This is a genomic window from Collinsella sp. AF04-24 (assembly GCF_003465685.1).
In the GTDB taxonomy this organism is placed as follows: Bacteria; Actinomycetota; Coriobacteriia; order Coriobacteriales; family Coriobacteriaceae; genus Collinsella; species Collinsella aerofaciens_AP.
This window is the reverse complement of the sequence record NZ_QSBK01000003.1, coordinates 57,672-115,342: the sequence shown is the minus strand read 5'-3', so window position 1 is coordinate 115,342 and position 57,671 is coordinate 57,672. Positions and strand designations below refer to the sequence as shown.

36 protein-coding genes, 4 tRNA genes, 1 other RNA gene and 1 pseudogene (2 of these 42 cut by a window edge) are annotated in these 57,671 nt (G+C 61.8%); 7 read left to right on the top strand and 35 right to left on the bottom strand.

The window, feature by feature from the left end; all coding sequences use genetic code 11:
* Nucleotides 1-195 carry the 5' portion of a threonine--tRNA ligase gene (thrS, locus tag DWV32_RS02015; RefSeq protein ID WP_117757052.1) on the bottom strand. The gene continues 1,569 nt to the left of window position 1, outside the view, so the window shows 195 of its 1,764 coding nt (coding positions 1-195); the start codon lies at nt 193-195; its stop codon lies off the left edge, out of view.
* A 238-nt stretch (nt 196-433) separates the two neighbouring features.
* Entirely contained in the window at nt 434-865 is a 432-nt protein-coding gene (locus DWV32_RS02010) for a zinc ribbon domain-containing protein (protein WP_055251579.1), read from the bottom strand.
* Between the two features lie 487 nt (nt 866-1,352).
* Here DWV32_RS02010 and DWV32_RS02005 point away from each other — a divergent pair, with 487 nt between their 5' ends.
* The 4 genes from DWV32_RS02005 to DWV32_RS01990 all read left to right on the top strand — a co-directional run bounded on the left by DWV32_RS02005 (nt 1,353) and on the right by DWV32_RS01990 (nt 5,818).
* Nucleotides 1,353-2,816: an NAD(P)/FAD-dependent oxidoreductase gene (locus DWV32_RS02005; protein WP_117757051.1), complete on the top strand. Its 1,464-nt coding sequence runs from the start codon at nt 1,353-1,355 to the stop codon at nt 2,814-2,816.
* Nucleotide 2,817: 1 nt separating this feature from the next.
* Nucleotides 2,818-4,170: an NAD(P)/FAD-dependent oxidoreductase gene (locus DWV32_RS02000; RefSeq protein WP_117757050.1), complete on the top strand. Its 1,353-nt coding sequence runs from the start codon at nt 2,818-2,820 to the stop codon at nt 4,168-4,170.
* Nucleotides 4,171-4,174: 4 nt separating this feature from the next.
* Nucleotides 4,175-4,585: a DUF1667 domain-containing protein gene (locus DWV32_RS01995; protein WP_117757049.1), complete on the top strand. Its 411-nt coding sequence runs from the start codon at nt 4,175-4,177 to the stop codon at nt 4,583-4,585.
* A 144-nt stretch (nt 4,586-4,729) separates the two neighbouring features.
* Complete coding sequence (locus DWV32_RS01990; protein WP_117757048.1) at nt 4,730-5,818, top strand: Xaa-Pro peptidase family protein; 1,089 nt, start codon at nt 4,730-4,732, stop codon at nt 5,816-5,818.
* A 350-nt stretch (nt 5,819-6,168) separates the two neighbouring features.
* On the opposite strand, the gene DWV32_RS01985 is transcribed toward DWV32_RS01990, so the two are convergent.
* The 26 genes from DWV32_RS01985 to glp form a co-directional block, all read right to left on the bottom strand.
* Nucleotides 6,169-7,512, bottom strand: a complete 1,344-nt coding sequence (locus DWV32_RS01985) for a folylpolyglutamate synthase/dihydrofolate synthase family protein (protein WP_117757047.1) — start codon at nt 7,510-7,512, stop codon at nt 6,169-6,171.
* Nucleotides 7,513-7,758: 246 nt separating this feature from the next.
* Complete coding sequence (locus DWV32_RS01980; protein ID WP_117757046.1) at nt 7,759-10,455, bottom strand: valine--tRNA ligase; 2,697 nt, start codon at nt 10,453-10,455, stop codon at nt 7,759-7,761.
* A gap of 284 nt (nt 10,456-10,739) precedes the next feature.
* Nucleotides 10,740-12,146, bottom strand: coding sequence for an ATP-dependent Clp protease ATP-binding subunit ClpX (clpX, locus tag DWV32_RS01975; RefSeq protein WP_117736425.1), 1,407 nt, complete (start codon nt 12,144-12,146; stop codon nt 10,740-10,742).
* Nucleotide 12,147: 1 nt separating this feature from the next.
* Nucleotides 12,148-12,768, bottom strand: coding sequence for an ATP-dependent Clp protease proteolytic subunit (locus DWV32_RS01970; protein WP_022095182.1), 621 nt, complete (start codon nt 12,766-12,768; stop codon nt 12,148-12,150).
* A gap of 163 nt (nt 12,769-12,931) precedes the next feature.
* A complete protein-coding gene (gene tig, locus DWV32_RS01965; protein ID WP_233505673.1) occupies nt 12,932-14,233 on the bottom strand; it encodes a trigger factor in 1,302 nt (433 codons plus the stop codon).
* A gap of 88 nt (nt 14,234-14,321) precedes the next feature.
* A tRNA-Leu gene (locus DWV32_RS01960) sits at nt 14,322-14,405 on the bottom strand.
* Nucleotides 14,406-14,545: 140 nt separating this feature from the next.
* Nucleotides 14,546-17,377 carry a molybdopterin cofactor-binding domain-containing protein gene (locus DWV32_RS01955; RefSeq protein WP_117757045.1) on the bottom strand — a complete coding sequence of 944 codons (2,832 nt, stop codon included), beginning with the start codon at nt 17,375-17,377 and terminating at the stop codon, nt 14,546-14,548.
* The gene (locus tag DWV32_RS01950; RefSeq protein WP_199576979.1) at nt 17,377-18,279 is read right to left on the bottom strand and encodes a xanthine dehydrogenase family protein subunit M; all 903 of its coding nucleotides are present in this window, start codon (nt 18,277-18,279) and stop codon (nt 17,377-17,379) included. The genes DWV32_RS01955 and DWV32_RS01950 overlap by 1 nt, the downstream gene beginning before the upstream one ends.
* Nucleotides 18,280-18,411: 132 nt before the next feature.
* Nucleotides 18,412-19,767 (bottom strand): NADP-specific glutamate dehydrogenase, encoded by a 1,356-nt coding sequence (gdhA, locus tag DWV32_RS01945; RefSeq protein WP_117757043.1) that lies wholly within the window; start codon nt 19,765-19,767, stop codon nt 18,412-18,414.
* Nucleotides 19,768-20,029: 262 nt separating this feature from the next.
* Nucleotides 20,030-20,126: transfer RNA gene (locus tag DWV32_RS10200), tRNA-Sec, on the bottom strand.
* A 214-nt stretch (nt 20,127-20,340) separates the two neighbouring features.
* Nucleotides 20,341-22,311 carry a selenocysteine-specific translation elongation factor gene (selB, locus tag DWV32_RS01940; protein WP_117757042.1) on the bottom strand — a complete coding sequence of 657 codons (1,971 nt, stop codon included), beginning with the start codon at nt 22,309-22,311 and terminating at the stop codon, nt 20,341-20,343.
* Entirely contained in the window at nt 22,308-23,765 is a 1,458-nt protein-coding gene (selA, locus tag DWV32_RS01935; RefSeq protein WP_158566024.1) for an L-seryl-tRNA(Sec) selenium transferase, read from the bottom strand. Before selA ends, selB begins: the two co-directional genes overlap by 4 nt.
* Nucleotides 23,766-23,951: 186 nt before the next feature.
* On the bottom strand, nt 23,952-24,788 hold the full coding sequence (locus DWV32_RS01930; protein ID WP_117757040.1) for a formate/nitrite transporter family protein: 837 nt from the start codon (nt 24,786-24,788) through the stop codon (nt 23,952-23,954).
* 308 nt (nt 24,789-25,096) lie between these two features.
* Nucleotides 25,097-25,170, bottom strand: a tRNA-Gly gene (locus DWV32_RS01925).
* Nucleotides 25,171-25,176: 6 nt separating this feature from the next.
* A tRNA-Pro gene (locus DWV32_RS01920) sits at nt 25,177-25,253 on the bottom strand.
* A 91-nt stretch (nt 25,254-25,344) separates the two neighbouring features.
* A complete protein-coding gene (brnQ, locus tag DWV32_RS01915; protein ID WP_117757039.1) occupies nt 25,345-26,703 on the bottom strand; it encodes a branched-chain amino acid transport system II carrier protein in 1,359 nt (452 codons plus the stop codon).
* 118 nt (nt 26,704-26,821) lie between these two features.
* On the bottom strand, nt 26,822-39,823 hold the full coding sequence (locus DWV32_RS01910) for a leucine-rich repeat protein (RefSeq protein WP_117757038.1): 13,002 nt from the start codon (nt 39,821-39,823) through the stop codon (nt 26,822-26,824).
* Nucleotides 39,824-39,949: 126 nt separating this feature from the next.
* Nucleotides 39,950-41,092 (bottom strand): aminotransferase class V-fold PLP-dependent enzyme, encoded by a 1,143-nt coding sequence (locus DWV32_RS01905; RefSeq protein WP_117757037.1) that lies wholly within the window; start codon nt 41,090-41,092, stop codon nt 39,950-39,952.
* Complete coding sequence (locus DWV32_RS01900; RefSeq protein WP_117564982.1) at nt 41,089-41,340, bottom strand: DUF3343 domain-containing protein; 252 nt, start codon at nt 41,338-41,340, stop codon at nt 41,089-41,091. The genes DWV32_RS01905 and DWV32_RS01900 overlap by 4 nt, the downstream gene beginning before the upstream one ends.
* A 19-nt stretch (nt 41,341-41,359) precedes the next feature.
* The gene (gene yedF / locus DWV32_RS01895; protein ID WP_117757036.1) at nt 41,360-41,986 is read right to left on the bottom strand and encodes a sulfurtransferase-like selenium metabolism protein YedF; all 627 of its coding nucleotides are present in this window, start codon (nt 41,984-41,986) and stop codon (nt 41,360-41,362) included.
* 59 nt (nt 41,987-42,045) lie between these two features.
* On the bottom strand, nt 42,046-43,095 hold the full coding sequence (gene selD / locus DWV32_RS01890) for a selenide, water dikinase SelD (protein WP_370448192.1): 1,050 nt from the start codon (nt 43,093-43,095) through the stop codon (nt 42,046-42,048).
* A gap of 126 nt (nt 43,096-43,221) precedes the next feature.
* On the bottom strand, nt 43,222-44,292 hold the full coding sequence (locus tag DWV32_RS01885; protein WP_117757034.1) for a sulfate/molybdate ABC transporter ATP-binding protein: 1,071 nt from the start codon (nt 44,290-44,292) through the stop codon (nt 43,222-43,224).
* A gap of 3 nt (nt 44,293-44,295) precedes the next feature.
* Complete coding sequence (gene modB, locus DWV32_RS01880) at nt 44,296-45,738, bottom strand: molybdate ABC transporter permease subunit (protein WP_233540376.1); 1,443 nt, start codon at nt 45,736-45,738, stop codon at nt 44,296-44,298.
* A 68-nt stretch (nt 45,739-45,806) separates the two neighbouring features.
* On the bottom strand, nt 45,807-46,679 hold the full coding sequence (modA, locus tag DWV32_RS01875; RefSeq protein WP_117757033.1) for a molybdate ABC transporter substrate-binding protein: 873 nt from the start codon (nt 46,677-46,679) through the stop codon (nt 45,807-45,809).
* 202 nt (nt 46,680-46,881) lie between these two features.
* On the bottom strand, nt 46,882-47,361 hold the full coding sequence (locus tag DWV32_RS01870) for a molybdenum cofactor biosynthesis protein B (protein ID WP_117757032.1): 480 nt from the start codon (nt 47,359-47,361) through the stop codon (nt 46,882-46,884).
* Between the two features lie 10 nt (nt 47,362-47,371).
* Nucleotides 47,372-48,634: a gephyrin-like molybdotransferase Glp gene (gene glp, locus DWV32_RS01865; protein ID WP_117757031.1), complete on the bottom strand. Its 1,263-nt coding sequence runs from the start codon at nt 48,632-48,634 to the stop codon at nt 47,372-47,374.
* A gap of 214 nt (nt 48,635-48,848) precedes the next feature.
* On the opposite strand from glp, the gene DWV32_RS01860 reads away from it, so the two are divergent.
* Nucleotides 48,849-50,270, top strand: a complete 1,422-nt coding sequence (locus tag DWV32_RS01860; protein WP_117757030.1) for a chloride channel protein — start codon at nt 48,849-48,851, stop codon at nt 50,268-50,270.
* Between the two features lie 87 nt (nt 50,271-50,357).
* On the top strand, nt 50,358-51,320 hold the full coding sequence (locus DWV32_RS01855) for a diacylglycerol kinase family protein (RefSeq protein ID WP_117757029.1): 963 nt from the start codon (nt 50,358-50,360) through the stop codon (nt 51,318-51,320).
* Between the two features lie 21 nt (nt 51,321-51,341).
* Here the strand turns inward: DWV32_RS01855 and DWV32_RS01850 are convergent.
* The 4 genes and pseudogenes from DWV32_RS01850 to DWV32_RS01835 form a co-directional block, all read right to left on the bottom strand.
* Nucleotides 51,342-51,650: pseudogene (locus DWV32_RS01850) on the bottom strand (peptide chain release factor-like protein); the annotation flags it as partial.
* Between the two features lie 155 nt (nt 51,651-51,805).
* Nucleotides 51,806-52,384, bottom strand: a complete 579-nt coding sequence (locus DWV32_RS01845) for a xanthine phosphoribosyltransferase (RefSeq protein ID WP_022095227.1) — start codon at nt 52,382-52,384, stop codon at nt 51,806-51,808.
* Between the two features lie 157 nt (nt 52,385-52,541).
* Complete coding sequence (locus DWV32_RS01840) at nt 52,542-53,846, bottom strand: MFS transporter (protein ID WP_117757028.1); 1,305 nt, start codon at nt 53,844-53,846, stop codon at nt 52,542-52,544.
* A 141-nt stretch (nt 53,847-53,987) separates the two neighbouring features.
* Nucleotides 53,988-55,271, bottom strand: a complete 1,284-nt coding sequence (locus DWV32_RS01835; protein WP_117757027.1) for an O-acetylhomoserine aminocarboxypropyltransferase/cysteine synthase family protein — start codon at nt 55,269-55,271, stop codon at nt 53,988-53,990.
* A gap of 248 nt (nt 55,272-55,519) precedes the next feature.
* Between DWV32_RS01835 and DWV32_RS01830 the strand changes: the two genes are divergently transcribed.
* On the top strand, nt 55,520-55,966 hold the full coding sequence (locus tag DWV32_RS01830) for a C-GCAxxG-C-C family protein (protein ID WP_117757026.1): 447 nt from the start codon (nt 55,520-55,522) through the stop codon (nt 55,964-55,966).
* Nucleotides 55,967-56,033: 67 nt separating this feature from the next.
* Here the strand turns inward: DWV32_RS01830 and DWV32_RS01825 are convergent, their stop codons facing one another.
* From DWV32_RS01825 to rpsA, 3 genes are all read right to left on the bottom strand, one after another.
* A complete protein-coding gene (locus DWV32_RS01825; RefSeq protein ID WP_187361803.1) occupies nt 56,034-56,672 on the bottom strand; it encodes a YigZ family protein in 639 nt (212 codons plus the stop codon).
* A 271-nt stretch (nt 56,673-56,943) separates the two neighbouring features.
* Nucleotides 56,944-57,305: RNase P RNA component class A (gene rnpB / locus DWV32_RS01820), an RNA gene on the bottom strand.
* A 323-nt stretch (nt 57,306-57,628) separates the two neighbouring features.
* A protein-coding gene (gene rpsA / locus DWV32_RS01815) for a 30S ribosomal protein S1 (RefSeq protein WP_117757024.1) crosses the window boundary here: on the bottom strand, nt 57,629-57,671 show its 3' portion. Its footprint extends 1,124 nt past the window's final position; the window shows 43 of its 1,167 coding nt (coding positions 1,125-1,167); its start codon lies off the right edge, out of view; its stop codon occupies nt 57,629-57,631.

The window sequence follows — 57,671 nt, the reverse complement described above, 5'->3', positions numbered from 1 at the left end:
GATCTTGACGCCCTCGGGCAGGTCGACGTCGTAGTAGAAGCCGTTGTCGGTCGCGGGACCGTAGGCAAAGTCGGCCTCGGGGTACAGGCGCTTGATGGCCTGCGCCATGATGTGCGCGGCGGAGTGGCGGATGACGTGCGTGACCTCGTCCTGCGGGAGCTCGGCCACCGAACCGTCATTGTAGAGTGCCTTCATGGGTATGTTTTCTCCTCTCGGATGCCTGATGCAAGTGCGTGCGATGCGCTCGGCGTTTTTGACTTGCATCATTATAGGCAGGTTGCCTTGGTATACAAGCGCCCGCCGCACCTTAATGGCACGGCGGGCGATTTTCTACGCATGCTTCATCGTGTGGGGGCGGGGTTGCGGGGTGCGCGTGCGGCTTTCGCATGGCGCGCGGTGCCCGTGGCTTGCGGCCGGCCCGGCGATGGATGCGCTACTGAATGCGAGTTCGGCAGTAGGGGCAGACCTTCCAGTGCGCATCGAGCGGGCGATGGCAGCTGGGGCAGACGTTTCGAACCTGGGTGTCGCACACCGGGCAGACGACGAAGTCCTTCTCGATGGGCGCGCCGCACTGCGGGCAGGTGCCGTACTGGGCAAGCTGGCGCTCGCGCAGGGCCATGTCCAGCTCCTGCTCCTCGCGGTCGGACGCGTAGGAGTGCGGGCGCAGGACCAGGTAGGCAATGAGGCCTACAAACGGGATGAGGGCGATGATGCCCCATGCCACGTAGGCGCTGGCGCCGCGGCGGCGAGCGTCGATGAACACGTAGACGACCGACAGCACATACAGGGCGATGATAAAGCCAACGAAGGCATAGACGACGCCCATAAGCTGCGGCGACATGAGCTCGGAGATGTACTTGGACATTGAGGTGTACCTTTCGGAATATTTATAGTTCGGTCAAGTTTACCACGGGGTTTGTTTATATGGGACCACGGCTAGGCGCGGGGCTGGCGCGGACACAAACATCTCAATCTGTAACAGGTGGAGGCGAAATCCGGGTCTAGGTGTTACGGATCGAGACACAGGGGTTCCTTCCCGACTTCAATCTCGCTCTGTAACATCTTGGGCCCCAAAACCCCTCTTACTGTTACAGATCAAGACAAACGGAGGGGGCGTCTGGCAAACGTCTTTATCTGTAACATCTGGAACCCAAATCCTCGTCTAACTGTTACAGGTCGAGACAAACGGTTGCCGTAGCTGTCGGCAGACGAGCTTTTAGACGTTGCTGGGTCTCCCCTCGTCTGCCGTTGGCGGGTGTTGCGGGGCTGTTCACCGCATTGCCGCCGCGCTGGGGGTGTGCAGACCGTAGGATAGTCTTATTGACAGCCTGTCAACTCGTCTGGGAGGCACCGTGGCAGAAACGTTTGATATCGCAATTGTGGGCGCGGGCATTACGGGGTGCGCCATCGCGCGGCAGCTCGCGCGCTATGACCTGTCCATTTGCGTGGTCGAGGCAGCAAACGATATCGCGCTGGGCGCGTCGAAGGCCAACGGCGGCCTGGTGCACGCTGGCTACGATCCGGCGCCGGGCACCGTAAAGGCGCAGGTCAACGCCCGCGGCTGCGAGCTATATGGCACGTGGGCCCAGGAGCTTGGATTTTTGTTCCGCCGCACCGGGTCGATGGTGCTGGGGTTTAACGACGAAGACCGCGCACACCTAGAGAAGCTGCGCCAGAATGGCCTGGCCAACGGCGTGCCCGAACTGTCGATTATCGGCCCCGAGCGCATCCACGAGCTGGAACCGCGTGCGAGCGCCAAGGCGACGTGCGCGCTGTGGTGCCCCTCGACTGGTTTTGTCGACCCCTTTGAGGTCGCCATTGCCGCTCTGGAGAACGCTGTGGCCAACGGGGTGACGTTTATGCGGTCGGCTCCGGTGGAAGCGATTGAGGTTGCTAGCGGCGAAGCTATCGACGCGGCTGCGCACTTTACGCTGGTGATGCCCGCTGGCAACGTGCGCTGCCGTTACCTGATTAACGCCGCGGGCAACGGTGCCGCGGATATCTCGCACATGGCGGGCGCCGAGGAGTTCCAGATGGTCTGGCGCCAGGGCAACATCGTAGTGCTGGACAAGGAGCCGCGTGCGCTCATGCCGCTCTACCCCGTTCCCACGCCAGTTTCCAAGGGCGTTATCGTCACGGGCACCGTACATGGTAACACCGTGATCACCGCGACCGCTGCCGTGCGCGAGCCCGGCGACACGCAGACCTACGCTTCCGATGTCAACGCGCTGCTGAGCGGTGCGCGCAAGCTGGTGCCCGATCTGGACACGCGCCGTGTGGTGCGCGCGTTTGCCGGCGGGCGTCCGGTCATAAAGGGGACGAACGACTTTCTTATTGGGCAGTCCGCCGTGGTGCCAGGCCTATTCCAGGCGGCGGGCATTCAGTCGCCGGGCGTGGCGAGCGCGCCAGCCATCGCCGAGCGCATGGAGCAGATCTTGCGCGATGCCGGTGTTGCCCTGCACGAGCGGCCCGACTGGGATCCCGTCCGCCGCGCGCCGGACGACTTCGACCGTGCGCCACTTGTGCGCAAGGAGGAGCTCATCGAGTCCGACCCTGCATGGGGACAGATCGTCTGCCGCTGCGAAACGGTGCCCGTGGCCGAGATTGTTGCCGCGATTCGACGCCGCCCAGGTGCGGTTTCGGTCGAGGGCGTCAAGCGCCGCTGCCGCGCCGGCATGGGCCGCTGCCAGAGCGGCTTTTGCCAGAGCCGCGTGGTGGCGATTCTAGCCCGCGAGCTGGGCTGCGACCCCAGCGAGGTGCTGCTAGAGGACACTGGCTCGTGGCTGGTTGAGGGACCGCTGAAGGGGGTGCGCTAGGATGGCAACGCTTGATATGCGCGACGAACGCGCAGAGGCAGGAGCCGTAGCGTCGGTGTCGACGCAGGCATTCGACGTGGTCGTTATCGGCGGCGGGCCCGCCGGCATGGCGGCCGCGCTGGCCGCGCATAAGGCCGGAGCGCGCGTGGCCATCGTGGAGCGCGAGCAGCACCTGGGCGGCATCCTCCGCCAATGCATCCACCCCGGCTTTGGCCTGTCGCACTTTAAACAGGAGCTCACCGGTCCCGAGTACGCGCAGCGCTTTATCGACCAGGTGCACGCAACCGACATTGCGCTGTTCCTGAACAGCATGGTGATTGGGATTGATTCAGGCGAGCCTGCGGAAGACACCGCGGTCCACACCGTCACGCTCATGAGCCCCACCGGCATGCTGCAGCTCACCGGACGGGCGGTCGTCCTTGCCATGGGCTGCCGTGAGCGTACCCGCAGCGAGATCAAGATCCCCGGCAGCCGTCCCGCTGGCGTGTTTACGGCCGGCCTGGCGCAGCGATACATCAATATCGAAAACCTCAAACCCGGCTCGCGCGCCGTCATTTTGGGTTCGGGCGATATCGGGCTGATCATGGCACGCCGCTGCACGCTCGAGGGGATTTCGGTCGAGGGCGTGTACGAGCTCATGCCGTACGCCAACGGTCTGCGCCGCAATGTGAAGAACTGCCTGGACGACTTTGGAATTCCGCTGTATCTGTCCACCACAGTGACGCGCGTGATCGGGCACGACCGCGTGGAAGCCGTCGAGGTGAGCCAAGTCGACGAGCGCCTAGCGCCCATTCCGGGGACCGAGCGCGTTGTTCCGTGTGACACACTGCTGCTTTCGGTGGGATTGATTCCCGAGAACGAGCTTTCGGTTGCCGCGGGTGTAGAGCTTGACCCGCGCACGCGAGGCGCCGTGGTGGACCAGAGCCTGCAGACGGGCGTACCAGGCATCTTTGCCTGCGGCAACGTGCTGCACGTGCACGACCTGGCCGACAACGTGACGACCGAGTCCGAGAGGGCTGGCGCAGCTGCAGCGGCGCACGCGCTGGAAACCGGCGCGGGCGTCGCTGCGGACTGCGAGCTCACCGTCTCCCCTGCCGGCATTGCGGGATACGCGCTGCCGGGACGCATTACGGCCGTGGCGCTCACCAAGCTCAGCTTCCGCGTGCGCCGGCCGGTCGACGCCGCCCGCGTGCGCATTCTGGCAGGCGACGAGGAGATGTTTGCAGGCAAGGTCCGCCCGTTTAAACCGAGCGTCATGGAAAGCTTCCCGCTGCCGGCAAAGGTCATCAAACAAGCGCTCGACCTGGGTGTTAACGAGATTGTCCTGTCCGTCGACCCCGTTGAGGAGGCGTAGAGTCATGAGCACAAACGCGATTGAAACGCTGCAGTTCAACTGCACCACCTGCCCATCCGAGTGCCTCCTGACCGTGGAGGTCGAGCGCAGCGCAGACGGCGCCGTGGTAGAGGTGCGCTCCGTAACCGGCAACAGCTGTCCGCGTGGCGATAAGTTCGCGCATCAGGAGCTCACCTGCCCCATGCGCGTGCTCACGACGACCGTGGCCGTATCCGGCGGCGATGAGGCCCTGCTGCCCGTGCGCACCGCCGATGCCATCCCGCTGGCACTCCACGCTCAAGCCATGAACTTCATCCGCGGCGTGGTCGTCGAGGCCCCCATCCGCATGGGCGACGTCGTGCTAGAGAACCTCCTAGACACCAACATTAACCTTATCGCCAGCATGAACATCGACCGAGCCCAAGTAGCTAATTAGGGACGGGGCTCTTTTAGCTACTTTTGCCTGCACGCTTGCCAGGCTGGTCATGCTAAGGAGTGTCCCAAGGTGCCGGCATAAAAGGAACGTCCCTATCTGCCGGGCTTGGGATACCATGGTGGCAGCCTAGCGAAAGGATGTTTCATGGCACATGTCGATGACCAGCGTGTGGCACGCGTGCTCGATGCGCTCGAGGCTCAGCACCCCGGCGCGCAGCTGCTTGTAAACGACCCGTGGTCGATCTATTACCTAACCGGCTTTTATGCCGATATGTTCGAGCGTTTTTGCGGTGTGCTGCTCGCGCGCGATTGCGAGCCCGTGATCTTGGTCAACGCCCTGCATCAGCTGCCCGAGTATGACAATGCCCGCGTCGCCTACCACACCGATACCGACGTCGTAACCGACGCCATCGCACGCGAGGTCAATCCTGCCAAGCCCCTCGGCATCGACACCGTCATGCGCTCCGGCTTTTTGATGCCGCTTATGGAGCGCCACGCCGCCAGCGAGTTTTTCCTGGGCGATTTTGCCGTCACCGCCGCGCGTACCCACAAGGATGCCGCCGAGCAGGAGCTCATGCGCGTGTCCTCAGCTGCTAACGACGCCGTGATGGCCGATGCCATCAAACTCGTCCACGAGGGCGTGACGGAGCGCGAAATCGCCGACCAGATGCTCGGCTTGTATCGCAAGCACGGCTGCGAGGGCTTTAGCTTTCCTCCCATCGTAAGCTTTGGCGCCAACGCCGGCGACCCGCACCACGAGCCCGACGGCACCGTGCTCAAGCGCGGCAACGTGGTGCTGTTCGACATTGGCGGACGCCATCGCAACTACTGCTCGGACATGACGCGCACGTTCTTTTGGGGCGAGCCGGACGAGGAAACGGCGCGCATCTACGATATCGCGCGCCGCGCCAACGAGGCGGCCGAGGCGCTCATCGCGCCGGGCGTGCGCATGTGCGACCTGGACCGTGCCGCGCGCGGTGTGATTGAAGACGCGGGCTACGGCAAGTACTTTACGCATCGCCTGGGCCACTCGATCGGCCTGCAGGACCATGAACCGGGCGACGTCTCGCTGGTCAACGAGCAGGTCGTAGAGCCAGGCATGACGTTCTCCATCGAACCGGGCATCTATCTCCCCGGCCGCACCGGCGTCCGCATCGAGGACCTGGCCCTTGTGACCGAGAACGGCGTCGAGATTCTCAACGCCTACCCCCACGATCCAGTCCGTCTGGACTAGGCAATGCGGCAAAGGCGCTGTCCCTTTGCCGCATCCCACCAATACCGCGCCACAAAAACGGCCTATCTACTACGTTTAACCCGCATAGGGCGACCATACCCGCGTTTTCGCAAAATCCGCAAGCCGTCTACCTGCGGTTTTAATTTTGCAATTCTCGGTGTGGTCGGGGGTATTCGCTAAAACGTAGTAGATAGGCCCATTTCGTGGCAAGCGAGTCAACTCGGGGCACAGGGCAGCCAAAAAGCCCCGTCCCAAATTGACTGCTTTTGAGCTGCAGTGATATACGGACCGTTTGAGGCTTCTGGCTTGTAAAACAGTCCGTTTTTCACCGCAACTGATGAGGGGATGGGTTAGCGCAACAGGCCTGCTACTTCGCCGGCTAGGGTGATGGTGCCGGCTGCTACGAAGGGCTCGCCCGCGGCATCGAAGGCAGCGAGGGCCTCGGACACGCTCGGATACACGCCCGCGAGCTTGTCGGCGTCCACAAGTGCGGCAAGCTCCTCTGCCGGCAGGGCGCGATCGGAATCGGTCTGGGTCACGACCACGCGGGGGAAGGCCGGGATCAGTACGTCGACGATGCCCGCCACGTCCTTGTCGGCCAGCGCGGCGCACAGCAGCGTGGGGCGGTTCTCCACGCACGGATCGATCTCGTTCAGCGCGCTCACAAAGTTCTCGCAGCTCTGAGGGTTATGGCAGGCGTCGATCAGCTTGAGCGGATCGGTTCCCAGCACATCAAAGCGACCCGGCGTGGGGCAGCCCATAAGCGAAGCATCGAGCGCATCATGGTCGAGCTCGCGGCCCAGATAGCCCTCGCACAGCATAATCGCGCACGCGGCATTTTGCGGCTGATACGCCGGCTTGACCATGCTCGACGTGTAGATCGCACGCGGCGTGGTGCAGCTAAACTCCACCGTATCGCCCACGTGAGCCGGCACCTTGGTCGTAGCGTGGCTCACCACCAGCGGCACGATGCCGCACTCGCGGCAGCGGGCGTCCATCACGCGCTGAACGCTCGGCTCATGCGTGCCCTCGCCCAGAACAACCAGGCGTCCGGGCTTGATGACCGCGGCCTTCTCCCCCGCAATGGCCTCGAGCGTATCGCCCAAAATGCGTGTGTGGTCGAGTCCAATGCCCGTAATGGCAACGGCGACGGGATCGGTCGCGCTCGTGGCGTCCCAACGACCGCCCATGCCAACCTCGAGCACGGCAACATCCACCGCAGCCTCGGCAAACACGACAAGCGCAGCAGCCGTCAGCAGGTCAAACGGTGTGATGGCATAGGCGCGCTCCCCCGCCGCCACACGACGGGCATTCACGCGACGCCCCGCCTCGACGGCGGCGGAAACGCCACGGGCAAACGCCTCATCGCTCACGACGCGACCATCGACCTCCATACGCTCGGGATAGCGCACCAGCTGCGGCGACGTATACAGCGCAGTCTTGAGCCCCTCGCCACGAAGAATGGCAGCCGAAAAACGCGTGGTCGAAGTCTTGCCATTGGTACCGGCAACCTGAATGCAATCGAAATACTCATCCGGACGTCCCAGCTCATCGAGCATATCGACAACCGTCTCGAGCAGAGGACCAGCATCCCCAGAAATCCGCCCCGTATCAGCAGCCAGCCCAACAGCCTCATCAAACGAAAGCAAATCAAACTCAAAAGGAACGGTATACAAGCCGGAACGCTTAGGCATTTTTAGAACCGCCATTCATAGAAAAATGAAACAGTATAGGTTGAGGATAGTCAGCGAAAACGCCTCTGATGAGCCAAGGTGCCGTGAAACAAGGGCGCATAGGGCTTATGCCCATGCGCCCGAAGTTGAACGGCAGATTGGCCATCAGAGGCGTTTGCAGCGTCGAGTCAGCCGCCGTTCGTTAGAACGGCGGAATAGGTGTCCGCAGTAGCGAGCAAAGCATCGGGACGCGCCCCTCAGTAAGCCCTACGAGAAGTCAGCAACCTGAGCAGTCAGCGCCGCCAGGATCTCCTTGAGCTCAGCTGCACGGTCCCTCTTCTTCTGGACCACCGCGGGCGCGGCCTTGGCCACAAAGCCCTCGTTGGCAAGGGTCTTCTCGCAGCCAGCGAGTTCCTTCTGCGCCGCGGCAATCTCCTTCTCCAGGCGTGCCTTCTCGGCCGAAAGATCAACCTTGCCCTCGAGCACCACAAAGACCTCAACGCCGCTGTCGACCACGGCGATGCTCGCAGCCGGCTTCTCGACGTCGGTACCCATGACCAGCGAAGCGGTGTTCGCCAGCGGCTCGATGGTCGAGCGCAGGCTCTCGAGCTTCTCGATGTCCTCGGCACCGGCGCGCACGACCACGTCGAGCTCGGCCTTGGGGCTCAAGCGATAACGCGAACGCGTGGCGCGGGCGGCGGACACGACGGTACGGCACAGCTCAAACGCGCGCTCGGCGGGCTCGTCAACGTACTTGGCGTAGTCGGCGGGCTCGGGCCACTTGGCAATCATGAGCGCCTCGGCGCGGTTCACGTTATCCTCGGCGTCCAGATCGAGCACGCTCGCCGGCATGTTGTCCCAGATCTCCTCGGTGACAAACGGCATAAGCGGGTGCATCAGGCGAATGGAGGTGTCGAGCACAAAGATCAGGTTGCGCTGGGCCTGCAGACGGCCCTCGCCCTTCAGGCGAGCCTTGGTGACCTCGACATACCAGTCGCAGACCTCGTTCCAGAAGAACTGCTGCACGCCGCGCGCCATGTCGCCAAAGGTGTACTTCTCAATACCCTCGGTGACCATCTTCACGGCCTTGGCCAGGCGGCTGAACATCCAGGCGTCGGCCGGCGTCTCAACGACGGGCTCGCCGGGCGTGTAGCCCTCCATGTTCATAAGCAGGAAGCGGCTGGCGTTCCAGATCTTGGTCACAAAGCTCTTGGCCTGCTCGGTGCGCGGGCTGTCGATGAGCTTCTTGGTCTTCTTATCGATGTTCGCGTCGAACTTGACGTCCTGGTTGTTAGTGCACAGCGTGAGCAGGTTGTAACGCATGGCATCGGCACCGTACATACCGATGAGGTCCATGGGGTCAACGCCGTTGCCCTTGGACTTGGACATGCGGCTGCCGTCCTTGGCAAGGATCGTCGGGTAGATGACGACGTCCTTAAACGGCACCTCGTCCAGGAAGTACAGCGAGCTCATGACCATGCGGGCGACCCACAGCGCGATGATGTCGCGCGCGGTGACCAGCGCCGTCGTGGGGTGATGCCCCTCGAGCAGCTCCGGCTTTTGCGGCCAGCCCTGCGTGGCGAAGGTCCACAGCTGCGAGCTGAACCAGGTGTCCAGCACGTTCTCGTCCTGATGCACGTGAAGACCGCCGCACTTGGGGCACACGTCGGTGTCCTCGGTAAGGGCGTCCTCCCAGCCGCAGTCCTCGCAGTAGAACACGGGGATGCGATGGCCCCACCACAGCTGGCGGCTGATGCACCAGTCCTTGAGGTTCTCCATCCAGGTGGTATAGGTCTGCGTCCAGCGCGCGGGGTGGAAGGTGACCTTGCCGGAGTTAACGGCGTCGAGTGCCGGCCCCTTGAGCTTGTCGACGGCCACAAACCACTGCTCGGACAGCCACGGCTCCAGCGCGGAGTCGCAACGGTAGCAGTGCATGACGGAGTGGTCGAGCTCTTCGACGTGGTCGAGCAGGTCGTGCTCCTCGAACCACTTGATGACGGCCTCGCGGCACTCGTCGCGATTCATACCGGTGAACTCGCCGTAGCCCTCGACGACCACCGCGTGCTCGTCGAAGATGTTGATCTGCGGCAGGTCGTGGGCCTGACCCATGGCGTAGTCGTTGGGGTCGTGGGCCGGGGTGACCTTGACGAAGCCGGAGCCAAAGTTGGCGTCGACATGCCAATCCTCAAAGATGGGAATCTCGCGGTTGACGATCGGCAGCATGACGGTCTTGCCCACAAAGGCGGCCTTCTCGGGGTCCTTCGGGGAGACGGCAACGCCCGTGTCGCCGAGCATGGTCTCGGGGCGCGTGGTGGCGACGACGATGTAGTCCTGGCCATTGACCGGCTCGGTCAGCGGGTAGCGCAGGTGCCACAGGTGGCCCTTCTCGTCCTTATACTCGGCCTCGTCGTCCGAGATGGCGGTGGTGCAGTTGGGGCACCAGTTGACGATGCGCTTGCCACGGTAGATCAGGCCGTCATGGTACCAGTCGCAGAAGACCTTACGCACAGCCTGGGCGTAATCCTCGTCCATGGTGAAGCGCTCGTTGTCGAAATCGACGGAGCAGCCCATGCGCTTGATCTGCTCGACGATGATGCCGCCGTACTCGTGGGTCCAGTCCCAGCAGGCGTCGACAAACTTATCGCGACCGATCTCCAGGCGGCTGATGCCCTCACTCTTGAGCTTCTTGTCGACCTTAGTCTGCGTGGCGATACCGGCGTGGTCGGTACCCAGCACCCAACGCGTGGACTTGCCGCGCATGCGGGCCATACGGACGATGGCATCCTGGATGGAGTCGTCGGTGGCGTGACCCATGTGGAGCTTGCCGGTCACGTTGGGAGGCGGAATGGTGACGGTGCAATCGCCCACGCCCTCGCGGCGCTTGTAGTAGCCGCCGTCGAGCCACTTCTGCAAGATCGCCGGCTCGTTGGTCGACGGATCATAGTTCTTGGGCATCTCTTCCATATATCTCTCCCTGTCCCGCCGGCGTGTCCGCCTGCTTGGTTTTCGCTCGGTCAGGTCCTGGCTCGCACGAAGAGCACATTAAGTGCTCTTCGGCTCGTGCGGAATCTACGAAAACCAAGCAGGCGGACGCGCCTTAGGTATCGATTACTTCAGTCTGATATGACTTCGCTGAGGCTTAAACAAACACACAGAATAACACAGGTAGTTGGGTGTTTTGCGTATATATAAAATAGCCTCCGACCGCGGATGGTCGGAGGCTATTTGCAAGCACGTTTTTGGCAGGTTTACCCGTAGATGCGTTGGGGCTGTTCTTCGCCCTTAACCGCCGCTTCGGTCACGATGACCTTGGCGACACCCTCCTCGCTGGGGAGGTCGAACATCGTCTGCTGAAGCACGTCCTCGCAGATGGAACGCAGGCCGCGGGCGCCGGTCTTGCGGGCGAGCGCCATACGGGCGATCTCGTGAAGGGCCGCGGCCTCAAACTCAAGCTCAACGTCCTCGAGCTGGAACATCTTGCGGTACTGACGCACCACGGCGTTCTTGGGCTCGGTCAGAATCGACACCAGGTCGTCCTCGTCGAGCGCCTGCGTCTGGGTGACAACGGGCGTACGGCCCACGAACTCGGGGATCATGCCAAAGGCGTTGAGGTCCTGCGGGAGCACCTGACGCAGCAGGTCGTTCTCGTCGACCGAGGTGGGGCCGGCGATCTCGGAGTTAAAGCCCACGCCCTTGTTGCCCACGCGGTCGGCGATGATCTTGTCCAGACCCACAAAGGCACCGCCGCAGATAAACAGGATGTTAGTCGTGTCGATCTGCAGCAGCTCCTGCTGGGGATGCTTGCGGCCACCGGTAGGCGGAACGCTGGCCACCGTGCCCTCAAGAATCTTAAGCAGCGCCTGCTGCACACCCTCGCCCGAGACATCGCGGGTAATGGAGAGGTTCTCGGCCTTGCGGGCAATCTTGTCAATCTCGTCCACGTAGATAATGCCCACCTGAGCGCGCTCAATGTCGCCATCGGCAGCATTGATGAGCTTGAGCAGGATGTTCTCCACGTCCTCGCCAACGTAACCAGCCTCGGTGAGCGCGGTGGCATCGGCGATGGCAAACGGCACCTCGAGGATGCGCGCGAGCGTCTGGGCCAACAGGGTCTTGCCGGTACCGGTGGGACCGAGCAGCAGGATGTTGGACTTGGCGAGCTCCACCTCGTCCATGTCATCGTCAAGCTGCGAGTCCAAACCGTCGTCAAAGGCCGAAAGCGCAGCACCGCCCTCGATGACGCGGCGGTAATGGTTGTACACGGCAACCGACATGGCGCGCTTGGCGTCCTCTTGGCCCATGACATAAGCCGAAAGCTCGTCATAGATCTCGTGCGGCGTCGGCACGTGCGTGATGACCTGGCGGTCGTCCTCGAGCTCAAAGCCCTCGGCCTCGGGGTCCACGGCGGGCTGCCCAGCAGCCTGGCCGTGATCGTTGAGGAAGCCCGGCAGCTTGCCGTTGCGGGCAGCGTCCATAAAGTCCGAAGCCAGCGACTCCTCCAAGATCTCAGAGCAAGCGGCGACGCACTCGTCACAGATAAAGATGTTGGTCGGACCCTTTACGAGGCGACGGACCTGCCCCTGCTCTTTTCCGCAGAAGGAGCAGCGGATGGGGTTGCCATTCTCGTCAAAGTTGTCCTGCATGTTTCCTGCCATCCTAGGCGTCCTTCGCGGCGAGATCGCGCGAGGTGACGATACGGTCGATCAGGCCGTAGTCGAGGGCCTCGGCAGCGGTCAGGTAGTTGTCGCGCTCGGTATCGGCCTGGACCTTCTCGATGGGCTGGCCCGAGGCATCGGACAGGATCTGATTGAGCTCGCGGCGGGTCTTCTTGATCTCCTCGGCAACGATCTCGATCTCGGTCTGCTGGCCCTGGGCACCGCCGCTGGGCTGGTGAATCATGACCTTGGAGTGCGGCAGGCAGAAGCGCTTGCCCTTGGCGCCAGCCGAAAGCAGCACGGCGGCCATGGACGCAGCCATACCGACGCAGATGGTGGAGACCTGCGGCTTGATAAAGTTCATGGTGTCAAGAATCGCCAGGCCGGAGTAAACCTCGCCGCCGGGCGAATTGATGTAGAGCGAGATATCCTTCTCGGCATCCTGGCTCTCAAGATGCAGCAGCTGGGCAACGACCAGGTTGGCGCTGACGGAGTTGATCTCCTCGCCCAAGAAGATGATGCGGTCGTTGAGCAGGCGCGAATAGATATCGTAGCTGCGCTCGCCGCGCGGCGTCTGCTCGATAACGTATGGCACGAGGGCGGAATCGAACTTAGCGATCATACGCATCTCCATTTCTCTCTTGCGGACCAAATTGGTTCTAGATAAACGTACGGTGCCCGCATGCTATGCATTGGCTGGCACCGTACGAAGCAACCGGATAACCGGCTTATAACTTTACCCCATCACAGGCGCACGCATGCGCTCGCGGGCAAGGTGGCGAGAATTACTCGGCGTCCTTGGCGGTCTCGTCGACCTCGGTCACCTTGGCGTTCTCGACCAGGTGGTCGACGGCCTTGGAGCGACGGATGGACTCACGGACGGCAGGCATGCGGCCATCGGCGATGAACTCGGCCTTGGAAGCCTCGACGTCCTTGACGCCGGCCTTCTCGAACTCGGCGTTGATGTCGTCCTCGGTGACCTCAATCTTGAGCTCACGGGCGAGGGCGTCGAGCGCCAGGGACTCACGGGCAACGTCGTTGGCCTGCTTGTGCAGGTCGCCGATGAACTGCTCCATGGTCAGACCGGAAGCGGGCAGCCAGGTGTCCAGGGTCATGCCGCGGGCAGCGAGGTTGGACAGGAAGTTCTGGCCAAGCTCCTCAAAGACGGACTGCTCGTAGTCGGCATCCATCTCGTCGAGCTGCAGGCGCTCAGCGAGAGCGGAGACGCAACGGTTCTCCTTCTCGGCAGGGAGGCGGGAAGCCTTGTCCTGCTCGATCTCGATCTTGATGGCGTCGCGCATGGCGTCGATGCTGTCGAAGCCAAAGTCGGACTTAACGAGCTCGTCGGTGAGCTCGGGGGTGTTGCGGACCTTGATGCCCTTGACGGTGACCTCGACGGTGTGGGTCTCGGCCTCCTCGCCCTCCTCGACCTCGTCGGTCCAGGTGACGGTCTTGACGTCGTCAACGTTAGCGCCGATCAGGGCCTCGTTGAACTCCTTGGGGTTGCTGTCGCTACCGGCGATGAGCATGCGACCCTCGGCGGCAAAGTTGTCGGCGTTCTCGACGGCCTTGAGGTCGACGGTCACATAGTCGTCAGCCTCGACGGCGCGACCCTCGACGTCCTCGAAGGTGGCACGGTAGTTGAGGAGCATCTCGACCTGGTTGTTGATCTCGGACTCGGTGACCTCCGCAGGGGGCATCTCGATCTCGACGGCGTCGAAGGAAGAGAGCTCGGCAGCAGGACGCAGGGAGAACTCGACGGTGTAGGTGTAGTCCTCGTGATCCTTGGCGAGGTCGAGCTCCTTGTAGTCACCGTTCTTGGTGGGGACGATGTCCAGCTCGTTGAGGACGGCGGGCTCGTTGGCGGCGATCAGGTCGTTGGTGGCCTGAGCGAGGGTAGCCTCGGCGCCAAGAGCGGAATCGATGACCGGACGGGGAGCCTTGCCGGCACGGAAGCCCGGGAAGCGGTACTTCTTGGCGGTGTCCTTGTAGGCCTTCTTGATCGCGGCGTCGACGTCGGCGGCCGGGATGGTGACCGTAGCGGTGAGCTTGGCGTCCTTGACGTCAGAAGCGGTGATGTTCAACACGTTCCTCCTCATACTGCCCAGCTTATCTGAGGTGCTGGTACCTTTATGCAACAAAGTGTCGCGACGGCCAGGGCCGACGCAGGTGCGATGGTGCGGGCGAAAGGACTCGAACCTTCACGGGAATCCCACCAGAACCTAAATCTGGCGCGTCTACCAATTCCGCCACGCCCGCATGAGCGCACAGACTAGGAATGATAGCAGATACGAGCGGCAAGCGCACCCACACCTTTTACAGGCTCACGACCTCACCACGAGTGCAAAAGGCGGGGCGAGTTGTCCCGTCCCGCCAACTACGACTTGTTCGCCGACCCGCTACTCCCCCAGCAGAGCCTTCTCCGGTGTGATGGGCAGCGAGCGCACCTGGTGGCCGGTGGCGTGTGCGACGGCCGAGGCCACGGCGGCGAGCGGCGTGTTGATGACGACCTCGCCGATCGACTTGGCGCCAAACGGACCCGTCGGCTCGTAGCTCGGCTCAAAGGCCACGCGAATGCTGCCGATATCCAGGCGCGTGGGCAGCTTGTAGCTCATAAAGTTGCCGGTGCGCAGGCGGCCACGGTCGTCGTGCTCGACGATCTCGTAGAGCGCATGACCGATACCCTGGGCAATGCCGCCCTCGGCCTGGACGCGCGCGAGCGCCTCGTTGATCACGGTGCCGCAGTCGACGGCCGCCGCGTAGTCCACCACGGTCACCTTGCCGGTGGCCTTGTCGACCTCGACCTCGGCAATGCCGGCCATAAACGGCGGGGGCGAAACGGGCAGGCAGGCAGAGGCGTGCGAGGTCAGCGCGTCGCCGCCCGCGATGTTCTTGACGCATAGGTTGGCAAATTCGCGCAGCGTGAGGTAGCGGTTCTGCTCACGAGCGGCACGCTCGTCGGACAGGCGCACGTACTGGCCGTCGAAGACCACGTCGGCGGCGTCAACGTCCCACATCTGAGCGGCCTTGGCGCAAATCTTCTCGCGCAGCTCGGTCGCGGCGTTCTTGGCGGCAAGGCCCGTCACGTAGGTACCGGAGCTCGCGTACGAGCCGGCGTCGAACGGCGACACGTCGGTGTCCACGCCGCGCACCACGATCAGCGAGCTCTCCACGCCCAGCTCCTCGGCGGCAATCTGCGCCAGGATCGTGTCGACGCCCATGCCGTTATCGGTGGCGCCGGTGCCGATGGTAATGAAGCCGTCCTCTTCCAGGCGCATGTCGATGCCGGCGATGTCCACGTTGGAAATGCCCGAGCCCTGCATGGTGAGCGCGCAGCCCAGGGCGCGCACGCGGTCGCCCAGATCGACGGCAAGCGGCTTGTCGCGCCAGCCGATCATGTCCATCGCGCGCAGCAAGCAGCGGTCGAGCGCGCAGGCGTTGAGCCTCTCGTTGTAGTACTGCGGCATGATCTCGCCCTCGCGCACGATGTTCTTAAGGCGCAGGTCGGCGGGGTCCATGTGCAGCATGTCGGCGAGCTCGTTGACGGCGCTCTCCACGGCAAACTGGCCCTGGGTGGCACCGTAGCCACGATACGCACCGCCACGGTTGGTATTGGTGTAGACGGCGTCCCAGCTAAAGCGGCTCGCCTTCACGTGGTTGTAGATCGGCAGGCTCTTGTGGCCCGAGAGGCCGATCGTCGTGGTGGCGTGCTCGCCATACGCACCGGCGTTGGACAGCGTGTGCAGGTCGATGGCCGTGATGGTGCCGTCGTTCATGGCGCCCAGCTTAACGGTCATCTGCATCTGGTGGCGCGAGTTGCCCGCGGTGATGGTCTCCTCGCGGGTGTAGCAGCAGTAGCTCGGACGGCCGGTCTGCTGGGTAACGAATGCCACGAAGATCTCGCAGCAGCCCGTCTGCTTGGAGCCAAAGCCGCCGCCGATGCGCGGCTTGATGACCTGCACCTGCGACTGCGGAATATCGAGCGACTGAGCGACCATGCGGCGCACGTGGAAGGGCACCTGCGTAGAAGTGGTCACCGAGATGCGCCCAAACGCGTCGGTCGTCGCGAAGGCGCGGAAAGTCTCCATGGGCGCGGTCTGCGTGGCCTGGCTGGTGTAGGTGCGCTCAAAGACGATATCGCTCTGGGCGAAGGCCTCGTTCAAGTCACCAAAGTCGCTCGTGCCGCTGCATACCAAGTTGCGCGGGACGTCGCCGCCCTGCGGGAACATAAAGGTCACGTCGCCCTCGGGGTGGACCACGATGTCGTTATCGAGCGCCTGGGTAAAGTCGAGCAGCGGCTCGAGCACCTCGTAGTCGACCTTAATGAGCTTGAGCGCCTTGTCGGCGGCCTCCTCGGTCTCGGCGGCGACGATCGCCACCTCCTCGTTTTGGTAGCGCACCAGGTTCTCGAGGATCAGGCGGTCGTAGGGGCTCGGCTGCGGGTAGCTCTGGCCGGCGATGGTAAAGCGACGCTTGGGCACGTCCTCGTAGGTGTAGACGCCCACGACGCCCGGCACCTTCAGGGCGCGCGACGTATCGATGGAGCGGATCTTGGCGCGGGCATAGGGGCTGCGCTTGAGCTTGACAATCAGGGCGCCGGCGGGCACCAGGTCGCCCGTGTAGACGGGACGGCCCTCGAGCAGGGCCTTCGAGTCCTTCTTAGGTTGCTTGTGAGTGATCTGCTTGTAGGTGACGCCGTCAGAGCTGGTGTCGTTGACCGGCAGCTCGGGCAACTCAAAGCCCACCTGCACGCCGGACTCGTTGAGGAAGCGGACAATGGCGCGCAGCTGGCTCTCGTAGCCGCTGCAACGGCAGAGGTTGCCGGCGAGCTGGCGCGAGAGCTCCTCGCGCGTGGCGACGAGGCTCGGGTCCTCCTTGGCGGCGCGGGCAAGCGCCAGCACGTTCATGATAAGGCCGGGGGCGCAAAAACCGCACTGCTCGGCGCCTTCGGCAGCCATCGCGCGGGCAAGCGCCTCGGACTCAGCCTTGAGACCCTCGAGCGTGGTGATGGTATGGCCCTCGACGCGCGCGGCGGGAACCGAGCAGCTCAGCACCGGGTCGCCGTCGAGCCACACCGTGCACAGGCCGCAGTTGGTGGTCTCGCAGGCGCAGCGCACCGACGCGCAACCCTGCTCACGCAAAAGCGAAAAGAGCATGGTATCGGGGGCAATCTGAACCTTGACCTTGCGGCCGTTGAGCGTAAAGGAAAGATCGATGAGTTTGGCAGCCATTAGCGCACCTCGCTAGAATCGACGCCGGGCACGCGGCGGCAGGAATACTCGTCCGTGGCGAACTTGGGGATCTGCACGGTCTCGAGCTCGCGGGCAAGCGCGGCAGAAAGCTCGATGCCGGCGGCACGGCGCACGGCCTGGATGGCGAGCGGGGCCGAGATGCGGCGGCGGTAGTCGGCCGAGCCCCACAGGTTGGTTCCGTAGCTCAGGGCACGCACGGATGCAGCAAGGGCGCGAAGCTCGTCCTCGGAAGGCTGCTCGTTGGTAAGGCCGCACGCCACGCCCTGCAGCAGGGTCGCGCGCAGCGGGCGGGCGCCCACGGTGACGTGCCAAGTGTTGTTCCACCAGGCGGCGGTGACGTTGAGCGAGGGGAAGTCGGTCGCGGCCTTGCGCACGGCCTCGTAGCTCGCACGGTAATCGTGTTTAACGACCACGATGTGCTCGATCACGTCGCGCACGTAACCCATGTCGACGAACTCGGCGAGCGGCACGCGGCCGGCGCCTGTCAGCTCAACATACGAATCGAGCGCCAGGAACGCCGAGAGAACGTCCGAGAAGCCAAAGCGGCCGTAGATGCTGCCGCCCACCGTGGCGGTATTGCGCAGCTGCACGCCCACGATGTCGTGGACGGCGAACTCAAAGACATTGTTGACAAGCGCGTTGAGCTCGGCATGGCGCTCGAGCTGGCGCAGGGTGCACATGGCACCGATGCGAAACTCGGTCTCGGTCTCCTCGATCTGATCGAGTCTGCAGGCCGAAAGGTCAATCGCCGTCGCCACGCGACGCGAACCCAGACGCATCCAGATGCCGCCGCCCACAATCTTGTTGTTACGGTTCTTCTGTAAGAGCTCATAGGCTTCGGCCGCGTTTCCAACACGGACGTAGGTACCGAACTTGAGCACGTTCTCCCCCATCTCTTTACTTGTCCAGTGTCCTTTAGTGTACCAAACGAGGGCGCACGGCCCTCGCCACCATAGAAAAAGGCTCCCGGCAAAAATGCTGGGAGCCTTATCAGTTGCTATGTCGAGCTGGATTTAGCAGACGCCCTGGGCGAGCATAGCGTCGGCGACCTTCAGGAAGCCGGCGATGTTGGCACCCATGACAAAGTTGCCCTCCTGGCCATACTCCTTGGCGGTGTCGTCCACGTTGTGGAACATGCCGCGCATGAGCTGCTCGAGCTTGCCGTCGACCTCCTCGAAGGTCCAGGACAGGTGCTCAGCGTTCTGGCTCATCTCCAGGCCGGACACGAGCACGCCACCGGCGTTGGCAGCCTTGCCGGGCATAAAGGCGACGCCGTTCTCCTGGAAGTAAGTCGTGGCCTCGATGGTCGTGGGCATGTTCGCGCCCTCGCCGACCACCTTGCAGCCGTTGGCGACGAGCGCCTGGGCGTCCTCGAGCAGCAGCGTGTTCTCGCGAGCGCAGGGCAGCGCGATGTCGCAGGGAAGCTGCCACACGCCACGGCCGTCGCCCTCGTGCCACGTGGCATTGGGCTTCTCGTCGACGTACATAGCGAGCGTGATGCCCTTGTCGTGGCCAGAGCGCTTCTTGTTATAGACATGCTCGAGCACGGTGTAGTCGATGCCGTCGGGGTCCTCGACCCAGCCGTGGGTGTCGGAGCAGGCCAGCACCTTGCCGCCGAGCTGGGCGACCTTCTGGACCGCGTAGATGGCGACGTTACCGGAGCCGTGAACGACGACGTTCTTGCCCTCGAAGGACTCGCCGCGGCTCTTGAGGTACTCGTCCACAAAGTAGACCAGACCGTAGCCGGTGGCCTCGGTACGGGCGAGCGAGCCGCCAAAGGAGAGGCCCTTGCCGGTAAGGACGCCGGTCCACTCGTTGGTCAGGCGCTTGTACTGACCGAACATGTAGGCAACCTCGCGGCCGCCAACGCCCAGGTCGCCGGCGGGAACGTCGGTATTGGGGCCAATGTGGCGATAGAGTTCGGTCATGAAGGACTGGCAGAAGTGCATGATCTCGTTGTTGGACTTGCCCTTGGGGTCAAAGTCGGAGCCGCCCTTGCCGCCGCCCATGGGAAGGGTGGTCAGGCTGTTCTTGAGGATCTGCTCCAGGCCCAGGAACTTGAGCATGCCCAGGGTGACCGTCGGGTTAAAGCGCAGGCCGCCCTTGTAGGGTCCAATGGCAGAGTTGAACTCGACACGATAGCCGCGGTTGACCTGAACCTTGCCCTGGTCATCGACCCAGGGGACACGGAACATAACGATGCGCTCGGGCTCGACGAGGCGCTCAAGCAGGGCGGCCTCCTCGTACTCGGGATGGGCGTCGAGCGCCGGCTGGATGGTGCCGAGGATCTCGGTCGCGGCCTGGATGAACTCAGGCTGCTCGGGATAGCGGGCCTTGAGCTCGTCGAGAACTTTCTGCGTGTAGCTCATGCTTCCTCCAATTGATGGAAAAGAAAGGTGTCGTTCGCGGCGCCCCATGCGCCGCGAGCTTTATCGAGTATGGATAATATCGCACTGTTGCAGCAAAGTTTCGCATAAGCCGACGAGCAGATGTTTCGTTTTGATTACGATGCAGGTAGAAGCGTTTTTGAGCACCCGACGTACAAATCGCGTGTTTCGAAGCTGTTTCGTCCACATGGTCCATACCACCACAAAGAGGACAGGCACCTTTGTGGTGGTTGGCAGGATGCGTTGGCGGGAACGTATGTGAATCGAACACATCCAAGACGTTTTGCACGCCTCACAACGGTTTTGAGGACCGCGGGGCCCACCGGAGCCCATCCGTTCCCAAACGTGGCGGTATTTTACCAAACGCGCAGTGTCGCGCCACGAAAACGGCCCATCTACTACGTTTAACCAGCAAGGGTTAGCCATACCCACTTTTTCGTAACATCGGCAAGTCATCTACCTGCGGTTTTGTTTTTGCGGTTTTTGAAATGGTCGAGGGTAGTCACTTAAACGTAGTAGATAGGCCGGTTTTGTGGCGAGCGGCGATTCGGAGCCCTAGCGCAGGGATCTGAGACCGCCGGCCTCCTTGTTGAGCGTCGTAAAACGCACCGCATCCAGGTGCTCCAAGATGCTAATGGCTCGTTTGCGCGACACGCCTAAGGCCTCGCGCAGCACACTCGTCGTGGCAACGCCGCCAGCAGCCTCGATAGCCGCGGCGACGACCTCACGTGCATGGGCCTCGGCGGCGGCAGACAAGGCAACGTCGCGTTCGATCTTAACGATCGCGCGGTTGAGCGAAAGCTCGCGCAGGGCACGCGTCATGGTGTCGCGATCGAGCTGCAGACGCTCACCCACCTCGGGCAGCGTCGCCGCACCGAGACCCGCCTCGTCGAGGGCGGCCACGATGCGCTGGCTCGCCTCGCGCACCACACGTATCGCCGCAGCGGCAGAGTGCGGGTCGAACACCTCGGCACCGTCGACGGTGCACACGCCGCGCGCACAGCCCTCGAGAACGAGCGCGGACGCGACGTCTTCGCCCGCTGTCGGCCAGGCGGCATGCGCGACCTCGCCCGGCGTGAAACCCGTCTGCTTGGGCGCGGCCCAGTGCATGGCGGCCAGCGTGACGGAGAGCGTGGCGAGGGCGGCATCGAGCACAGCGGGGGCGGCATAGAGCTCCTCGGTCGAGCGCTCGGCACGAAGCGCCACGGCGTGACCCGAGGAAACCGCCCCGTGCAGGAGCGCAGCCGCCTCGGCACCCGAAAGATCGAGAGCACGGGCTGCGGCCGCGGCAGGCACGGGCAGGCGCTGCAGCCCCAACCATGCGGCAACGGCGGCGGCGCGGTCGTCGGCATCCAGGGCCCCGAGCAGCGCACACTCGCCCGCGGAGAGGACGCGCGAGCGGCGACACCGCGAAAGAAGAACACGACCGCCGCCGATAAGCACCACCGGCGAGAACGCGAGCACAATGAGGCCGTCGCCCGATCGCACGGGAAGGCGCTCCTCCAGACGGACCTGCACGATGCGGGTCTCGCCAACCTCAATGGGTCCCTCACCCTCCATGAGCATGATACGGCCAAGGACCTCCGCCGTACCCGCCATCACATGAACGCGCGTACCGGACCCGAAGGGCGCGGGCTTGGTGCCCTCGCGCCCCAGATACGTGAAGCGGGCGATGAGCCTGAGCGTCGAGCCCTCAGCACCAGACCCGCAGAGGACCTCGCCACGCGGAAGGTCGCCCGCACCGTCGCCCACGATGTTGAGCGCCGCGCGCTGTCCGGGCAACGCCCGAGGAGTATCACCATGCACCTGAATCGCACGCACGCGGCAGCGCACGCCCGCGGGACATGAGACGAGCTCGTCGCCCACCGCTACGGGGGCATCGTGAAGCGTGCCCGTGACGACCGTCCCGGATCCCTTGATGGTGAAGCAGCGGTCGATGGGCAGGCGCGGGGCCAGACCGGGGCGCACCGGGCGGGATGCGGCATCGGCCAGGAAAGAGTCGATGGCGGCATCGAGGGCAAGGCGAACGTCCTCGATGCCCACGCCCGTGCGCGAGGAAACAGGCACCACGGGCGCATCGGCAAAGACGGTATCGCTGAGGAAGTCCATCACGTCGAGCTCGGCGAGCTCCGCCGTCTCGTCATCGGCCAGATCGCGCATCGTGAGCGCCACCACGAGGTGCCTCACGCCCAACAGCTCCAACACGTACACGTGCTCTCGCGTCTGCGGCATCACGCCCTCAACGGCAGAAACCACCAGCAACGCAACGTCCACGCCGGTGGCACCCTGTACCATCGCGCGCAGGTAGTGCGCATGCCCGGGCACGTCAACCAAGCCGACAAGCTTGCCGCTGGGAAGCTCGAGCTCGCCAAAGCCGAGCTCAGTGGTCATGCCTCGGCGCCGTTCGACCTCCAGACGGTCGGGATTTTTGCCGGTCAGCGCCTCGATAAGGGCCGACTTTCCGTGGTCGACGTGTCCTGCTGTTCCAACGACAACGGGACACTCGACAAGCTCACGCGCAGTCATCGACGCAAACCCGCCCGCACGGCATCCGCCAACGCAGACGCACACAGGTCAAGGTCGGTGTCGTGCAAAAGCGTGCGAACGTCAAACAGCACCTGGTCGTGGCGCACGCGTGTCACAACCGGCGTATCGGGCTCCTGTACCATAGCGCGCTTTAGGCCATCGGCGGATAGACGCCCATCGACGGGACAGACGGCAACGCAAAATGTAGGGAGCTCGACAGTCGGCAGCGATCCGCCGCCGGGAGTAGAGGCGCCCTCGACAACCTGCAGCTCCACGGCCTCCTCGCACTGAGCCTCGCGAAGCTTGCGCAGCATGCGGTCGTGCAGGCGCTTGGCCTGGCGCTCGAGCGGAGCCGGCGCGCCGGAAAGCATGTTGAGTACCGGGATCTCCCGATGCGCCGCATCGGGACCGGTCACATACAGTCGCAAAGTGGCCTCGAGCGCCGCGAGCGTGAGCTTACCGGGGCGAAGCGCGCGCATAAGCGGATGAGAGGCGCAGGCGGCAATTGCCTGGGCGTTGCCAAGGATGATGCCCGCCTGCGAAGCACCGAGCAGTTTGTCGCCCGAGCACGAGACGACGTCAACGCCGGCGCCAAGAGACACGGACGCGGGCCTCTCCCCCGCATCGGCGAGTACCCCATCTGCAAGCAAAGCGCCTGAGCCTTGGTCCTCGTAAAGCAACAGGCCATGTTCATGCGCCAGCGCAGAAAGCTCCGCCACGGAAACCTCCTCGTGGAAGCCCTCGATACGGTAGTTGGAAGGATGGACTTTGAGGATCATCGCCGTGTTGGGCGTGATGGCGTTTCGATAATCATCCAGATGTGTGCGGTTGGTAGAGCCAACCTCGACAAGCTTGGCACCCGAAGCCGCCATGATGTCGGGGATGCGGAAGCTGCCGCCCACCTCGACAAGCTCGCCGCGGCTCACGATGACCTCTTTGCCGAAGGCATGCGCGGCAAGCACCAACAGCACCGCGGCGGCATTGTTGTTGACAACTAAGGCGTCCTGCGCCCCCGTGAGCGTGCGCAGCAGACGCGCGGCATGCTCTTTGCGGCCCCCGCGAGCGCAGGTTGAGACGTCATACTCAAGCGTGCTGTAGCCTCGGGCGACATCGGTCACCGCCTGCACCGCCGCGGGAGCGAGCGGAGCGCGGCCCAGATTGGTGTGAATCACAACGCCCGTCGCGTTGACGGCAGGGCGCAGGGTCGGCAGCGACAGGCGATGGGTCCGCTGCTCAATTGCCAAGGCGAGCTCGCGCTTGTTCCTTGCAGGGGCGCCGGAGCGAATCGCCGCGCGCTCGGCATCGAGCTCGGCGTCAATCGCCTCGCGTACCATCGTGTCGCCTGCATCGCCAGCAGCCTTCATGACCGGCCACTCGGCAAGCAGCTCGTGAACGGCGGGAATGGAACGCAGGCGGCCGCGCACCTCGGCAGACATGGATTCGCAGTCGCTCATGAAAAGCCTTTCGACATGTTCAATAAAAAGCTGGTCCCCCGCGATCGTCATCGGGCAAATAAATACCGGCGCGCACGCAAAAGGGACAGGTCCATTATGGCAGCTCGTGACAAGACGTCGAAGCGCCTCGTCTAAAACCTGCCAAAATAAACCTGTCCCTTTTTGGTCGGTTATGGCTTGGTGGCTTTAGGCCTCCTTATTGGCGTAGATAAACCAGTAGCCCAGCGCCACGATCAGGGCGCCACCCACGATATTGCCCAGCGTGGCGACCGTAAGGTTGAGCGCCAACCCGGCAGCGTTGAGGGCATCGGCGCCAGCGACATCGGCTCCATAGCCGCAGGAGTGCATCAAAATACCCATGGGCAAAAAGTACATGTTGGCAACGCAGTGCTCAAAACCGCAGGCCACAAAGGCGGCAATGGGCAGCAAAATGCCCACGACCTTATCGACCACGGTCTTGCCGGCAGCGCCGATCCATACGGCCAGGCAGACAAAGATGTTGCACAGAATGCCGCGGAAGAAGATGGTAACGGCGTCGATCGTAACCTTACCGGCGGCGACGCTCACCATGGCGTTGGCGACGGCCTCGCCGTTGAGCTTGTAAATAGCTGCCATGTAAATCAAAAAGACAACGAACAGGGCGCCGGCAAAATTGCCGATCCACACAATAGCCCAAGCCTTGAGCATCTGGACGAGCGTGATCTTGTTGCTCTTAAGCGCGCAGACCATAAGCGAGTTGCCGGTAAACAGCTCCGCGCCGCAAATAAGCACGAGCACCAGCCCCAGGCAAAAAGCAAGGCCACCCACAAAGCGCTGAGCGCCCCAGCCAAGGGACGCATCGCTCAGAAAGACCGTGAAGAACAGGCCGCCAAAGGCGATGAACGCACCGGCGAACATAGCGAGCAAAAAGGCCTTCGAGACCGGCAGGTTAGCCTTGGTAACGCCGGCGGCCTCGGTCTTCGCCTCGATCGCGGCGGGCGCCAGGCAATCGGAGGTGGGGTATTCTGCCTTGCTCTGTGCCATGGAAATCACTTCTTTCTTACGATTCGGGACAAACGCTCCTGGTTCATTTGCCCCGCGAGGTCGGACGGTATAAAAATAAACGCGAGCCAAATTAGCATATTGGCCTGCGATTATATAGCTTGGAGCGGGCGACGGGAAGTCCAAGGATTTGCTTCGCTGCGGGCCTTCGGCCCTTGCGTGCTGCGCTGGAAAATGCTCACGCATTTTCTCAGCTCCGCACCCTGGCGGATTCGATTCCCGTCGCCCGGCGCGTAAACGAAAACAGCTCTGATCCCCAAAGGAAACCAAAGCCGTTAAAACAATTCTTATGGAGCGGGCGACGGGAATCGAACCCGCGTCATCAGCTTGGAAGGCTGGGGTTCTACCATTGAACTACGCCCGCAAGATATGGTCGGGACGACAGGATTTGAACCTGCGACATCCTGCTCCCAAAGCAGGCGCGCTACCAAACTGCGCCACGTCCCGAAGGTGTTGAGCAGCTAAGGTCTAAACCTTGCGTGTCCCAAAGCGAAGGAAATTATAGGGGAGACTCCCCGCCTGTGCAAGCGACGATACCCTAGCTCCTCGAATGTACGACAAACCAGCTGTGGAGCAGGCCGATCACAAACGCCACCACGGCAACCGGCGCCCACGCGGCTCCAATGTCTGCCAGCGGCAGCGCATCGAACGGCAGCCACGCGCCCGTAAAGAACGCATCGCGGACCGAGGTAATCACGCTCTGCACTGCGACAACGCCGCCGACCCAGACCCACACCTGCGGATGCGCGTCGCAAAAACCGTGCACCAGACCCATAAGCACCAGCACGATGGCGACGGGGTACAGGGCGTTGAGCATGGGCACCGAGAACATAAGAATCACGTCGAGGCCCACGTTGGAAAGCACGCACGAAAACGCCGCGAACACAAAGGCGAGAACAGCAAAGGGACGACGCATGGCCTCCTCGGAAGCCTCCGCTCCCCCTTTGACCACATACGTCTCGCAGAAATAGCGCGAACAGCAGCTGATAAGGCCAATGCACACGTTCATGCAAGCGAGGAAGAAGATCGCAAAGACCACGACCGTGCCGGCGAGGCCAAAGTGCATAGAGGCGGAACGGGCGAGGATGGCGGCACCGTTGGTGGCATCGGGCATCACGGTGCTGAGCTGCGCGCCGGCAAGGCCCAAGCCGCAGTAGATGATGGCCATGAGCACACCGGCGATCACGCCGGAGCGCGAAATCTCGAAGGCAACGCGCTTGTCATCGGTAACACCCAGCTCGTGGATGGTCTCGGCGATGATGATGCCAAAGGCGAGCGACGCGAGCAGGTCCATGGTCTGATAGCCGGTCAAAAAGCCCTGTACGGCAGCGCCAGCATTATAGGGAGCCTGCGGCGCGGCAGCGGAGCCCAGCGGCGAGACCACAGCGGCACCCACGACCAATACGATAAGGGCAATGAGCGCGGGGCCCGTAATGCGGCCGAGCACGCGCGTGATGACGCCGGGGCGCAGCGTGAGCGCAAACGCGATGATAAAGAATCCAACGGCAAACACCAGGCGTGCCGTGCTGAGCGAGACGCCCTCGGGCAGCAGCGGCACCAGCATCTCGAAGGCCGTGGAGCTCGTGCGCGGAATGGCCAGGCACGGGCCAATGGCCAGATACACCGCCGCAACAAAGAACTCGCCAAACTTGGGGTGCACGCGGCCGGCAAGCTCGCGCGCCGTTCCGGCAAGCGCAACGGCGATAAAGCCCATGACGGGCAGGCCGATGGCGGCAATGAGAAAGCCAAGCATGGCAACCGGCGTGGCAGAGCCTGCCTGCAGCGCCAGCAGCGGCGGGATAATAAGGTTGCCGGCGCCAAAGAGCATCGAGAACAGGGCGATGCCGACGGTGAGGACATGGTCGGAGCGCAGACCGCGCGGGGCGGATGAAGCCATGGGACCACCTTTCGGGTCGAATCAAAAACGGGACGGGCACAAGACCCGTCCCGCAAGTATATACGCTTTAGCAGGCTAAATCGCGCACAGCTTCAATCTAGCCACCCCTTTTGAGCCGTTACGCGTCCGAGCGACGACGACGCAGCAGCTCGAGCGCTATTGCGATAAGCGCAACGGCGCCCGCAGCCACGGCGACGGCCAATGGCGCGTGATCGCCCGTATCGGCGAGCTGCTGAGCGCTCGACTTGGAAGATTCCTTCTTGCCGGAGTTTTCCGCGCCCGATGCCTTTGCCTTATCAGCTGCGGAGTCATCCGAACTACCGGGTTTTGTCGGATCCTTTGAATCCGGCTGGTCCGAATCGGGCGTTCCGGGCTTTTCCGGCTCCGGCTTACTCGGGTTGTCGGGCTCAGGCTTATCCGGGTTATCCGGGTCCGGCTTGTCCGGCTGATCAGGCTCCGGTTTGCCGGGCTCGGGCCTGCCCGGGTCAGGCTGGTCGGGCTCGGGCTTGTCCGGCTGGTCCGGGTCAGGCTGGTCCGGGTCCGGCTTGTCCGGATCAGGTCCATCGGGCTTGTCCGGATCGGGAACCACCGGGTCCGGGTCGACAGGCTCTTGCTTCTTCTTCACCGTCAGCGTACCGGGCTCAACCGTGACATCAAAGTTCGGGTCGGTGACCGTCGCCTCGATCTGGTACTCGCCCGCCGGAGAACTCTCATCGGCGACGCAGGAGTACTCGACCTTCACGCCCGAGGTATCGGCCGAGCTCTTTAGGCTCGAGGTAAAGGCGGGATTCATCTCTCCCTCGAAGCGTTCAACATCGTCGACTTTTACCTTAAGCTTCGTCGGCGCAATCCTGAACTTGCGCGAGGCGGCGCCGATATACCCGTTGCTTCGCAGCGTGGCAACGGCGCGATACGTGCCGGCATCGGTCGGGGCCTCACTCGACGAATAGTGCGTGCCGCCCGTCCCGTAATACCTGACCCTCAGGTCACCTTCGCAGGCCTTGGGAACCCCCGTGACCTCGGGCGCCTGGGCGTCACCGCTATAGACGAAGTTGCCGCTCTCAAATGCAAGCTTGACCCGCTTCGCCTGAACGACCAGAACAAAGTGCGCGGTCCCGGTCTCACCCCGAGCGTCCTTGCACGTGATGTCAAAGCTAGACACTCCGGCCTTGGACGGGGTGCCCGAGAGCGTCAGGCCGCCCGCTGTGCGGGTGAGCTTAAACCCGTCGGGGAGCTTAGCGTCGTCCCATGTGTACTCATATGGAGCTTCGCCACCCGCGGCACCCGCAATCGTCGCTCGATACGTGCTATGCGCACGTGCGACCGGCAGCAGACCGCCGTTGAACACGAGGGCATCCCGGAGCACAACGGAAACGACGGCACGATCGCTTTCCACCTGCGCCTCGGTACCAAGGTAGCGCTGAGTGACGCGGCAGAAATACTCGCCGGCGCAATCCTCATCAAGGCCCTCGATGAGGAGCGTCTCCCCCGTCTCGCCCTCGAGCGCCACGGTCTCGCCGCCCACCATGTGGAACCACTGATAGGAAAGTTCGACATCGGCGGCGGAACCCGTGGACGAGGACGTGTGGTCGAGGACGCCCTTGCCCGCCTCGGCAGCAACCGAGAGCACAACAGCATCGCCCTCGTGGGCACTCGCGTCCTGTGGCTGCGCAATCACCTTCGGAGCGTCCGCTTTCGCGAACTCGAACGTAATCTCGTGCGACGCGGTGACGCCACTCAGCGTGACCTCGTACGCTCCGCCCTCATAGCCGGAAATATCGAGATCGATGGCCTTGTCCGGGCCGGCTTCCGTGACCGTCACCCGCTCGAGGTAGCAGCCCTCGTCGGGCGTCGCCGAGAGCGTCACGTCGCCGCCCGCATCAACGGTGACGGAAGCGTTGTCGACCGAACCGTTGACCGCCTTTGCCGTCACCTCAAAGCGCTCGGGCTTGTCCGGGTTATCGGGCTCGGGGTTATCAGGGTCGGGATTATCGGGATCAGGCTTGGGATCTGGATCAGGCTTGGGATCTGGATCAGGCTTGGGATCTGGATCAGGCTTGGGATCCGGATTAGGATTATCGGGCTCCGGATTATCCGGGCCGGGGTTAGGACCAGGATCAGGCTGATCAGGATCCGGGTTGTCCGGGTCGGGGTTATCCGGATTGTCCGGGTCCGGAACCACCGGGTCGGGACCGACGGGCTCCTGCTTCTTTTTCACCGTCAGCGTTCCGGGCACGACCTCGACATCGAAATTCGGATCGGTGACCGTCGCGCCGATCTGGTACTTGCCAGCAGGAGAGCTCTCATCGGCATCGCAGGAGTACTCGACCTTCACACCCGAAGTATCAACCGCACTCTCCAGGCTCGAGGTAAACGCCGGGTCCGCCTCTCCCTCGAAGCGCTCGGCGTCGTCAACCTTCACCTTGAGCTTTGCCGGAGCGATCTCGAACTGGCAGGCAGCGGCACCGATGTAGCCGTGGCTGCGCAGCGTGGCGACAGCGCGGTATGTGCCGGCATCGGTCGGGGCATCCGTCGAGAAATATTGCGTACTTCCGCATCCGTAGTACCAGACCTTCAGGTCACCCTTGCAGACCTTGGGAGCACCGGAAACTTCGGGGGCCTGCGACGCGCCATTAAAGGTAAAGTCGCCATCCGTAAACGTAAGCTTTACGCGCTTTGCCTGGACAGCGAGCGCAAAGCGGGCGGTCATGGCCTCGCCACGGGCATCCGTGCACGTAATATCGAAGGCGAAAACGCCCGTCTTGGACGGAACACCAGAGAGCGTCAGACCGCCCGAAGTACGGGAGAGCTTGAGCCCGTCGGGGAGCTTCGTCTTATCCCATGCGTACTCGTACGGAGCCTTGCCGCCCGCGGCCCCGGCAATCGTGGCGATGTACGTGCCGTGCGCACTCGCTGCCGGCAGCAGGCCACCGTTAAACACAAGGGTGTCCCAGGCAACGACGGAGACGGAGACGCAATCACTGTCCGTCTGCTTCTCAGTACCAAGGTAGCGCTGAGTGATGCGGCAGAAATACTCGCCGGCCAGCTCGTCGTCGAGGTCCGCGAGCGAGAGCGTCTCCCCCGTCTCGCCCTCGAGCGCCACGGCCTTGCCATTCACCATGCGGAACCACTGGTAGGAGAGCTCAACCTCGGCAGCGCAACCCGTGGACGAGGCCGCGTGGTCGGCGACGTTCTTGCCCGCCTCGGCCGCGACCGAGAGCACAGCCGAATCGCCCTCATGGACGCTCACGTCGTGCGGCTGCGCGACCACACGCGGAGCGTCCGCCTTCGCAAACTCGAACGCGACCTCCCGCGATGTGGTGACATCGCTCAGCGTGACCTTGTACGCCCCGCCCTTGTAATCAGAAATGTCGAGGTCAACGGTCGCATCTGAGCCGGCCTGCGCGACCGTCACGCGCTCGAGGTAGCAGCCCTCGTCGGGCGTCGCCGAGACGGTCGCATCCCCGCCCTCAACGACCGAAACCAAGTCGTTGTCGACCGAACCGTTGACTGCCTTCGCCGTCACCTTGTAATGTTCGGGCTTCTTCTTGACCGTCAGCGTACCGGGGTCGACCGCGACATCAAAGTTCGGATCGGCAACCGCCGCGTCGATCTGGTACTCACCCGCCGGCGATTTCTTATTCGCCGAGCAGAAGTACGTAACTTTAACGTCCGAGGTGTCGCAACGGCTCACCAAGCTGGAGGTAAACTCGGGATTTTCCTGGCCCTCAAAGCGCTCGGCATCGTCGACCTTCACCAGCAACTGGGCAGGTGCAACGGAAACCGTCAACTCGACGTCCTCGGCGGCAAGATAGTTTCGAGACGCCTTGGCATGGGCGACAACACGTGCCGTACCGGCAGCCTTCACCGTCGCGCAGCGTCCCTTAATCGAAACCGGGCCCCTATCGTCATCGGAATCGACCAGCTCAAAAGTCACGGGAGTCTGGGCAACGTTGTTAAACACAATGGGGTCTCCACCATACACGCCCGAATAGCTTGTCGTTCCCGTAATGACCTGGCTCGCCTTTGTAATCGAGAACTCGGCGGACTCTTTACCCTGATAGTTGGAGTCAGTCACCTTAACCGTGACGCGGTAGTTACCGCTGTCGCACGGCTCCAGCGCCGTCGGACCATAGGACGTTCCATCTATACCGCAATAGGCAACGGAATAGCCAGACGTATCAAGGCCGGCAACCGCAACCGCCGCACCGTGTCGTGCGCCATCGTATGTCACATCAGACGTCTCGATCGAAATATCGACCGGGGCCTTCTCGATCGTGAAGTCACAGGAGGCATTACCGACATATCCCTTGGCGTCGAGCGTCACCACCGCACGATACGTGCCGGCATCCACCGGCGCCTGATCCGACGAGTAATGTGTGTCGCCCGTGCCAACATAGGTCAGTTTGACATCGTCCTCGCAACCCTCGGGCACGCCCGAAAGCTCCGGGGCCTGCGCCGTCGCGTTGTAGGTAAAGGTCTGGCCCTCAAATGTAAGCGGGGCTTCCTTCGCCTTCACGAGCAGCGCGAAGTGCGCATCGCACTTGTTGCCCAGGTCATCAGTGCACCCAATCTTGAAGCTATGCACACCCGTAGCCGCAGGCACGCCCGAGAGTACCAAGGCGCCCGATCCGTCATCTGCCAGCGTCAGCTGCATGCCCTCAGGAACCTCAACATCATCCAAGTTGTACGCATACGGTGCCTTGCCGCCCGTAGCGCCCGCAATCACGACGCGGTACTCATCGTGAGCGGTCGCCACCGGCAGCACGCGCCCGTTAAACACGAGTGCTTCTCGCGGCACGATGGATACCTTCGCATGTTCGGTATCCGTCTTTGTCACCGTGCCCAGGTAGTTCTGCGTAATGCGACAGAAATACTCACCTTCGCCGTCGCTGTCGAGCTGGGTGATCGAAAGCGTCTCCCCCGTCTCGCCCTTCAGCGCCACCGCCTTGCCGCCATCGTCAGACACGCGATACCACTGGTAGCTCAGCTTGACGTCTGCAGCGGATCCAGAAGACACGGCCGCATGGACGCGAACGTTGCGCCCCGCCTCCGCGGCAACCGAAAGTTCAACCGGATCGCCCTCATAAGCACTTGCATCCTGCGGCTGAGCGAGCACCTCCGGAGCCGCAGCCTTTGCGAATTCAAACGTGACCTGCTGCGGAGCACTCACGCCACTCAGCGTGACCTCATACGCCCCACCCTTATAGTCAGAAATATCAAGGTCATAGGCATTGCCGGCCGAACCATCCTCGCCAGCCTCTTCGGCAACGGTCACGCGCGTCAGGTAGCAGCCCTCATCGGGCGCCGCCGAAAGCGTCACCTTGCCATCCGTGGCGACCAAAGCAGACTCCGGATCAACCGATCCGTTGACCGCTCGGGCCGTCACCTTGTACTTAGGCGCCTCCGCAAAGCGCGCCTCGACAGTCATGTTGTCCTCGGGGACAAACGTCCAGGTAGCATCCGTGCTCAGCGGCTCATCGCCCAGCGACCCGTCGTCGTTGCGTGCATACCACCCATCGAACACATAGCCCGCATCGGGAACGGCAGTCAGGGTCGTGGACTCACCGTTCTCGACTTCGTTGGTCACGGCATAGCCCAGAGATTCGTCCTCGGAGGAACCCTCGACGTGTCCGCCCTGACGCGAATCCACCGCCGTAACCGTCATCGACGCCCGCTCATAAACGGCCGTAAAAGTACGGTTGCCAAACACAACGCGGTTGATCACTGGCGTGGCACCCACAGGCATGCCGTTCTCGTCGACCCAGTATTTAAACTTCCAACCCTTGTGCGGCACGGTAAACATAATCGCCGCGGAGTGGTAGGAGCCGCCGGTACCAAGCGCAACCATGCTAAAGCCCGCGTCCTTGGGATACGTAGCAACCTGAACATCACAGCCCGTCTCATAGAACACGGCCGTAAGCTGCCTATTCTCCTTTGCGGTACCGATATAGAACGCGCTGTAGCTCACCGTGACACCCGCATCGTCGACCCAATGCGAGAAGTGGTACTTCTTCCACGGGATCGCGATCGCCATAAACATGTCGCCCCTGTCGTATGACCTGCTGCCGGCAGGAATGCCGTCGACCAGAAGGGCCGTACCGCGGAAGATGGACGAGCCGGTGACGGTAATGGTCACCTGTCCATCGGATTCGAACTGCGCGTAGTACGTTATGTCTTGCGTGACGGTCACATCGAGAGTCGTCGCAGTCTCGACAATCGAGGTGCCCTCCTTATCGGTGCTCCAGCCCACAAAGCGATAGCCCATACCGGCAACAGCGGTCAGTTCCACCTGATCGCCCACGGCAAAGCTGCCGCTGCCCGTAGCACGGCAGCCCCTGTTCGATGCCTTGTCCTTCACCACGACCTCGCCCGTAACGGTCACCTCGTACGGATCGGCAAACACGGCCCGGAGCTCCAACGTATCGTCCTCGAGCCCCTCGACCATATCCTTGTCGAGCTTAACCCAACAATGGGCGTCGCAGCTCAGCAGCGACTTGTTGCCCTCGGCATCCAGGACATACCAGCCGACAAAACGTTTGGTTCCCATAGGCGTAGCGTTGAGTTCGACCGTATCACCGAATTGATAGGCACCCTCTCCGCTCAGGGTACCAACGCTATCGTCACTCGCGCTCAAAACGACCTGATAGGACTTAGGCGTAAAGGTCGCCGTATAGGTGGCGTCACCTGTGACCTTAACGGTATAGTCGGCGTTCTCGCTGACTGACTCGCCCTTGTCGTCCGTCCAACCCGCAAACGAATACCCGGTGTTGGCGATCGCACGAAGCGTTGCGCGGTCGCCGGCCTCATAGCCACCAAAACCGCTCACGGCTCCGCCCTCGGCAGGCGAAGCAACGGTATGCACGACATACGAACCCGACGCAAAGACGGCATAGAGCGACGTGTCCTCACGCACGGTAAATCGATATGTTTTCTTGGAGCTCACGCACGTGCCGTTCTGGAACCAGCCCACAAAAGCCGTATCCTCGGCGGCGATAGCGCGCACGGTTGCAACCTGTCCGGCGGCATACGCCCCCGCACCCTCGACCGTGCCCATGTTCTCTTCGCAGGAGACGTCCACCGTATATTGCTTTGCCGAGAACACGGCCTGGAGCGTCGTGTCGGACGTTGGCATCACGTGATAGGTGCTATCACGGCTTACCACGGCGCCCGAAGCATCGGCCCAATACTCAAACGCATAGTCCGAAAGCGCATGCGCGGTCAGCGTGGCGGCATGCCCCGCCTCAACGGTACCCGTGCCCTCGACCCAGCCGGCGACACTCGATTCGACCAGCGAGCCGGTGCCGGAATCGACTACCGTCGTGGCGTCGACTTCATAGCTTTTTGCCATAAAGCGAGCGATGTGCACATGGCTGCGCTCCTGGTGGCAGGTGAACTCCGCATCGGCAGACTCAAACGTGCCGTCTGCCGTATACCAACCAGTAAAGACATAACCGGGATTGGGCGTTGCCTTAAGGGCAACCTCCGCGCCGCGGTCCGCAAGAACACGGCTCGCCTTGACGGTGCCGCCCTCCGCAGGATCAGCGAGGGGCACGCAGACGGTATCGATAGGCACAAAGCCCGCGGTAATAACGCAGTGCCCGGTTTTACCGCGAGCCTTCGCAACCAACGAGGTCTCGTGCTTAAGGCTCTTCAGGCGGCCATTGACGTACCAACCCCAGAACAAAAAGCCAGGATGGGCCTTGGCCGTCAAATGAAGGGTTTCCCCTAATTTGAACTTATCGGTCGTAGGCTTCACCACGGTCCCATTGCACGTCACGGTACCGCCGAGCCATGAATCGGCGGTGACGATGACCTCGGGCTTTGAGTCGGTAAAAATCGCGGTATAGGTATCGCTCTTGGTGACCTTGACGACCAGCTCGGCGGTGTCGTACTCCTTACCGGAGTCATCCTTCCAATGGTCAAAACGATAGCCGTCGTTGGCCTTTGCCTTGAGCATCACCGTATCGCCGTAGCCACAGGTAACAGAAAATGCGCCCGGATGCCCCTCGATCTCAACGGCACCGCGCTCCACAAAGGTCTTTTTTGCCTTCGCCGTCACGGTATACGTGTTTTCCTCAAACACCGCACGCACCGTGCAATCCACGTCCTCGGGATAGAACTCAAGGTAGCTGGGGTCGGTGCCCAAAAGCAGGTCCGTCTTGGCGTCGTACCAGCCCTTAAAGGTAAATTGTTTGCTCGCCTCGGCCGTGAGCTCAATGCTCAGCGTGGCAGGCTCGCCCTTCATGCAGTAGCCCTCGCCGTGCACCAAATATTTGCCCGCCATGGCCGCGGCCGGCTCAACGACAACGTCCACCTTGCAGGCACGCGTAAACTTTGCCTGGATCACGCAGTCGGTAATGGGCTCAAAGGTATAGGAGCGCTCGCTCGAAACAAGCGTCGAGGTGGCATCCGAGCCGCCGTTGCTCAGATACCAACCGTCAAAGATATAGCCCTCGGATGGGGTGGCCTCCGCGGTCACGCGCTCGCCTTCGGGAACCTCGAGTACCATGACAGCAGTCTCACCGCGCTTCAGCGTAACGGTACCGCCCTCGAGCGGGTCGGCCTCGGCACGCACAGTATGCGCATCCCTGCCGTCCATTACAGCCTCGATCCGGGCATTCCCGTTAACGCGGTATTCGCAAACTTCCTGCTTGTTGGCAATCGTGATACCCTGCGCATCGGTTTCTCGCCACTCTACAAACCGGTACGTCTTCTCCGGATTGTCGGGGCGCACCTTGGGCCGCATCGTAAACGTGAGAATGTCCCCATCCTTCGCGCGAACCTTGCCATCCACGACCGGCACACCATCGCACAGCACCTCGGCGCTGTCGAAGGGATCGGTATTCACTAGGATGGTCTTATCCGCCCTGCGGAAGCGTGCAACCAGATGGCGGTCGACCTCGGCCTTAAAGATATACGTACGCTCGGGCGAAACCTCGACGCCGTCCTCAAACCATCCCACAAAGGCATAGTCAGGACCCTCGCTCGCAGTGACCATAGCCTGATCGCCACGCGTAATGCTCTGCTTTACGGGGCTTGCGGTGCAGCCTGTCGAAAAATCGGCCTGAATGCCATCGGCTTCGGCAACTGCCGTAATCTCGACTTTTTTCTCGAAAACGGCCGTCATCTTTACAACCTCGGGCGTCAGGTCCGTGATCGTCATCGTCTTGAGAGGAGATGTCGAGACCTCGACGCCGTTCTCTTTCCAACATACGAAGCGATAGCCGGGATTTGCGACAGCCTCGAGCGTGGCGACCGTCCCCTCATAGTGGATACCGCCTCCGGTAACGACGCCGCCCACCTCGGGCTGCGCGGTGGCAATAATTTCGATCTTATGGTCGCCATGAGGCTTGGGCTTCTTGTGGTCGTCGATGATGTCCTTAATCTCCTTGAGCACCTTGGTGCCCACAGCGGCAACATCCTCAATATTGTCGGCCATACCGATCTCGATCACCGCGTCGGCCGCGATGGGGTCGACGATCTCGCCCAAGCCATACATGGCAGCGAGAAAGGCCGCAGCCGTAATCGCGGCGATGAGCGCGGCCTTCAGCGCCGCGAGTGACTCGTCGGGGTCAGTCGCCTCGCGGAAATGCGCGGTGTACTGCACATCCCCCTCGAGCACAAACGTGTAGGACGGACCATCGTCGCCGGTAAAGACAACGTTGCCGAGGGCATCGGTCGCGTAGTCAAACACATAGCCAGGCATTGGCACCGCCACGACCGTTACGCGCGATCCGATACCGTACAGACCGGTAGAGAGGAACTGTCCGAGCGGCTGCCCACTCTCATCGACCCCGTCCACACTCAGCACAACGCTCGCCTGCGGAGCACAGTAGCGCGGAGTAATTTCGATCCTAGCGTCAGTTTTGTCCTCGGACACAATCGCGTCCGCCTTGTCCACCGTATAGGTAAAGTCGAGCTGATCGCTCACGGCGTACGCATCATCGCCCTCGCCCAGATACCAGCCCAGGAACAGCGCGTTATCCGTGACGGCGGAAACCTCAACCGTCTCACCGGCATTGCGAGAGCAGTTTTGAGCGGTAACACTCAGGTGCGCATAGTCCTGTGACGAATCGGTCGCCTGCGCATCGTTGACACGCACCGCATAGTCCTTGAGCTTAAAGCGAGCCTCGAGGGACAGATCCTTATCCGGCGTAAACGTGTAGACCGGCTCCCTGGAGATGTACTTGCCGGACTCGGTGTCATACCAACCCTTAAACGTGATGTTGTCGTTGAGCATTCCTAGAGCACCGGCATCGAGCGTGACCTCGTCGCCTGCATCAATCGTCGTCGCGCTGGAAACATCGGGCAGTTCAACGCCGTCCATCAGCTTGCGTTCGCCTTTATCGATCGTTTGGGCATAGGAGATCTGGAACGACGTCGGCTCAGGCTTCTTGAGCTGTAGCGTGCCCTTGGTCTGGGTTTCAAAATGCGAATAGCCGTCGTCATACACGAGCTTTACGGGCTGTCCGTCCATCGACTCATCGAAGACGTCACCGTCGCAGGGGGTGGCCGTAAGGTACTCGCCGAGCTCTTCCTGTATGAGCGCCTCGTAGTTCCAAATCGATACCGTATGCGGGTAATCGAGCTCAACGCTCATGCCCTCGAGCGAAATGGTCTCCCCCGTCTCGTAGGTCATGTTGTTGGGGTCGCATGAGATCTCAACGTTCTCGAGCACCTTGCCCACCGGGACGGGCAGGCAGCCGTTGCACCTCTCCCAAACAGCCTTGGGCTCTCCCTTGCTGTACTTTGGAATCATCTTTGCGGGGACCATGACGGTCATGTTGTATTTGGGGAACGTGTCGGTGTTAATGAGCACCGCATGGTTGCACCCAAAGAACACGGTCTCGAGATTGGTACTGCCAAACGCCTTTTCCGGCAACTCCTCGATCTTGGAGTTATATGGCAGCGTCAGTCCGCCGCTCAAGTCGGTGCCGTAGAAGCAGGTGTGGCCAAGCGTTTCGACCGTTGTGTTGCTCTCGAGCCCTGTGGTAGCAAGGTTCGAGCAAAACCTGAACGCGCAAACGCCAATCGATGTAATGGAGGCATTCTTGTCCAGGCCGGTATCGGTCAGAGCCTTGCAGCCTTCGTAGGCTCTGTCGGGAATCGATGTGAGGCCGACAACCTTGTCGAGCCCCGTGGACACCAGTCCACTCTCGGCAAACGCGGCGTCGCCCATAGAGCCAATAGTGGCAACCTCGTTGATGTTCAAACTCATAAGCGACTTGCAGCCATAGAATGCCTCTTTCCCGATGGTGCCGATGGTCATACCGGAAAGGCTGATATCGGTGAGATTCGGGCAGTTATAGAAGGCGTGCAATCCGATTTTGGAAATGGAAGTGTTCTCAAAGCGCACTGAACGCAGATTGGTAGAGTCGGCGCAGAGCTGTGCGTCGACTTCATCAACCCCGTAATCGACAATCAAATTCGTTACCATTCGACCATCGACAGAGTTCTCGCGCGGGTTGTTTTCATCGATTTCTACCGTAAGATTTCCGTTTGCGTCGCACGGATACAGATAGTAGTTGGGCATGAGCTTGGCATACTCGTAGGCTGCCTGCTGCAGGTTGCCCTTGCTGTACGCGACAAGGCGCGTGTAGCCATCGTCATACACCAGCTGTATGGGTTCTCCGTCCATCGAGCCATCGAAGACGTCGCCGTCGCAAGGAGTTGCCGTAAGGTACTCGCCGAGTTCTTCCTTTATGAGGGCTTCGTAGTCGCTATCCATCGTCGAATGAGGATATTGAAACGTGACGCTCATGCCCTCGAGCGAGATCTTTTCCCCCTGCTGATAGGCCATCTTGTCGGGATCGCGCGAAATCTTTATCTTTTGGAGTACCTTACCCACGGGGACGGGCAGGCTACCATTGCAGCTCTCCCAAACCTCTTTAGGGTGGCCGCTTTCGTATTGCGAAACCATCTTGGCAGGGACCATGACAGTCATGTACTGCTTGGGAAACGTGGTGGAATTAATGAGCACCGCATGGCCGCACCCAAGGTACACGGTTTCGAGCTTAGAGCCATAGAACGCACGGCTCGGCAGTTCCTCGATTTTGGAATAAAGGGGCAGCGTCAGCCCGCCGCTCATATTGGTCCCGGAGAAGCAACCTTCGCGGAGCGTCTTGATCGTCGTATTGCTCTCAAGTCCGGTCGTCGCAAGGCGGGAGCAGTTTTTGAACGCATTAACGCCGATTGACGTGATGGATGTGTTCCTGCCCAGACCGGTATCGGTCAGAGCGCTGCAGGCATTATAAGCGTTCTCAGGAATCGAACAGAGGCCAACGACCTTGTCGAGCCCCGTAGACCGCAGCCCGCTCCAGGCAAACGCGGCATCGCCCATCGTGCCGATGGTAGCAACGTCGTCAATATTTAGGCTCGTAAGCGATCCGCACCCAGAAAAGGCCCCTGTTCCGATACTTCCAATGGTCATACCGGAAAAGCTGATATCGGCGAGATTGGAGCACCCAGAAAAGGCGTGTAGTCCAATTGAAGAAATAGAGCTGTTCTCAAAACGCACCGAACGCAGATTGGAGGAATACTCACAAATATATCCGGGGACCCCATCCACTCCGTAATCAACGATCAGATTGGTTACCAATTTACCGTCGACAGAGCTCCCATACGGGTCGTTTCCATCAATCTCTACCGTAACGCTTCCGCCTGCATCGCACGGATACACATAGCCGTTCGGCATAAGCTTGGCATACTCATAGACCGTTGGATCCTCATACACGAGGGGATCGACTTCGCTGTCATCGGACGAGGACTCTGACGTTGCAGGCGAGCTCTTTGCAGCATCGGAATCAGTCGCAGCACTTGTGAGGTCCTGCGCTAGGCTCGTCCCGGGGGTGTCGGATGCCGCGTTGGATGAGTCGTCCTGCGTATTATTCGTTTGGTCGGAAAACGTGGACGAAGCGTTTTCGTCCGAAGGTGATGATCCATCGACCGCATCGGTATCGGAGCCCGAGTCGGTCTCTTGGGCCTCGCTCTCCACGGCGACCGCCCCGGCATCATCGGCATAGGCCGTGCTGGGCGCAAGGGGTATCGAGGTCAAGACCATCGCGACCGAAAGATAGACGACTAAAAACCTATAGAGGGCAGCAGTGATCCTGTTCATAGGAACCTTCCCGCAATTTGCAAAGATACAGAGTCCCAGTGTGGGCCATCATCTCACAATACCCTGTATAAGCGACAATGCGGGAAGGCTGCGCAAACGGTTTATCTAAGGGCGCAAATGGTTGGTCTAATCGCTGCTTAAATCGCGCAAAGCGTCAATCGCGGTGTCGACTTCCTCGGCCGTGTTGAAGTAACCAAACGAGAAGCGAACCACGCCCTGGCGCTCGGTTCCCAGCGCGCGGTGCATGAGTGGGGCGCAATGGGCACCGGGGCGCGTCGCAATCCCCCACCCTTGCATGAGCGCGTCCGAGATCTCGGCAGAGTCGATATCACCCACGTTGAGTGAGACGATCGCCGAGCGCGACGGCTGGTCAAAGGCGCCGTAGAGCTTGATCTCCGGGATTTCGCGCACGCCAGCGAGAAAGCGATCCGCCAGGGCGCGTTCGTGAGCCGCAATCGCTTCAACTCCACCCTGTGCCTCGATAAAATCAAGGCCTGCGGAAAGGCCCGCTATGCCGTGACCGTTGAGCGTGCCCGCCTCGAGCCGCGTGGGCCACTCCATGGGCTGTAACGCATCGAAGCTGTGCACACCCGTGCCGCCCATGGCCCAGGGCGCCACGTCGACGCCCTCCGCCACGGCCAGGCCACCGGTGCCTTGAGGTCCCATGAGCCCCTTGTGGCCGGTAAAGCACACAATGTCGAGCCCCATACCAGCCATATCGATCTTCGCCGAGCCAGCAGACTGCGAGGCGTCGACGATCACGAGCGCGCCGACCGCGTGGGCCACGGTAGCCACGCGTGCGACATCGACCGCATTGCCGGTCACATTAGAGGCATGTGTCACCACCACGGCGCGCGTACCGGGCGTGACCAGCCGCTCGAGCTCGTCGTAGTCGAGCACGCCGTTCGCGTCGCAGCCCGCATGCTCAACGGTCACGCCCCGCTCTGCCGCCAGGCGGTTGAGCGGACGCAACACGGAGTTGTGCTCGAGCACCGTTGTGACCACATGGTCGCCGGGGCGCACCACCCCGTTGATGGCGGTGTTGAGCGCCGCCGTGGAGTTGGGCGTAAAGCACACATGGTCCGCCCTCGGGCAACCCAAAAGGCGCGCGAGCTTGGCACGGCAAGCGTGAATCGTACGAGCGGCATCGAGGGCACCCGACGTGGCGCCGCGCCCGGCATTGCCGAGCGAGCACATCGCCTGCGTCACGGCATCGATGACCGTCTGCGGCTTGTGCATGGTCGTCGCCGCGTTATCCAGATAGATCATCGCACGACCTCCCACATATCAATCACGGTATAGCCCTCGGTGGGAATGCCCGCTGCGGCAAGCTCGGCGCGCAGCAGTTCCTCATCGGCAGGCAACGCCTTCCACGCCAGACCGCAGCCGGCAGCGACCTCCCCGGGCACGGGAATCGTTCGCCCGGGAAGGCCGCGCTCGATGCATAGGGTCTCGCACCCCATGGCGGCCGCCGTGGTAGGAAACGTGATGACAAGCGCCGGGCGCTTCTCCCTCATGGCAACTCCAACCAATACGCTACGGGCGCACGACGCGCACGGCCTGCTCCATCTTCTCCACGATCACGTACATGTTGGTGACCTCGCCCACCGCAAGCTGGTCTTTAATGCCAAAGTGGTCCAGGCAGGTACCGCAGGTGAGAATCTCGACGCCCTGCTCGGCCAGGCCCTTCAGGTCGTCGAGCACCGGAGAGCCCTCTACGGTGAGCTTGGCACCGCCGTTGTAGAACAGCATGGTCGCGGGCAGCTCCTCCTGCTGCGTCACGGCAAAGATGAAGGCCTTCATGAGCTTGTGGCCCAGCTCGTCGTCGCCACGGCCCATGCAATCGGTGTAGACGGAAATGACGAGTTTGCCCTTGCCGGCGCTGGCGTCGCAGAAAGCGGCACCGTCCTGCTCGGGGTCCGCAACGGCCACGGCACCCGCGGTCGTGACGGTCACGTGCCACTCGGCGTCCGAGATCTTCTCGACCGAGGCCGTGCAGCCCTTCTCCTGCGCCATCTTGGAGATGTTCTTGACGGCGGTCTCGTTATCGACCGAGGTCACCACGGCACCCTCGCCGTCAAGCTGTTTGAGCGCCTTAAGCGTCTTGACGACGGGCAGCGGACAGGCATCGCCCATGGCATTGACTTCAATCTTAGGTGACATAGCAAATCCTCTCAAAAGGGACCGCCCAGAACAGCAGACGGTCGCATAAACGGTTTTCCTTAATGCACAACGTGAACGGCAGGACCACCCGGCACCGCCTCGCACACGCGGCCGATTGTGGCGGCGATGCGATCCTCGGCATGCAGACGGCGCGCGAGTTCATCCACATCGGCAGCAGGCGCTGCGATGAGCAGGCCGCCCGAGGTCTGCGGGTCGTACAGCGCATCTAGCATGCCCGGCTCCAGGTCATCGTCGGCCGCCACGCGCGGGCCAAAGAAGTCCTGGTTGCGGTAGGAGCCAGCGGGGATAATGCCCAGACGCGCCATGTCGAGCACCTGGTCAAAGAGCGGCACCGCCCCCGACGCAAGCTCAATCTGCACGCCCGAGCCCTCGGCCATCTCGCACGCATGCCCAATCAGGCCAAAGCCCGTAATGTCGGTGCAGCCGTGAAGTTCGAGCCCCTCGGCCAAACGGATCGGGGCCTCGTTGAGGGTGCGCATAGAATCAAACATCTGGCTGGCCTCGTCCTGCTCGATGAGCTCGCCCTTAATGGCCGTGGTGATAATGCCCGAGCCGATCGCCTTGGTCAGCAGTAGGACATCGCCCACGCGCGCACCGCTGTTGGCGAGCATGCGGTCGAGTGGCACAAAACCGCTCACGGACAGGCCGTACTTGGGCTCGTCGTCGTTGATGGTGTGGCCGCCCGCGATGGTGCAGCCAGCCTCGACGCACTTGTCGGCGCCACCCGCCAAAATCTGGCCGGCAACCTCGACGCCCAGGCAGTTAGGTATGCACAGCAGGTTCATGGCATGGCTCGGCCGCCCGCCCATGGCGTAGATGTCCGAAAGCGAGTTGGCCGCGGCGATCTGACCAAACAGAAACGGGTCATCGACCATCGGCGGGAAGAAGTCGATGGACTGCACGAGGCCCAAGTTGTCGCCAACGCGAAAGACGCTCGCATCGTCGGAGGTATCGAACCCCACGAGCAGGTTGTCGTTATGCACATTGGGTAAGTCGCCCAGGACCTGGGCGAGGGCTCCAGGAGCCAACTTAGCGGCTCAACCAGAGGCAGCGGTCATCTGCGTGAGCTTGATGAAATCGTCAGCCATCGATCCCTCCTCTCATAGGTCAATCTTTTCCTCCCAGTATACGCATGGTGGCGCCGCGAGCGGACGGCGTATCGCAACCCCTACGCGACGCAGCAGAAGGGACAAAGGGACTGTCCCTTTGTCACATTATCGACAAACCAGATGAATTCTCTTGGCATCGAAGTGCATGCGCAGGGTCTCGTCGGCCTGCGGCAGCTCGTCGGAAGCCACGCTCACCTTGTTGACCTTCCACTGCAGACGCGTGGGCGCATCGACACGTGGCACGTCCAACAGCACCAGCCGCTCAAAGCGCGAATCGCTCACCCGGGCCACGTGTAAGTCGTAGCTGTTACGACCCCGCTCGGCACGGTTGTCAACATGGAAGTAACTTGCGCGAATCCCCAGGTACGCCACATCATCAGGAACCTCGCGACCCACATTAAAGGTCATGCCCCAGTCGAGAGCCTCAACTTCTTCGTCGCCGATCTTGCACGCCCGGCTTGTGTTCTTGCAGCCCGTCAAGCGCAGCGCGGCCAAGGTTTGCGGCCGGCGGACCACATCTTCGACGGAGCCGATCTCCTCCACATGCCCGTTATGCATCACGCAAATGCGCTGGCACAGGCGACACGCTTCGTCGATATCGTGGCTCACGTAGAGCACGGTGCGGTTGCACACGTCGAACAGGTCGAGCATGTTCTGCTCGAGCGCGCTCTTAAGGTAGGCATCGAGCGCGCTCATGGGCTCGTCGAACATAAAAATGCCCGGGTGTGCCGCCACCATGCGCGCAAGCGCCACGCGCTGCTGCTGACCACCCGAGAGGCGTGCGGGATAGCGGTCGGCAAAATCGGCCAGACCAAAAATGCCCAGATAGCGCTCGGCGAGCTTTTTGCGTGCAGCGACGTCACCCGCATCCTGTACGCCGGCGCACACGTTATCGGCCACCGTCATATTGGGAAACAGCTGATAGTTTTGGAACAGCAGGGCGCATTTACGCTCCTGGGGCGATAGGTTGATGCCCGCCGCCGAATCAAAAAAGGTCACGCCGTTGACGACGATCTTGCCCTCGTCGGGCGTCTCCACACCGGCAATGCAGCGTAGCGTACAGCTCTTGCCGCACCCCGAGGCGCCCAGCAGCGCCACGCGCTCCTCTCCAGCCTCAAGCTGCATATCGAGCGTAAACCCGGGATAGCGCTTTTTGATATCCAGAACGATCGACATGGCCTATCGACCTCCCTGCAGAGTGGCATCATCGCGCATGAGCTCGGCCAGCGCCTCGCGATCGATACGCAGGGCATCGCCGCCCACCGGGTCGAGCGAATCGGCCGTATCGGCGAGTTCTTTGGCCCGCTTGCGCTCCGCACGGGAAAGGCCCCGCTCGCGATACTTTTGCGAATGCGCGGTGTACATGTTGATAAACAGGATGACCAGGAAACTAAACGCAATCACGACGACAACCCAAAAGAGGGCAACTGAGATGTTGCCACCCATCCACTCAAAGTAGATAGCGATGGGGATGGTCTGCGTAATACCGGCATAGTTACCCGCAAAGAAGAGGGTGCAACCGAACTCACCCATCGCACGGGCAAAGGCGAGCACCGTACCGGCGGCGATCGAGGGCCAGCCGAGTGGCATCATAAGCTTGGCAAAGATACGGCGCTCGGACCACCCCAGGGTTCGCGCGGCGTCGAGCATCTGCGTGTCCAGGCTCTCAAAGGCGCCGAGCGCCGTACGGTAGACCAGGGGAAACGACACCACCACGGCAGATATCACCGCCGCTGGCCAGGTAAAGACGATCGAGATGCCGTGCGCGATAAGCCACTGGCCAACCCCGGTCGAGCGGCCAAACAGCATGAGGAGCAGAAAGCCGCACACCGTGGGAGGCAGCACCATGGGGATGGTAAAGGCCGAGTCGAGCAGGCCCTTCACGCGGCTCGTCGTGCCCATAGTCTTCCATGCGGCAAACAGGCCCAGCGCAAAGGCAATCACCAGGGCAAGGCCACTCGTTTTGATAGACACCCAAAGCGGGCGATAGTCGATGCCGGTCAAAAAGGCGACAAGGGACGCCAAGGGCTCCTGTTCATCTTGCATCACAACGGATGATGCTTCCACGATTTGAGCGCTATCAAGCCAACGCGCGCCGCCCTTGGCATCACCCGAGGCTGATGCGATGACCACATAGCGGTCCCCATTCGCACCGCGCTCATCAAAGGCATAGGTATACCCACCGACATTAAACGCCGCTTCCGTCGTGGCATACCAAGGAAGATCCATGTCTTCCAGCCGTGCGCCTCCCATGCAGTTTGCGCCGTCAAGCTCGCAGACGAGAGCCTTGAGACCCGATGCGCACTCGTTGTCCTGCGGATCCAATCCATACTTCTCGACCGCCTTGGGCGATACCCACACCACAACGCGATCGGCAGCAGGCGCCACTATGAGGTCCGTGTCCCCTTCAACGGGAAACCGATAGCCCTCGGGCTGGCCCTCCATGACACGGGCGGTCCCCTTGGCTAACCGTTCAAAACCATCGAGCCCATAAGAAAGCCCCTTGGCGGTCACGGCAACCTGGGCCCCGCCCTCAGTACCACCGGCAAACGCCCATCCCGGCACCCAGCAAAGCGCGAGCGTCAAAGCACAGGCGACAAGAATGCGAAATCTATTACGCACGAAACGCTCCAAGGAAAGACGAGGACAGGGCAAAAGACAAAACGATGGGATTATCGCTCCAAGCCGCACTACGCGGAAAGCTCAAATCCGTACTTAGCCCAAATCTTCTGCGCCTTCTTGTTGGTCAGACAGAAGTCGATGAACGCCTTGGCCTCGTCGGCGTGCTCGGAGCTCTCGGCAACGGCACCCGGATACACGATGGGCTTGTGCGAATCCTCGGGGCACACGAAGGCCTCCTCGATGCCGTCGTAGCGGAAGATGTCGGAGCTGTAGACAAAGCCGGCCACGCAGTCGCCCGTAGAGACGTAAGCTGCGGCGGTGCCGACCTTGTCGGCCAGGGCCACCTTGTCGGCGAGCTCGGGTGCATACTCGCCGTCGTCGCCCTCGGTACCGGTGTAGAGCCCAACAGAAGCCAGCGCTTGGTTGGCATACTTGCCGGCGGGAACGGTCTTAGCGTCGCCGACGGCAATCTTGCCGTCCAGGTTCGCGACGTCGGCGATGGCCTCGACCTTGGTGTCGGAGCCCTCGGCACGAATAATCACGAGGTCGTTGACGAACATGTCCTCACACGTGTCGGCGTCGACGAGCTCGGCGGCCTCGGCGTCGTCCATAGTGCCCTTGGAGGCCGTGATGAGCACGTCAACCGCGGCGCCGGCGCGCATCTGCTCGACAAGGTCGCCGGACGCCTTAAACTGCGTGTCGGCAAAGGTGGTACCCGTCTGCTCGGTGTAGAGCTTCTGAACCTCGGGCAGAGCCTTCTCGAGCGAGTTGGCGGCGAACACCTGCAGCCCGACGGCCTTCTTGAAAGAAGTCTTGGCAGAACCCGCATCGGAGCCGGCCGGCTCAGACGTCTTGTTGCCCGAGCAGCCAGCAAGGCCAAGGCCGGCAGCGGCGACAGCAGAAAGCGAGACGAATCCGCGGCGAGAAACCATATCGAACATGTTCAACCCTTTCGAGCGCTACGCCCGGGCACCCCGCCGCGGGCTTTATCCTGTAATTGAATTATACTTTAGCGCGAATAATGCTTGTGATAAGAAATTATCGTTTGATAATTTCTTATACCGATAGCCGCAAGACGCTCGCGTTGTCGCCGCTTAAAAAAGCGGAGCGACCCATAAGGTCACTCCACTACAGGCAAGCAGTTTAGCGAGCGTGTCCACCGCCCGCCGTCATGTGGGCCGCGTGCTCCAGCTGGTCGCTCACGGCCTCCCAGCTTTCGCGAGCCGCCTTCGTGGATCCCGGAAAGTTGATGACAAGCGCAGCCCCACGCTGCATGCACACGGCGCGCGAAAGCATGGCACGGCGCGTCTTGGTCATAGAGTATGCACGGATCGCCTCGGCAATACCCGGCACATCGCGGTCGCAGACGGCACGCGTCGCCTCGGGCGTCACGTCGCGCATCGAAAGCCCCGTGCCGCCGCAGGTGATGACCACGTTGGCCTGGCAATCGTCGGCCGCAGCCACAATGGCAGCACCGATCTCGTCAACATCGTCATGCACCACCGTATGCGAGGCAACCATCCAGCCCTGCGTCGCGATGAGCTCCTCGAGCACAGCGCCTGCTTCGTCCTGGGCAAGATCGCGCGTATCCGAGCACGTCACGATCGAAATCTTCAACTCCATAGCATTCCTCCTACAGCACGGCGCCCTCGGGCAGATCGACACGGACGACATCCACGACGTCGCCCGGCTCAAGATCGCACGGACCCTCGTTGATGCGCAACAGGCAGTTCGCACGCTGCATGGTTCCGAGCAGCGCCGAGTTCTGGCTGTGCGCCTCGGTGACCGTAAGCTCACCCGTCTGCGTATCGCGCGCAACCGTGGCGCGATCATAGAAGCGTCGGTCCTGTCGCTTCTTCACGCCGTGGGTAAGAACCGCCTGCTGCACGGGACGCGCACCCTCGGCAAAGCCGCGCATCTTGCGAATCGCCGGGCGGGCGAGCATCTCAAAGCCCACGTATGCCGCCGCGGGGTTGCCCGAAAGCCCCAGATAGGGCTTGCCGCCGAGCAGGCCAAACGTAATGGCTTTGCCGGGACGCAACGAAATGCGATCGAACAGCACCTCGCCCTCGCGCCGAACCAGCGCCGTCACGTAGTCATAGTCGCCAGCCGAGGCGCCACCGCTCGTAATGACAAAATCGCACTCTTGCGCGGCGCGGTGCACCAGCTCGGCAATCGCCCGCTCGTCGTCGGGCGCAATGCCGTAGAACACTGGGTCGGCCCCAGCATCGAGCACCTCGGCCATTAACGCCGAGGAATTGGAATCGCGAATCTGCCCGCGTGCCGGCAGCTCGCTCGGCGCGACCAGCTCCGTGCCCAGCGAGATAATGCCCACGCGCGGAGCGGCATGGACCTTCACGCTCGCATACCCGGCGCTCGCCAACAAGCCGGCGCCCGCCGGAGCCACGACCTCGCCGGCGTGCATCACAACATCGCCGGCATGGGCCTCCTCGGCGGCAGAGCGAACGTTCTCCCCTACCTTGGCAGGCGCCGAGAACCTCACACGCGAACCCTCGTTGCCGTCACCGACGAGCACATCGACGATCTCATACTTCACCACGGCATCGGCACCTTCGGGTACCGGTGCGCCCGTCATGATGCGGACCGTCTCGCCCGCGCCAATTGTGCCCTCAAACACATGGCCCGCGGCCTCGTGTCCGATAACGTCGAGCGTCACCGGCGCCTCGCCAGATCCCTGCGCCAAATCCGCCGAGCGCACGGCATATCCGTCCATAGCGCTGTTAGCAAACGGCGAGATGTCGATATCGGCCACCGCGTCCTCGGCCAAGGGAAGACCGGCAGCCTGCCACACGGGAATCTCGACAACTTCGGTGCGATTCACGTGCGACAAGACGATCGCCTGCGCGTCCTCCAGCGGGATGAGCGTCTTAGCCATATACACCTCTTACATGCCACGGCGCGCAACAGTGGCGCCGATTCTTTATGTTTGGTTCAGTATAATCCCCCGCTGCCCGCTCAAGACATGGCCCGCAACGGCAAATACACCTGTCGGCCACGCGCCTTTCGTAACAGAACCGAAACCTGTCAATTGCCTTAAGGCACGGGGTGCCGTCTTATAATGCATGCATCGCAACAATAAAGAGGACGTTATGGCTTTTATCGATAAACGTGAAAATACACTCGACCCGTCTGATGACACCCGTCAGGACACAGACGGCAGGTCCTTCTCTCCGACCGACTTGATCATCAGCGGTCGCAACCAGCTCACCCGCTCCGAACAGCTCTTGGCCGCCGACACGCGCCGCAATGCCCACAACATGCTCGCGAGCGCCAAACTGCTCGCGCTCGTCGTTGTCGTTTCGCTCGCCATGGGCGTTGCCGCTTGGGCGTTTTTGGCCTCGCTGGATATTGCGACCGATTATCGCGAGAGCCATGCGTGGATCTACGCCCTGCTCCCCGTCGTGGGCGTGGCCACCGCGTGGGTCTACAAGAACCACGGTCTCGCCGCCAAACGCGGCAACAATTTGGTCATCGACTCCGCCCTGGGCACACGACTCATCCATGCGCGCATGGCCATCCTCACGTTTGTGTGCTCCACGCTCACGCATCTGACGGGCGGCTCGGCCGGCCGCGAGGGCGCCGCGGTGCAGATCGGCGGTACCATCGCCAGCAATGTCTCGAGCCTTGCCCATCTCAAAAAACACGACCACCACGACCTCATGCTCGCCGGTATCTCGTCTGCCTTTGGCGCCGTGTTCGGATCACCTCTCGCCGGAGCTTTCTTTGGCATGGAGATGTGCTTTATCGGCAAGATCGACTACACCGCGGGCATCTACTGCCTGGTCGCCTCGTTTACCGGCTACTTTACGTCACTCGCCCTGGGCACCCAGTACGAGAGCAACGTCATCGCCAGCGTTCCCGACATGACGCCCAGAACGGTTGCCATCGTCGTTATCGGAGCCATTGTCTTTGGCCTGACGGCGCGCCTCTTTGCCTGGTCGGTCCGCACGGTCAAGAACCTGTATGCGCGTTTTATCACCAACTATCTCGTCCGTGCGCTCGTCGGCGCACTCGTGGTGCTTGCGGCCTATGCGTTGCTTGACGCCTGGGAGTATGCCGGCCTTTCCACGTGGCTTTCGGGCGCCGGGTTTGCCGGCACAACCACCCTCGCCGACGCCGCCATCAAGCTCGTCGTAACGGCGCTCACCCTGGGTGCCGGCTTCCAAGGCGGCGAGGTCACGCCCCTGTTTGGCATCGGTGCGGCGCTCGGCGGATGGATTGGCTGCCTCGCTGGACTCGACCCGAGCTTTATGGCGGCCCTCGGCATGCTCGGCGTCTTCTGTGCCGGCCTCAACGTGCCCATCACCACCTGCATGATGGCTATCGACCTGTTCCATGGAACAGCCGCGGGCTTCTTTGTCATCGTCTCGTTTATTAGCTATCTCGTCGGCGGCCACCGTGGCGTGTACCCCGCGCAGCGCATCGTGTCGCCCAAGCGCCGCTCGCTTATTGTGGATGAGGGCGGTACGGTAGCGGATGCTATCGAGCGCCACAACGACCTGATAGAGTAGACGTAAGTAATCGCCGTGCAGCCACAATCGGGGGCAATTCGACCCGAGCGCGACCGCACCGTCATGCCACACGCCGGGAGTCGCCCCATGCACGCAACTGACTTTGGTCGCACGCTCATCATCGCCAATCCTGTCGCCCAGTCGGGCGCCGCGCGCGAGGTTGCCGAGCGCCTGCAACGCTTTTTGGACATGACGGCGCGCACGTCCCAGTTTGACCTAGTGCTGACCGAGTGCATGGGACACGCCAAGGAGCTTGCCGCACAGGCTCAGGGCTATCGCACCGTTATCGCCCTTGGCGGCGACGGCGTGATCCACGAGGTCGTCAATGGGCTCATGGCGCAGGAAAAGGCCATCCGTCCCGCCCTTGCCGTCCTGCCCGTGGGCTCCGGCAACGATTTTGCCCAGACGCTCGGAATCGACGATTTCTCCGGTAAGGATTTTGGCGCGCTGCTCACCTGCGAGCTGCAGCACCAGGATATCGGGCGTATTCGCTCATGGAACCCCGCAAGCGGAAGCGGCGAGGCGATCGTCGAGTATTACGACCAGACGCTCTCCGTCGGTATTGACGCCGCCATCGGCCTGGGCACCACCGAGCTGCGAAAAAAGACGGGTCTCACCGGCACGTCGCTCTACACCCTCTCGGGACTTGAGCAGTTTGGCCTACGCTATCGCAACTACCCCATGACGGTCAGCTTTGACGGCGCGCCCGCCGAGCGCGTGCGGGCGATTATCATGGCGATTCAGCTGGGCCCCACCTATGGCTCGGGCTATCGCATCTGCCCTGATGCCGACCCCTGCGACGGCATACTCGACGTCTGCTACGCCTGCGGCCCCGTCCCCCGCGCGGTTGCCCTGCCCATGTTTCTTTCGGCCAAGGACGGCCACCACACCAAGCTGCCGCCGGTTCGTATGCGCCGTTGCTGCCATGCCGAGCTCACCTTCGAGCAGCCCGATTATCCCATCCAAGCCGATGGCGAGCCCGTTGACGCCTCGCGCATCGAGGTCGACGTCCTCGGCAGCGCCCTCCAAGTTTGGCACCCTACCCGCTAGCAAGGCCAGTGGAACAAACGACTACTCGTCGCTGCCCGGCTTGCGTCGGTTGGCCTTTTTAATGGCATTGAAGTGCTTGTCATTGAGTCTGCGCTGACGAGAGCGCTGGGGCACCTTGGTCTTTACACGTCGACGCGGTGGACGTCCGCGTCGCTCGAGCTCGGCGCGCAGCTTGCGCAGGCAGCTCGCGCGATTTTGGAACTGGCTGCGGCTCTCGCGCGCCGTCACGGTAATCCCTGTGGGCACGTGCTTCATGCGCACCGCCGAGTCCGTCGTGTTCACGCCTTGTCCACCCGGACCCGTCGCGCGAAACACCTGTACCTCGCAATCGCGCGCCAACTCTTCGGCCGCCATCGCGGCATAGCGCGCATACTCGCACCATCCCATCTTGTTCTCATCCATATCAATACCTCCCCTCATACAAAAAATGTGACAAAGGGACAGTCCCTTTGTCACATCGCATACCAATCGCTTGTGTTGCGCGCTTAGGCGAAGGTGATCTCGCCGGTCTCGCAGTCCATATCGGCGATACGGGCCAGGCTCTCAACACGGAAGCCACGCTCGCGGAGCTTATCGCCGCCGCCCTGGAAGCCCTTCTCCACGGCAATGCCAATACCGGACACCTCAGCACCCGCAGCCTCGCAGATCTTGATAAGACCCTCGAGCGCGCAGCCGTTGGCCAAGAAGTCGTCGATGATCAGGACCTTGTCGCCCTCGGACAGGAAACGCTTGCCAACGATGACCGGGTACTCCTTCTGCTTGGTAAAGGAGTAGATGGTCGTGGCATACTGCTCGCCGTCGAGGTTGATGGACTGCGCCTTCTTGGCAAAGACCACCGGCACGCCGCCAAAGTGCTGGGCTGCAATGCAAGCCATGCCAATGCCCGAAGCCTCGATCGTCAGGATCTTGTTGATCTCGACGCCCTCGAACAGACGGGCCCACTCGGCGCCCATGTGGTCGAACAGCTCAACGTCGCATTGGTGGTTGAGGAAGGCATCAACCTTAAGGACGTTACCGGCCTTTACGATGCCGTCATGGCGAATACGATCCTCAAGCTCCTGCATGGCGCAACCCCTTCTCGCGGCAACGATACCGCGCGATTAATAAACGTTGTTCAATAGTCTACCACGGACCGACCCCCGCCCGCCCCACAAGCCGCATCGCACCACAAACCAGTCTTTTTGGGACGGCGCGAATCGTGGCAGACAGCCTCCCAACACGCTAATGGCGGGCGCGCATCTTCACCAAACGCACCATGGCAAGCGCAAAGCCCACAGCGGCCACAGCCATAAGCACGTAGAACACCGAGCGAAAGCCGAATAGGAATACATCCGGACGGCCTGCAACAAAACTGGTCACGGCCTCGCCCATCGCCACGCTCATCTGCCCATAGAGGATATGCGAACCTGCCGTAATACCCAGCGCCATGCCCGCATAGCGCGCCAAGCTGCCCAAGCTACCTGCAAAGCCGAGTGCCTTGCGCGGAGCCGAGCCCATATACAGCGAGTTATTGGGGCTCTGGAAAATCGACGTGCCGCACGACATAAACGCGACGCAGCACACGATCACAGGGATGGAAGAGTACTCGTCGAGCGTGCTTACCGCAAAAAGACCGCATACGTACACGCCTAGGCCGACCGCCGTGGGACCCTCGCAGCCAACACGGTCCGAAACCGTACCCGAAAGCGGGCCGATAAAGGCATTCACCATCGGCAGCGCCAAAAAGAGCAATCCGGAAATGTCGGAACCAAATCCGTGGGCGTCCTGAAAATAGAACGGCAGGATAAACTCTGATGCGCCAATACCAACGAACACGATGAGCATGCAGGCGAGGTTGATGGTGAAGGCCGAATTTGCAAAGCAGCGACGAGCAGCCTCGATCAGGGACATGGGGCGCTCGCCGGCCTCCGGCTTAACATGCGGCAGCGTGGAGAACCCCACGATAAACGAGATGACGCCAATGGGCAGGTTGATGAGGAAGATGCTCTCCCAGGGAAAGCTTGCCACCAGCACGCCGCCGAGTACGGGGCCACACATCATGCCGAGGGCCACGAAGGTCGCGAGAATACCCATGGCACGGCCTCGTTCGCGCGCCGGAAACGACTCGGTGATGATACCCATGTTGTTGGCCATGGCCGCTGCGCAGCCGACGCCCTGCACAATGCGTGCCAGAATAAGAACTTCGAGCGAACTCGAAAGGCCGCAAAGCAGCGAGCCAGCCGTAAAAACGATTACGCCCAGCTGGAATACGCCCACCTTGCCGCGCACGTCGCCCAAGCGGCCAAACGGCAGCATAGCCACGCATGTCGCAAGCAGGTACACCGAGCTCACCAGCTGGATGCGGTCGAGGCCCACGCCCAGCTCCTTTTGCATCACGGGCAACGCCACGGTCACGACGGTCGAATCCAGACACGACATAAACGTCATGATGAGCACGGTAAACAGAATCGCCCATTTGTTCTTGCCATGGGTGTCGCCCTCAAGGGCAATGTGCTCGCGGCGCAGCTGCTCTGCGGTTTTCTCCATATCCATCCTTTCGAGTGGCGCAACGCAAAAACGGGGCCCCAATCGCCTACAAACAGTCGCGATTGGGGTCCCGCCTACGGAATCGGAACGAAAGATCGCCGAAGCTTTCTGCCAGCATCGGCGCCTTATGCGAACGCTAGCCTAGCACTGCTCGAGTGCCTGCTCAAGGTCGGCAATCAGATCGGCCGTATCCTCGAGGCCGCACGACAGGCGCACCATATCGGCGGAGATGCCGCAGGCGATGAGCTCCTCATCGTTCATCTGGCGGTGTGTGGCATTAGCGGGATGCAGGCAGCAGGTGCGGGCGTCAGCCACATGCGTGGCGATCTGGGCAAGTTTAAGGCTCTTCATAAAGGTCTCGGCCGCCGCGCGACCACCGTTAAAGCCAAAGCTCACAACGCCGCAGGTACCGTTGGGCATGTACTTCTGAGCCAGGTCATAGTACTTATCGCCCTCCAGGCCTGGATAGCTCACGAAGCGCACCTTGGGATGGCTCTGCAGGAACTTGGCAACGGCCAGGCCGTTCTCGCAATGACGCGGCATGCGCACATGCAGGCTCTCGAGCGAGCTGTTCAAGAAGAACGCCGCCTGCGGGTTCTGCATGGGGCCAAGGTCGCGCATGAGCTGAGCGGTTGCCTTGGTAATGAAGGCACCCTCGCGACCGAACTTCTCGGCATACGTCACGCCGTGGTAGCTCTCGTCGGGCGTGGTGAGACCCGGGAACTTGTCTGCATGGGCCATCCAGTCAAACTGGCCGTGGTCAACGATCACGCCGCCCAGGTAGGCAGCATGTCCATCCATGTACTTGGTGGTGGAGTGCGTAACGATGTCGGCGCCCCACTCAAAGGGACGGCACATCACGGGCGTCGGGAAGGTGTTGTCGACCATCAGCGGCACGCCGTGGTCATGTGCGGCCTTGGCAAAGCGCTCAATATCGAGCACGGCAAGGGCGGGGTTTGCGATCGTCTCGCCAAAGACGAGCTTGGTGTTGGGCCGGAAGGCTGCCTCAAGCTCCTCGTCGGTGCAGTCGGGGGCGACGAACGTACAGGTCACGCCCATGCGGCCCATGGTGTGGGCGAGCAGGTTATACGTACCGCCGTAAATGGCAGAGCTCGCGACCACATGATCGCCGGCACCGACCACGTTAAAGATCGCGAGGAAATTCGCAGCCATGCCCGAGCTCGTGAGCATCGCAGCGGTGCCGCCCTCCATCTCGCAGATCTTGGCGGCAACGAGATCGCACGTGGGGTTCTGCAAACGGCTGTAGAAGTAGCCCGACTCCTCTAGGTCAAACAGCTTGCCCATGTGCTCGGACGTGTCGTACTTCCACGTGGTGGACTGGTAGATGGGCACCTGGCGCGGCTCGGCATCTCCCGGGTGATAGCCGCCCTGAACACATGTAGTTCCGATGGTCTGCTCGCTCATATCTAGCTCCCTTGCCTGGGTTACGTTTTATTCGGTTCACGATACCGCTACCCTGCACCCCTCTCAACCCATCCAAAAGGTAGGTTATGGGACAAATTAATCTGGGACAAATTAATCAGGTTTATTTGTCCCAAATCTTAAGAAAGTGTTCGATGGCGAAAAACAATGAGATATGCACTGCGGTCTCGATAAGCGAATGCGCCGGCAAGGGTACCATAGGCGGGTACACCATGAACAAGGAGACAACGATGAAGCAAATCGATACGGCCCAGCTCGACATCACCGCCTGTCAGGCTCAGGCTGCCGAATACCACGACCGTGGCTTTAACTGCGCCCAGGCTGTCGCTTGCACGCTCGCGCCCGCTGTGGGGCTCGACCCCCAGATCGCCTTTACCCTCACCGAGGGCTTTGGCGCCGGCATGGGCGGCATGACCGAGACCTGCGGCGCCATCTCGGGCGCCGTGGCCATCATGGGCTTTGTGATGAGCGACGGTATGGAGAACCCCAAGACCAAGGGCCAGACCTACAAGCTGTCGCGCGAGATTGCCAAGCGCTTTGGCGAGAAGAACACCACGACCGTCTGCGGCACGCTCAAAGGCGTCGGATCGGACCAGGGTCCGCTCCGCAGCTGCCCCGGCTGCATCGACGACGCCGTCGACATCGCCTGCGATGTGCTAAAGCAGCTCGCCGAGTAAACGGCGACAACATAAAACGACGGCCGGCGCGCTTGGGATTCATCCAAAAGCACGCCGGCCGTCGTCGTTAGAACTCGGCAAATTCGGGAGCGCCGACCTCAATCTCCTCACGCCCCGCCATAAGCTCGCGCATCTTAACGCAAAACGGCTCCTGCTCCCCCGCCTTAAACACCAAATGAATCGTCACGGCATCCGCGTAATCGGTATCCGAAACCTTGGCATCCGAATCCTGGGCCAAACGAAGCACTTGCTCATACTGTGGATAGGCCACACGCACATCAACCGGCACGACGCTCGTCATCTCAACGATCTGCCCGGCTTCCTGAGCCGCAGCCACCGCCGTCTGCGTCGCCGCGGTATAGGCGCGTACCAAGCCACCAGGTCCCAACAACGTACCACCAAAATAGCGCGTCACTACGCAGCAAACATTTTTGAGCCCCGCTCCGCGCAGCACCTCGAGCGTCGGCATGCCGCTCGTACGGCTCGGCTCACCATCATCGCTCTGGCGCTCACGCCCATCGACCAAAATCCACGCGGGAACATTGTGTCGAGCGTCGTAATGACGCTTGCGAACCATCTCGATAAAGGCATTCGCCTCGTCCTCGGACTCAATATGGACCAGCTGGGCAATAAACCGGCTCTTGCGGTCCACAAACTCGCCCGAAGCCTCAATATTCGATTGCAGAGTAAAATAGCTGTCCAACAAAGCCCCTCAACAAAATAAAGCGCAGCAACAAACAGCCTCAATAATACGGCAAAGACCGTACCGATAACCCCGGTAAATAGAACGGCAACGCCGATGACCAGGCAAAAACAACGAGATGCCAAGAACGGAACCGCCGATGATTCCGCCAACGAAAGCGAGAACCCGTCAGCGCGAGCAAGGTGCCTTGAAAGACGAGGGCATTGACCTTATGGTCATGCCCGAAGGCTTGAAAGGCAGATTGCCGCGCTGACGGGTTCGCAGCGTCAACAAAGTGCCGAGCGGGCCGATAAGCCGGGTTCTGTCGTGAACGGTCATTTATCTTGTCTGCACGTTACCGTGCAGCTCCACGCACGCTACCCGAACGCGGACCGGGCCGGCCCATAGCGTTCCTATTCGCGCTTGCTCCGGATGGGGCTTGCCAAGCCGCCATGTTGCCACGACGCTGGTGGTCTCTTACACCACCGTTTCAGCTTTTCCCTTTACGCCTTGCGGCGCAGGTGGGAGTCTTCTTTTCTGCGGCGCTTTCCGTCGGATCACTCCGCCCGGCCGTTAGCCGGCATCCCGCCCTCTGGAGCCCGGACTTTCCTCACGCGTACTGCAAGCAGCACATCGCGCGACCGTCTGGCCCACTCAGCAGTGCAAGAGTGTAACACACCGTTACCGCAGGCAATGGCACAACGCAAACGCTCGACACGATAAACCAAGAACCGCCATGCGTTACAATGATCCTGTCGATGGGCAACGTCGTCAGTCGAGACGCGACCGCGCTCCGCACCCCTCCGTCTACTCGGTGTGTTCCCGCCTCCTCCCCGAGGCGGGATGTCGGCTTTTTTCATGCACCGACAATCCAATAGCCTGTGGACAGCCCGGCAGCATTGCGCATCTCGGTGCCAAATGCAAAAAGGGACCCGTCCATTACGGACGGATCCCTTAAAACAAGTGATCGTCAAACCGATTTACTCGGCGTCGATCTCCTCGTCCTTCTTCTCGGAAGGCAGC

Bases quoted from the DNA above. Each gene is read 5' to 3' on its own strand.
- DWV32_RS02010 (WP_055251579.1), bottom strand. From the start codon at position 865: ATGTCCAAGTACATCTCCGAGCTCATGTCGCCGCAGCTTATGGGCGTC.
- DWV32_RS02000 (WP_117757050.1), top strand. From the start codon at position 2,818: ATGGCAACGCTTGATATGCGCGACGAACGCGCAGAGGCAGGAGCCGTA.
- DWV32_RS01995 (WP_117757049.1), top strand. From the start codon at position 4,175: ATGAGCACAAACGCGATTGAAACGCTGCAGTTCAACTGCACCACCTGC.
- DWV32_RS01990 (WP_117757048.1), top strand. From the start codon at position 4,730: ATGGCACATGTCGATGACCAGCGTGTGGCACGCGTGCTCGATGCGCTC.
- DWV32_RS01985 (WP_117757047.1), bottom strand. From the start codon at position 7,512: ATGCCTAAGCGTTCCGGCTTGTATACCGTTCCTTTTGAGTTTGATTTG.
- DWV32_RS01980 (WP_117757046.1), bottom strand. From the start codon at position 10,455: ATGGAAGAGATGCCCAAGAACTATGATCCGTCGACCAACGAGCCGGCG.
- clpX (WP_117736425.1), bottom strand. From the start codon at position 12,146: ATGGCAGGAAACATGCAGGACAACTTTGACGAGAATGGCAACCCCATC.
- DWV32_RS01970 (WP_022095182.1), bottom strand. From the start codon at position 12,768: ATGATCGCTAAGTTCGATTCCGCCCTCGTGCCATACGTTATCGAGCAG.
- DWV32_RS01955 (WP_117757045.1), bottom strand. From the start codon at position 17,377: ATGGCTGCCAAACTCATCGATCTTTCCTTTACGCTCAACGGCCGCAAG.
- gdhA (WP_117757043.1), bottom strand. From the start codon at position 19,767: ATGAGCTACACGCAGAAAGTTCTCGACGAGCTCAAGGCCCGCTATCCC.
- selB (WP_117757042.1), bottom strand. From the start codon at position 22,311: ATGACTGCGCGTGAGCTTGTCGAGTGTCCCGTTGTCGTTGGAACAGCA.
- selA (WP_158566024.1), bottom strand. From the start codon at position 23,765: ATGAGCGACTGCGAATCCATGTCTGCCGAGGTGCGCGGCCGCCTGCGT.
- DWV32_RS01930 (WP_117757040.1), bottom strand. From the start codon at position 24,788: ATGGCACAGAGCAAGGCAGAATACCCCACCTCCGATTGCCTGGCGCCC.
- brnQ (WP_117757039.1), bottom strand. From the start codon at position 26,703: ATGGCTTCATCCGCCCCGCGCGGTCTGCGCTCCGACCATGTCCTCACC.
- DWV32_RS01910 (WP_117757038.1), bottom strand. From the start codon at position 39,823: ATGAACAGGATCACTGCTGCCCTCTATAGGTTTTTAGTCGTCTATCTT.
- DWV32_RS01905 (WP_117757037.1), bottom strand. From the start codon at position 41,092: ATGATCTATCTGGATAACGCGGCGACGACCATGCACAAGCCGCAGACG.
- DWV32_RS01900 (WP_117564982.1), bottom strand. From the start codon at position 41,340: ATGAGGGAGAAGCGCCCGGCGCTTGTCATCACGTTTCCTACCACGGCG.
- yedF (WP_117757036.1), bottom strand. From the start codon at position 41,986: ATGTCACCTAAGATTGAAGTCAATGCCATGGGCGATGCCTGTCCGCTG.
- DWV32_RS01885 (WP_117757034.1), bottom strand. From the start codon at position 44,292: ATGTCGATCGTTCTGGATATCAAAAAGCGCTATCCCGGGTTTACGCTC.
- modA (WP_117757033.1), bottom strand. From the start codon at position 46,679: ATGTTCGATATGGTTTCTCGCCGCGGATTCGTCTCGCTTTCTGCTGTC.
- DWV32_RS01870 (WP_117757032.1), bottom strand. From the start codon at position 47,361: ATGGAGTTGAAGATTTCGATCGTGACGTGCTCGGATACGCGCGATCTT.
- glp (WP_117757031.1), bottom strand. From the start codon at position 48,634: ATGGCTAAGACGCTCATCCCGCTGGAGGACGCGCAGGCGATCGTCTTG.
- DWV32_RS01860 (WP_117757030.1), top strand. From the start codon at position 48,849: ATGGCTTTTATCGATAAACGTGAAAATACACTCGACCCGTCTGATGAC.
- DWV32_RS01855 (WP_117757029.1), top strand. From the start codon at position 50,358: ATGCACGCAACTGACTTTGGTCGCACGCTCATCATCGCCAATCCTGTC.
- DWV32_RS01845 (WP_022095227.1), bottom strand. From the start codon at position 52,384: ATGCAGGAGCTTGAGGATCGTATTCGCCATGACGGCATCGTAAAGGCC.
- DWV32_RS01840 (WP_117757028.1), bottom strand. From the start codon at position 53,846: ATGGAGAAAACCGCAGAGCAGCTGCGCCGCGAGCACATTGCCCTTGAG.
- DWV32_RS01835 (WP_117757027.1), bottom strand. From the start codon at position 55,271: ATGAGCGAGCAGACCATCGGAACTACATGTGTTCAGGGCGGCTATCAC.
- DWV32_RS01830 (WP_117757026.1), top strand. From the start codon at position 55,520: ATGAAGCAAATCGATACGGCCCAGCTCGACATCACCGCCTGTCAGGCT.